We start from the raw sequence: 57,671 nt of genomic DNA on the forward strand, positions 1-57,671 counted from the left end.
TGCAGAAACTCATCCTTTGCACGATCCATTTCTCTCAAATATCCGCAGCGACGAGGTTTTTGGTTCTTTTTCACGGGGAAAAAGAAGAAACAATTTAATTAAAAAAAATGAAAAAAAGATACGCCATTATTGTTGCCGGTGGTTCGGGAAGCCGAATGAAAAGTGATTTACCAAAGCAGTTTCTGCTCCTTGATGGAAAGCCGATAGCGATGCACACGCTGGAAAGGTTTTTCCATACAAAGAGTAAACCTCAATTGATATTGGTATTGCATCCAGCGATGTTTTCCATTTGGGATGAGTTGTGCGAAAAATATGATTTTCAGATACCCCATACCGTCGTTACCGGAGGAGAAACACGCTTTCAAAGTGTACAAAGTGGTGTACGTTATATTGCGGAACAGCAACAGCAGTCCTTGGATAATATCCTCATTGCCATTCATGATGCGGCCCGTCCGGTTATCGCGCCGGGAGTGATAGACATCTGTTATGAACAAACCGTTCTACATCCTGCTACCGTGCTGGCGGTACCTAGTACAAATTCGATCCGACAAGGAAATGAAGTAGAAAATAAGGCTTTGGATAGAGAGACGGTATGGATCGTACAAACACCCCAAACGTTTCAAGGGCACATCCTGTATCAGGCATTCCAACAAGACGAATTACCTTCTTTTACGGATGATGCTTCCGTCGTAGAAAAATTGGGCTATAGCATACATCTTATACCCAGCAATCATCGAAATATCAAGATTACCTTTCCCGAAGACATTTCTATAGCCCAATTTTTTCTGAAATCGTTAGTTTCATAAGGCCATCAAGAACCTTCATGACGCTTTCATACCTCCTAGAGTTATGTGTTCGGCCATGAAGGTTTTATTTAATATTAGTAACTAGTTAGGCTGCTCCTCGTATAACACGTAAGAGAATAGCAATAATAGCGATCACCAGGAGGATATGGATAATACCTCCTGAAGCATATCCGCCAAAAAAGCTAACGGCCCAAATAATGACTAAAATAACGGCGATTAAATAAAGAATATTTCCCATGACGTATAGAATTTAAATTAACACTATTTTCTTTTCTATAATAGAACAGGGAATGATCAGAAAAGTTTTGGATGTCGTGACGTTTGCTTTATTGAACATCAATAACAAGCCTATCATAAGCCACCCGAATACCCTCGGGAAGTGTCCTTTCTATATCGTCATGTTTCCCAAATCGGTGGCTGATATGTGTTAAATAGGTCGTCTTCGCTTCTATTTCTTCCGCAAACGCAATCGCTTCGTCTTTGGTAAAATGCGATATATGCGGTTCTTCTTGCAAAGCGTTTACAACTAACGTATCGACACCTTTCAACAATGCCTTTGATTCGTCCGACACGGTCTTGGCATCTGTTATATAGGCGAAGTTACCCATACGAAACCCCATTACGGGCATTCTATAATGCATTACTTCAATAGGGATAATACTTTGCGTACCTACGCGAAAGGTTTCTCCCGCCAAAATTGGTCGAAGATCCAATCGGGGCACGCCCGGATATTTCTGTTCGCCAAAAGCATAATAAAACTCACGTTTTAACGATTCATGCGTAATGGTCGTTCCATATATAGGAATAGATTGCTGCTGCTGATAGTTAAAGGCGCGAACATCATCCATTCCTGCAGTGTGGTCTTTATGCGCATGCGTAACCAATATCGCATCTAGACGACGTACGTCCTCTCGTAGCATCTGATAACGAAAATCGGGACCTGTATCAACTACAATATTGGTATCGTCGTCTAATTGTACCATGATGGATGTACGCAAACGCTTGTCTCGCGTATCGGTAGATTGGCATACAGCACATTGACATGCTATGACGGGCACGCCCTGTGACGTTCCTGTACCTAAAAAAGTTACCCTCAACGTGTCGCCTCCCCTTTTTTGGCCACTTTATAAAAAGCAACTTTTTTCTCATCCAATAGCGATATATCTACCTCCATATCACGCAATAATTGTATTAATGACTGAATTCTAACTTCTAAGTTTGAAAATCTATTAACAACGATAACCCGTGTATTTTGAAGTACACACGCACCTGTACGAAAAGAGCCTTTTTCATACCGAATCCGATAACCCAATGCGGCAAAAAGATCTTCCAGTTTTCCTAAATTATGTTGAGTGAACGTTAGCATAATGTCTATAATAGTTACTTATAAAACCTAACCCATAGGCTATTAATTGTGTATAGGCAGCTACAACTCCAAATCCTGCAACGCGGATACTCTTCGTGTTGAACCATGCATGTAGAAATAATAAGAAAGTGTAAAGTAGCAGCACCATATTGCCCATACCGCAAAGTAAGGGTAACATTGGAATTTGCCCGCGGCTCGCCCAATTGATCAGATTTAATAATACCAAACCGGATAAACCGACAACAAAAAGTGCAGGTAAAGTGTGTACCAACTTCAGTTCATCAGGAAAAAGCTGATAAATATCGATACGCCCCTTTCCAAACCCGTAGGTTTGCTTAAAAAATTGTTCAAATGTAGCTCTACGCTTATGATATACAAATGCCTCGGGAATCAATCCTACGTGAAAGCCCTGCCGTACCATACGAATGCTAAATTCAATATCTTCTGAACGACGAGATAGTTTAAATCCATGGGTCTCTTCATAAACCTTCCTGGATATCCCCATGTTAAAACTCCGCGGATGAAACTGTCCTACATGTTGTTTATTTCCTCGGATCCCTCCTGTCGTAAATGGGCTGGTCATCGAATAGGAAATAGCTTTTTGAATATTCGTAAAAGACGGGTGTGCAGCATCTGGCCCGCCAAAAGCATCCCAACCATCACGCTGTATGCCGGCAGCTACTTGCTGTAAATAATCTTCCGGCACGATAACATCCGAATCAAAAACGATAAAATAATCTCCTTTTGCCCGGGCAAAGCCAAAATTACGTGCGAACCCTTGCCCCTCGTTTCTTTTCTCATAATAATGAATGTCCAGTTTATCATGGTAATTTTCCACAATATGTTTGGCAGTCTTAAATGAGCCATCCTCCACCACAATAACTTCAAAGAGTGAATATTGTTGTCGGGTCAATGATCCCAAAAGTTCATCAATTTCCTGTGGTCGGTTGTACAAAGGAATCACAATCGAGAAAAACATATGCTAAATTTCTTTTTCGATATGGTATTGATTTCGTTCGGAAGAATTACGGGAAACAAGTTCGGCTATAAAACCAGTCAAAAATAACTGCGTACCGATAAGAATAGCAACAAGCGAAAGATAAAACAAGGGTTGGTCTGTTATATTTCGATATATTGTACCATCCGCAATGCTTTTCAATTTTTCAAATATCAAGTAACAGGTAATAAAGAACCCGATGATGAAACTCAAAACACCGATCGCTCCAAAAAAATGCATCGGACGTTTACCAAATTTTCCGACAAAAAAGATGGAAAGCAAATCTAGAAATCCTTTAACAAAGCGTCCTGGACCAAATTTCGTCGTACCATATTTACGTGGATAGTGTTTGACGATCTGTTCCTGTATATTTCTAAATCCTGCCCATTTTGCCAAGACCGGTATATAACGATGCATTTCTCCATACACCTCGATACTTTTTACGACTTCTTTGCGATAGGCCTTTAACCCACAATTAAAATCATGTAAATTGTGTATGCCTGACATGCTACGCGTTACGGAATTAAACAACTTTGTAGGAATGGTCTTGGTCAATGGGTCGTAACGTTTTTGCTTCCAACCCGAAACCAAATCGGCACCGTGGTTTTTTATTCGGTCGTACAGCCCTGGTATCTCATCAGGGCTATCCTGCAAATCGGCATCCATCGTGATGACGATATCCCCTTGTGCTGCATTAAATCCCACATTCAAGGCTGCTGATTTACCATAGTTCCGACGAAATTTAATACCGACAATTTGTTCATGCAGCAGTTTAAGCCCCTCGATTACATTCCAGGAAGTGTCATTACTCCCATCATCCACCAAAATAATTTCATAGGAAAAGTCGTGCTCGTTCATCACCCGACGAATCCACTCCGTTAATTCGGGTAAAGATTCTTCCTCGTTATATAAAGGAACAACAACCGATATATCCATATTAGTCTTCCTCTGGCTTATATTGCCCTCCATTATCCGTTTGGTTCAAGTCGTTTTGTACCGATAAAAAACCAGGTCGTTCACGTTTTAGGATAGCAGCAAGAATCAAAGCAAAAACGAAATACATAATTAACGCTATGCCGAGACCTTTCAGATTTTGTCCGATGGAAAACTCCCGTAACTCATCTCTTTGCTTTTCTAGATCAGCCACTTGCTTATCAATAAGATCGTCATCAGCCCCTATACTTTCCATTGTCTCGATGGTCAAGTTAATCGTTTTATCGAAAACAATTTGCTGCGGCTCGGGATTAGCCAAATTGAACAAAGCACCTCCTATGGTGGAGATAATGACCGCAATCGCCAGCATGACAAAAATGCCTTTCAATGCTTGGCTAAAATTCCAAAAACCTCCTGCCATTTTTCTCAGCAATACAGCAAAGTATGCCGACAAGGCAATCATGAGCACAAAAGAAACGCCACCCGTCACGATAGAGCTTATCTTGAAATCCGAGCTGTTTACCAGCACATACATCGATACAATACTGATCACCAAAGAGATGACACCAAGATAAACCCCATATTTAATACCTTCTTTTTTTACTTCTTCCGTTGGAAAAGTTGAATTAAAATCGTGATTCATAATTTATTTATTAAAGTTTACAATAATCTTGTAAATAGCGCCATCCAAGGACTTATTGTTGGAAGCATGGAGATATTCCGTTAGCTGTTCCTCTTCCGGATATGGCTCGTTAAAGAAAGACATTACCGGATAAAACAGCTCCCTCAATTCATCTTGAGGAGATAGTGACGAAGCTACTTTATTTATTTCAGCAAAAGTACTTTCCACCAAAATCTGATTGGCTATTACCTTTTCATAAATGGCGTATTCATCCTGAAATTCATCTTCTTCCACCAACAAAAATTCCTTTAGGTAATCGTCTAAAGAGGGATCAATATCATCATCTTCACACTCCTGTAGATACAAAAAAACATTCAATAACTCGGTACCTCTATCGATTGTTTCTTCTTCAATAGCTTCCCATTCGGGCGAATCCAGATAATCTTCTTCCAATTTCTGCACATCTTCGGCGAAGAAGTTTACCATTAACAAATCGAAGTAAATCTCCCGAAGCTCTTCAAAACGTTGATCGTTATCAAAAGCTTCGTCCAACGCTTGTACTTTATCTATAAAAGGCGCGTCTTTATCAAAAGCCTCCTGCAACGCAACCTCGAACGTTCCCGCATCGATACCTTCTGTCTGCGCATACATGTGAATACCGGCGTCAAACGCCTTTTTTACTTTTGCATCCATATCTTATTTAATTTCAACCAACTGACCGTGGTTAATGACTACTTTTACTTTACCTGTTAATTCTTGTCCAAACACAGGACTATTTTCCGACTTTGATTTATTGCTGTTGCTGTCCAACGTCCATTTTTCTTTCATATCGAACAGCACCAGATTAGCTTCGCTTCCTTCTTCGAGTGTAGGAATATCTTTCCTAACGACTTGTCTGGATTGTACGACCAAATATCGTACAATATCTTCGGCGATAAGTCCGGCCGCTATTAAAAAAGGCAATGTCGTCTGTAATCCTAATATGCCTTCTTTTGCAATATGAAACTCCACATTCTTATACTCCACTTCTTGCGGTGTATGTTGCGAAACGATAGCATCTATCGTCCCATCTCTCAACCCTTTTAAGAGTGCTTTTATATCTTTCTTGGTACGCAACGGCGGATTCACCTTAAAATTACTGTCAAATCCCACTACTTCCTCATCGGTGTACACCAAATTATGTGCTGCGACATCGCAAGTTACTTTTAATCCTTTTGCTTTCGCCTTTTTTATCAAATCTACCGATTCTGCTGTAGAAATACACGTAAAATGAATACGAGCGTCATTATATTCGGCTAAAAATAAGTCGCGTGAAACCATGAGCGATTCTGCTAGATTCGGTTTCCCTTTCATGCCCAGATAGGTACTCATCTGCCCTTCATTCATTTGATGTCCTCCGGCGACAGATTCGTCTTCCGCAAAAGAGATAATCAATCCTTCAAATCCTTTCGCATATAACAACGCCCTCCCCATTAGACCCGCTTGTTGCACAGCATGATTTCCATCGCTAAAAGCGATCGCTCCAACTGTTTGCATATCATATAATTCTGCTAGTTCCTTTCCTTCGCGTTTTTTACTTATGGTGCCCACAGGGTATACATCTACTATATTCCCTTTTGCTGAATTAACGATCAACGCCACTTCCGAACGGCTGTGAATAGGCGGATTCGTGTTCGGATAAACAGCTACGCCGGTGTATCCTCCTGCAGCAGCCGCTTTTGTACCCGTTGTTATATCTTCTTTGGTTTCCAGACCAGGTTCGCCAAAATTAGCATGCAAGTCAAAAAAACCGGCTGAAACCACCCGTCCTTTTCCATCTACATTATGTATCTTTTTATTTGTCGGCTTGATGTCCGGCGCGATACGGCTAATATGTCCTTTTTCAATAAGTATATCAACGATATTTCCGTTATGCGGATGACCGGGCAATATAAGCTGAGCAGAAGAAATCAATATATTATCCATGAATAGTATTTAAACAAATTAATGAGAGAAAGTGGGACTGTTTCATTGAAAAACAAATGTACAAAATATATCGAAACACCGATATTGCAAATATGGGTTTTTATTTCCTATCGCCCCAAGCATAACTATCCACGTGAATGTCACATAGCGAAAGTACTCTATCTACCACCGTAGCAGCTAGTTCTTCGAACGTTTTGGGAAGGCTGTAAAACGATGGGCTTGCCGGACAAATAATCCCCCCAGCTTGTGTCACCAGATTCATATTTTGTATATGGATGGTGCTCAACGGTGTTTCGCGCGTAACAAGCACTAATTTTCTTCGTTCTTTTAAAATCACGTCTGCTGCCCGGGTGGTCAAATCAGAGGATATCCCCTGGGCGATACGTCCTAATGTACCCATGGAGCAAGGACATACGATCATGGTTTCGAAACGAGCGGAACCGGAAGCAAATGGTGCCATAAAATCGTTTTTATTATAAAATGCAAAAGGATACTGTTGGTAATTATCCGTTCCCAACTCAAATTTCCACACATCCTTCGCATTGTCGGACATCACCACTCCCACTTCCCCCACTTGGTCTCCCAGCTTGCTTAATTTATCCAATAATACCTTCGCGTATATTGACCCGCTAGCACCGGTAATAGCAACGATTATCTTCTTTTTCTGCTTCATAACGTTCTAGACAAAGCTATTAAAAAATAAGGGTTTCTTTATATGTTTTTTGTGTCGCTCAAGCCGCGGCATGGCTCATACTTTTTTTTCCGCAAAAAAACTCGCCACTTTAAAATTTTGAATGGAGGAATCGTGCATAAATTGGATTTCTACATATTTCAAAATTTTATATGTGGCATTCAGGTGTTAAAGAGGGGATAGTACAATTGTATGAACCCTCCCTTAACATTAAGATGCCGCATCCGAATGTTTTACAACTGTACAAACTCATCCCTAGTAGTCCCCCAATGTAAAATATTCGAAGCGGCGATTTTTTCGTTCTTTTTTCTAAAAAAAGAACTACATTCGAATCATGTTCAAGAAATCATTCGCCCCTATTATTCCCGAAAAAAGCAAGCTTCTGATTTTAGGTTCCTTGCCCGGAGATAAGTCGTTGCAGGAAAACCAATATTATGCACATCCTCAAAATCGTTTTTGGAAGACATTGGCTTTACTCCTATCCGCTCCTCTCCCGATGGATTACAGGAGTCGAGTAGCCTTATTACACCAATATCATATCGCCGTATGGGATGTCTGCGAAGCGGCCATTCGAAAAGGGAGTATGGATACAGACATCTTAGAAGAAAGTCCTAACAAAATAGACCAATTGCTCCGAGATAATCCCGATATCAGGGTTGTCTGCTTCAACGGACAAAAAGCGCAAAAACTATTTGATAAATATTTTAAACGCACTGCTGACATCCAATATATCACGCTTCCGAGCACTAGTCCTGCCAACGCTAGCTTTAACCAAGAGCGATTGTTGGGGGCTTGGGACATCGTTCGTGAAATGGCAGGTATATTTTCAGGTATATTTTAATGTATTAAGGGGAATGTGTGTACTTTTTATCTTTCCGTTATAGGAATATCATTGGGTTTGTTATTTTTGCACATACGATGTCAGACTTAAAATACAATCAGCGGGGTGTATCCGCAGGCAAAGAGGACGTGCACAACGCCATCAAAAACATAGACAAGGGCTTATTTCCCAAAGCTTTCTGTAAAATCATACCCGACATACTAGGTGGTGATGAGGCTTGGTGTAACATCATGCACGCTGATGGTGCCGGCACAAAATCTTCGTTGGCTTATGTTTATTGGAAAGAGACCGGGGACACCTCTGTTTGGCGCGGTATTGCCCAAGATGCTATTATCATGAACCTAGACGACCTCCTTTGCGTGGGAGCAGTCGACAATATCCTGCTCTCCTCTACCATCGGACGTAATAAAAACCTTATTCCGGGTGACGTAATCGCCGAAATCATCAACGGCACGGAGGATATTCTTGCGGAATTGCGGGAACTGGGTATCGGCATCTACTCTACTGGAGGAGAAACTGCTGATGTAGGCGATTTAGTGCGTACCATTATTGTGGATAGCACCGTGACATGCCGTATGAAACGGGAAGATGTCATTTCCAATCACCGCATCAAAGCTGGAAACGTTATTGTAGGACTGGCATCTTACGGACAAGCAAGTTACGAAAGAGAATATAACGGTGGTATGGGCTCCAATGGTTTGACATCAGCCCGCCATGATGTTTTTCATAAATACGTAGCTGAAAAATATCCAGAAAGCTATGACCCTGCTGTACCTTACGAGTTGGTATTTTCTGGTAGTTGTAAATTGACAGACACCATTACCATCAATGAAAAAGAAGGCGTAACCGCAGGCAAGCTAGTGCTTTCTCCTACACGCACGTATGCTCCCGTTATCAAGACAATTCTCGACAAATATCGTCCGCAAATTGACGGAATGGTTCACTGCTCGGGAGGAGCCCAAACCAAAGTATTACATTTTGTTGAAGATGTGCATGTCATCAAGGATAATTTATTTCCTATTCCACCCCTGTTTGACCTGATTCAAAAACAATCGAACACAGCTTGGGAAGAGATGTATAAAGTCTTTAACATGGGGCATCGTATGGAGCTGTATATTCCACAAGAAATTGCCGAAGATATCATTCAGATATCGGCGTCATTTGGCATTTCTGCACAAATCATCGGTCGTTTAGAAGAGGCTGTTTCCAAAAAAGTAACTATTCGCTCGCCACATGGAGAGTTTATCTATGAATAAAGAGTAAGGATAAAAATAAATGACAAGTAATGCAAGTGAAGCGTATCATTGGCCGCATAGAAACCGTAGATTTACCCGAGCTGGGACTCTATAACATTTGTGCAAAAGTGGATACGGGTGCGGAAACGTCTGTATTACATTGCAACCAATATCAAATTTTCGAAAAAAACGGACATCGTTATATTCGGTGTACTATCCAAGGACATCCGGACTTTACTTTTCTTATCCACCGGGAACGCGTAGTGAAAAGCTCTTTCGGACAGTCCGAAACGCGACATATCTTTATAACGAAGATAAAATTATTCAACAAATTATTCGACATCAAATTATCCGTAAGAGACCGTTCTGCTATGTCCTACCCGATGCTATTGGGCAGAAACTTCATTAGCGGTAAATTCTTAGTCGATGTGTCACACGACCATTTGGCGAAGAATATATAACGACACACCAAAACTTATCCTAGACTCATCTGTTTTAACTATATAAAAATACTTTCCGTGAATATTGCTGTATTATCAACAAATAAAAATCTCTATTCGACCAAACGTTTAGTCGAAGCCGTTCAATCCCGTGGGCACCATTGTGTTGTCATCGATCACAGCAAATGCTACGTGGGTATTCAACAGGGAAAACCTACCATCCATTATAAAGGGCAAGATTTATCCCATATCGACGCCATTATCCCACGGATTGGTTCATCGCTGACGTTCTACGGCTCCGCCATTGTGCGTCAGTTTGAAGTCATGAACGTCGTATCAGCTAATCCAAGTCAGGCTATTACGCGCTCTCGGGATAAACTACGTTGCATGCAGATTCTTTCTGGTGCTGGCCTCGGCCTTCCGATTACCGGTTTTGCGCGCTCCGTTTCCGATGTAGACGATCTGATCAATATGGTCGGCGGCGCTCCTTTGGTTATTAAACTATTGGAAGGAACACAAGGCATAGGTGTGGTATTGGCGGAAACAAAAAAAGCAGCTTCTTCGGTTATCGAAGCATTCTATGGCCTAGGCAACAATATCTTGATACAGGAATATATTAAGGAAGCGAAAGGAACCGATATTCGGGCATTTGTGGTAGATGGCAAGGTGGTAGGCGCGATGAAACGTACGGCTAAAGAGGGAGAGTTCCGTTCGAACCTTCACCGTGGTGGAAGCGCCGAAATTGTCAAGCTGACACGCACAGAAAAGCAGACAGCGGTATCCGCAGCTAAAGCCATGGGGCTTACTGTAGCCGGTGTAGACATGCTCCCTTCTGCACGCGGACCACTTATCCTGGAAGTTAATTCATCGCCGGGACTAGAAGGTATTGAGACCGCTACGGGAAAAGATATCGCCAGCGAGATTGTAAAGTACCTGGAGGGGCAATATGCTATCACACAGGCTGCAAGAGCCGTAAACACCAAACGTAAAGTAAAAAAAGAGAGCAAACTATAAATCCGCTATTTTTAATCTTTCCAAATATGTATTATGCCAGCATAGTATTAAACCGTATCGTTATATTTGTGTAGAAACCAACTAAAATAGTTATGATGGGGCAAATCATCTTCTTTTGTTTGTTTGTGCTCGCTGTAGTGATTTTCGCTAGAAACGCTCGCCGTATCTACAAAAATATAAAGCTTGGCAAAGCTGTAGATCGAAATGACAGACCGGTTGAACGCCTGAAATTGATGCTGCTGGTTGCTTTCGGACAAAAAAAGATGTTTAAGAAACCCCTTCCTGCCCTATTACATTTAGGTGTATATGTAGGTTTCTGTATTATCAATATCGAAATGCTGGAGATTGTCATCGATGGATTATTCGGCACACATCGCGTTTTTTCTTCTTTAGGATCGATTTATAATGGTCTCATATACGCTTTTGAGTGGCTGGCTTTTGCGGTATTATTCAGTTGTATTATCTTTCTCATTCGAAGAAACGCGCTCCATATTTATCGTTTTGGCGGTCGCGAACTCAAAAACTGGCCAAAAACAGACGCTAATCTTATTTTAATTGCGGAGATATTGCTTATGACGGCGTTTCTTTTCATGAACGCCGCCGACTTTAAGCTTCAGCAACTTAACCATCCATCCTATCATCACGCAGGTGCATTTCCCGTTAGTCAGTTCTTACTACCTTTATTGCCGGAAACTGCTTCTACACTGATAGGAATAGAACGGTTCGCTTGGTGGTTTCATATTATCGGCGTGTTAGCCTTCTTAAACTATCTCCCGATATCGAAACATCTACATATTATCCTGGCTTTCCCGAATACCTATTTCTCGAAATTGGAACCCAAAGGCAAATTCAACAATATGTCTGCCGTCACCGAAGAAGTGAAAGTGATGCTGGATCCATCCCTTCCGCCGCCTACCGGAGAAGTTAGTCGGTTTGGTGTCAAGGACGTACAGGATCTTACCTGGAAAAACCTATTAGACGCATACACGTGTACCGAATGCGGCCGTTGTACTGCTGCCTGTCCGGCAAACATTACAGGCAAGCTGTTGTCACCCCGTAAAATTATGATGGATACGCGAGATCGTCTCACAGAAGTAGGACAAAATAGGGCAAAAAACGGAGATTTCCAGGAGGACAACAAATCATTAATAGATACCTATATCACAAGAGAAGAAATATGGGCGTGCACAACATGTAACGCCTGTGTAGAAGCATGCCCGGTGAATATTGACCCCTTAGAGATTATTATTGGATTACGCCAATATGCGGTAATGGAGGAATCACAGGCACCTGCAAGTATCAACGCAATGTTCAGCAATCTAGAAAACAACGGCGCACCCTGGAAATATGCACAGGCGGATCGTGCAAACTGGACAAATCAATAACAAAGAGCTTATGGAAACAACCTTTCATATCCCTACAGTAGCTGAAATGACAGCAAAAGGCGAACGTCCGGATCTTTTATTTTGGGTCGGATGTGCAGGTAGTTTCGACGAACGCGCCCAGCGTATCACCAAATCTATCTGCAAGATTTTACAGCATGTCGGCATTAAATACGCCATCTTGGGCACGGAAGAAAATTGTACAGGCGATCCGGCAAAAAGAGCGGGAAACGAGTTTCTTTTTCAAATGCAGGCCATGATGAATATCGAGGTATTACGTGGCTATGAAATAACGAAAATCGTGACGGCCTGTCCCCATTGTTTCAATACACTTAAAAATGAATACCCCAATTTAGGTGGAAGTTTCGAAGTCATCCATCATACCCAACTCATTCAATCGTTGATAGCAGAGGGTAAACTCAAACCTGCCGATGGGAATGCATTCAAAGGAAAACGCATCACCTATCACGATCCCTGTTATTTAGGTCGTGCCAATGAGGTCTATGAAGCGCCCCGACAGGTATTGGAGGTGCTTGATGCAGATCTGGTCGAATTAAAACGCTGTAAGAGCAACGGCTTGTGTTGTGGCGCAGGTGGCGCACAAATGTTCAAGGAACCCGAACCGGGAAAAAAAGATGTCAATGTCGAACGTGTGGAAGATGTCATCGAATCAAAGGCAACCATAGTTGCTGCCGCTTGTCCGTTCTGTATGACGATGCTACGGGACGGTGTTAAGGCGAAAGAAATAGAACAAGAGATTCAGGTATTGGATGTTGCCGAAATTACCGCTAAAGCGAATAATCTATAACTTTTGCTCGTCCTTCTTATTCCAATTTAGTTTTAGCCGAAACAAATAAACCGCTTCAGCTGTTTAGTTAGTGGGCAAGCTAAAACTATGATGAAAGACAAAAAAACTCCCCAGGCAAATAAGATTGATCAGCACCTCGTAAACAATGATCAAAAAGTAATGACCACCAATGATGGTGTGCCTATTTACGATAACAACAACACCTTGAAAGCAGGCGAGCGTGGTCCTTCCCTTCAACAAGATCATATCTATTTTGATAAGCTCATGCATTTTGACCGGGAGCGAATTCCTGAACGTGTGGTACACGCCAGAGGTTCTGGTGCGCACGGTACTTTCGAAGCTACCGCTGACATGTCAGCTTATACGACAGCCGCGTTTCTGAAAAAAGGAACCGTTACTCCCCTATTCACCCGGTTCTCAACGGTTGCCGGATTTAAAGGATCTACAGATTTAGCTAGAGATGTAAGGGGATTTTCTGTTAAATTTTATACGGAAGAGGGTAACTATGATTTAGTAGGGAACAATATCCCGGTTTTTTTCATTCAAGATGCCATGAATTTTCCAGATGTGATACATGCGGTAAAACCGGAACCCAATAATGAAATGCCACAGGCGGCTTCTGCGCATGATACTTTTTGGGATTTTATTTCCTTAATGCCCGAAGCGGCTCACATGACCATGTGGGTCATGTCCGACAGGGCCATCCCCAGAAGCTTAAGAATGATAGAAGGATTTGGTGTACATACCTTTAAATTCATCAATGCCGAAGGAAAAGCAACTTTTGTAAAATTCCATTGGAAACCAAAACTGGGTGTACATGCTGTTGCGTGGAACGAAGCGCAAAAAATATCTGGGTTTGATTCCGATTTCCATCGCCGCGATTTATGGGAAGCCATTGAAAATGGAGATTTCCCGCAATGGGATTTAGGGGTGCAGCTTATTCCCGAAGAAGACGAAATGAAATTTTCTTTTGATCTTCTCGATCCCACTAAAATAGTTCCGGAAGAATTAGTTCCTGTTCAAATTATTGGCACCATGACCCTAAATCGCAATCCCGAAAACTTCTTTGCAGAAACAGAACAGGTTGCTTTTGATCCCGGGCGGGTAGTTCCGGGTATAGATTTCTCCGATGATCCGTTGTTACAGGGAAGAGTATTCTCTTATATGGACACACAGAATTACCGTTTGGGCGGCCCCAACTTTCATGAGCTACCGATCAACCGACCTATCAACGGCAAACATAATAATCAAAAGGATGGATTTGCCAGAATGGATGTTTTAAAAGGTGAAGTAAGTTACTTCCCCAACAGCAAAGCAGAAGGATGCCCCTATCATGCCATGTTAAAAGGAGAAACAGGTTATCAATCGCACAAACAACCGATAGATGCTGCTAAAGTCAGAGCTCGATCAGATTCCTTTGCGGACCACTTCACACAAGCAAGATTATTCTTCCATTCGCAAAGCGAAGAAGAGCAAGAACATATTATCAGTGCATTGAGTTTCGAGTTGTCCAAAGTAAATGACGAGAACATTCGCAGACGGGAACTGGCGATTTTAAACCAGATTGATAGCACGTTGGCCAAAAAGGTCGGAGACAATTTAGGGTTAGTTCCGCCGAAGGAGCTCGATTCGCTAACCTTGAAATTTGCCCGGCAAAACCATCCCAATTATCCCATTACACCGAAAAAGCCAGAAGTGGAAAAATCGGAAGCGTTGCGGATGAAAGTAGAAGAAGGAAAAGGCAACATAAAAACCCGCAAGGTGGCTTTTTTACTCGATGACGGCGTAAGTAGGGCCTCGGTGGATAGCATGCGTATGGCCTTGGAGGCCGAAGGAGCTCAAGCCGTTCTCATTGCGTCACATGTCGGAAAAATAAAGTTCAAAGAAGGGGGTGAAGAGCAAATCCAACACTCGTACCTCACAGATGCTTCTGTATGTTATGACGCTTTTTATACGCCGGAAGGCGAATCTGTAAGTAAACTAGCTGAAAACCCAGATTATCTGCAATTCATAAACGAAGCTTACCGTCATTGTAAAGCAATAGCCTTTGCAAAAGGTGCCGAAGAGCTCGCTGCTAAATCCTTTATAAAAAAAGATAAGGGTATTATTTTTGAAAGTGAAGATAATTTAACGAGCGACTTTATCCAGGTGATGAAGAGACATCGTATTTGGGAAAGGGAGAAACTCCGCAAAGTGCCTGCATAGATCATCCAAAAGCTAGCATTAAAAAATGAAGAATGTCAAGTAGTAATAAGAAGCTCACTTTTGGCAAGCGGATAGAAAGTTTTAAATATGCTATTGAAGGAATGCTTCATCTTATTCGTCAAGAACCTAACGTCCGAATACATATTATTGCAGCGATAGCTGCAGTAATATGTGGATGGTATTTGGACATTAATAAAAATGAATGGCTCGTTATAATCGTATGTATTGGGATTGTCTTTACAACAGAAATAATCAATACAGCAATTGAAAATATCTGTGATTATATATCACCAACACAACACCATAAAATCAAAATTATCAAAGATCTAGCTGCAGCAGCTGTATTGGTAAGCGCTATCATGTCGGTCGTTGTTGCGAGTTGCATTTTCCTACCCAAATTGCTGGCCATATTATAAAGACAATTTTGGGTATTTTATCTCTTTAAGCTTTTGCTATTCTGTAGCTTTTTTCAGCGTTTCGATATCGATTTTCTTCATTTTGTAAAAAGCAGCACTCACTTTGGGTGCGAGCTCAGGATCGGTCATCCAGACAACTAATTGCTTCGGAATCACCTGCCACCAAGCCCCGAACTTATCCCGGACCCATCCACACTGGCTTTCTTCCCCACCCGCTGCAAAAGCGTTCCAGAAGTGGTCAATTTCTTCCTGTGTTTCACATTCAATGTACATGGAATTTCCCCACGAAAAATGAAAATCATGTCCGTTTCCACCGTCCATCGCCGCGATGACATAATCATCCAGTACACACTGTCCATGCATCACCAAACCCTTCATATCTCCTTCCTGATGTTTCATCACACCGTCCAATTTGCTATTTTTAAACAGCTTTACATAGAAATTCAACGCTTCTTCCGCCTTACCATTGTATTCTTGCGTAAACATGTAAGTCGGAATAAATTTTTGTCCATGCACATCGTCATTTACTTCCCCAAAATACAGTTGCCAAGAAACACCAAATTTGTCCTGAACCCAGCCGTATTTCTCGCTCCATTCATATTTATCTAACGGCATCAATACCTTTCCGCCATCAGATAGTTTATTCCAGATGCTTTCCAGTTCGTCTTTATCTTCCAAAACAGCCATAAACGAAACAGCTGGATTGGGTTTGATTTCCGGTCCGCCATTGAGCGCCAGAAATTTTTGCCCGCTTAGTTCAAACGTCACCACCATTTGGGTATCTGTCGTGATATTTCCATCACCGAATGTATCGATATAAAATTGTGCAGCATCTTTTCCGTCCTTGTCGAACCAGATGCAGGGATAAATATTGTTTTTCATCTTAATCAATCATTTTCAACTCTTTATAAAATCAAATGCGCCTTTTTTTAGTTTACCATCATTTCAGGACTCACAATACCCTCGAAAACTTCCTCTATGGGTTTCTGTATTCCGATGGATGCTTTTACTGTTACTTTCATGTTACCATAGTTTTAAGTTGTCAAAAACTGAAGGATAGCACATATCCGAAGGGGCAAGTTCTAAAGATTTTTAATAAAAAGACTTTCCATAAGACAAGAAAAATGGAAAGTTTATCCTTCCGGTATTCGAGGCTTTCTTTTTCCAAAAAACTGAACGATCAGTTCCCCTTCGTTGTCAAAGACTTCGATACTGCTCACGATTCCACCGCTCCAATATACAGACAAAGGTGCAAATATCCCTTCCTTTTGCAGAACGAATGCTTAGCATAAAACAGGCAGATAGGGCAATTTTGTGACAAAATTAGGGGTTTTTCAAAAAGCTTTTGGCACAATTTCACCCTATTAAAAGTGTTTTCTATACGCTGTTATGACAAAAAAATGGTGTTTAAGATATATTCAGAACTGTTTTTTTGGATATATATATAGAAATATGACAAAACTAAAAACGCATTCTTTTTTTGAAAAAGAGCACGCTTTTTTTCAAAAAGAATGCAACAATGAAAAAAAAGATCGCTCTTTTTTTACAATAAAGCGATACCATTTATTTTTATAGTGATACATCGGGATTTTTTATCCCTTCTTTTTCTTTTGGAAAGGGTAAAATTTGGCAATGTATCAATCGCATTTTGCAGATCATCAATCATGCGCAATTTTATAATGGTATTGTACAGCATTATATCGGTACCACACAGCATAGTATCGATCGTGAACAAAAAAAGAGCGATACTACGGGAGATACTATAGATATTACGTAAAAATTTATAGCTCCTTTTTTGCGCAGTATATTTCTATTTTTGCAAAGTAGGCGTATGATAAGAAAAGATATCGCTCCTTTTTTCGAATGTAGTGCTCATAAATAGGAAAAAAGAAAAGTCCCTGCCAAAAGCAGGGACTCACCGTTGTGCCCAGGAGCAGATTCGAACTGCCACGCCCTTGCGAGCGCCACCCCCTCAAGATGGTGCGTCTACCAATTTCGCCACCTGGGCATTGCGTTAGCAAAAGTAATGCTTTTTAGGACATTTGAGAAAGATTTTCGGCAATTTTACGATTATTTCTGTAAGTTATTGTCTATCAAAGTCTGAATAATTCCGTCCACTAAACCAACCCTAGGAGCAACAATATTCTTTAAACGTCCTACTTTCATAATGGTTAAGAAAATATCTGCCGCTGGAATAATAACATCGGCCCTATCCTGTTTTAATCCCAGTACATGAATGCGATCTTTAAGAGAATAAGCATTCAGATGCTGATAAATGGCCCTGAGTTTAGCATAAGACATTGGCTTGTCAGCTTTATCGTTGGCAATCCGCGAAAGTTTATTGATATTTCCTCCTGTTCCAATACCATATATATGTTTGTACTTTTTGGTATATTCCTTTATCCATTGCTTCATATCATCCCAGGTTTCCGAACGGTCTTGATTGTCTAATATTCGGATAGTCCCTAGATTGAAAGATTTAGAAGCCACCAGCTTCCCATCCGCGAATAGAGATATCTCCGTACTCCCCCCTCCTACATCAATATAGAGATAAACCTTGTTGGCATCCATCTTATCTTGAAGATGACTACTATAAATAATTTTGGCTTCCTTACCCCCATCGATGATCTGGATGTCGACACCTACTTTTTTACATGCCTTTACAATTTCTGCTCCGTTGTCCGCATCCCGCATAGCAGAGGTAGCACAAGCCATATAATTAGAAACACGGTAAACGTCCATGAGGTTGCGAAAAGCTTGCATGGTTTTTACCATATTATCAAATTTAGGCTTTGAGATATGATGATTTATAAACGCATCGTCTCCTAGGCGCAAGGGTACCCGAATAAGCGCTTCTTTTTTAAATTCAACAGGTTTAGTCTCAGGATTAACCTCTGCAATCAATAATCTAACGGCGTTAGATCCGATGTCTATAGCTCCGTATCTCACAGATAATATTTTTGATGGTGTTGATTATAACTTTAATAATGTACAATATTAACAAATCCAATATTAATATTGTATTAAGTTAATGTATCTATTTTATTTTTATCTTTCTATTATCTTTACAGACAAAATCAAATCATAATCATGTCTACAAAAGAACAGAAAATAGCAAATTTTGACCCATCGCAACCGGGACTGGCGGAGGCTAGCATCTATGGCTTACCCTTTACCGCTGAGGAAAGTGAGATTATCGTCGTACCAGTACCTTGGGAGGTAACAGTGAGCTACGGGGCGGGAGCATCGTTAGGTCCAGAAGCTATTATGGAAGCTTCTTTTCAAGTAGATTTACTCCATCAGGAGTTTCCCGACTTATGGAAGCTTGGTATCTACATGGATGAAGCACCCGAACATTGGATAACGAACAGCGAACGATATAAACAGCTCGCTCAACCCATTATTGAGGCGCTGGAAGCAGGGAAAGATATTCAACAAAGTCCGGAACTCCAAGCAGATTTGGCCATTATCAATGAAGCTTGTGAAACATTAAACAATGCCTTACATCAACGTGTATCAAATTGGCTAGCAAACGGGAAAAAGGTTATCTTACTCGGCGGTGACCATTCTACCCCGTTAGGATATTACCGTGCTTTGGCGGATAAATATGAGGATTTCGGGATCCTTCATTTTGATGCCCATATGGATCTTCGCATCGCATACGAAGGTTTTACCTATTCACATGCTTCTATTATGTACAACGCTATTCAACTACCTCAAATCAGCAAATTAATTCAAGTCGGAATACGTGACTTCTGCGAACAAGAGGTTGCTGTTGTAAAATCATCTCACAAAGTGCATGTTTTTACGGATTCAGACCTCAAAGCAAAACAATTTGAAGGTAAAACATGGAGACAACAAGTGGATGAGATTATCAATTTACTTCCCAACAAAGTAGCTGTAAGTTTCGATATCGACGCATTATATCGTTGGTATTGCCCCAACACCGGCACACCTGTACCGGGCGGATTATCCTACGAGCAAGTGACTTATATGCTAAGTGCTTTGGCTAATTCAGACAAACATATCATCGGGATTGACTTAGTTGAAGTAGCACCTGGCGAGATCGATGAATGGGATGGAAATGTGGGTGCGCGTCTGCTATTTCATCTATGCGGTGTATTGGCAAAAAGTAACGGACTAAATACCGGCGTGCCCATTACATTTTAAAAGCATACATCATCGCAAGGCGGGCAATACTTTTCTTGTCTTATGGCAAGGCCTCCCTTTTTCGAAGCGCCTATCTTTGATTTAAACAAAATATTTAAAATCATGACAAGACTACACGCTTACCTGAATTTCAACGGAAACTGTGAAGAAGCTTTCCAGTTTTACCAGACTGTTTTCGGAGGTTCACTATTGGGCATTCATCGATTTGGAGATATGCCCGCTGATCCCAATTTTAGCATTCCCGAAGCGGATAAGAACAAAATTATGCATACGGCTTTACGAATTAATGAGCATGCGATGATCATGGGTTCAGACTGCATCGAGAGTTTTGGACAAAAAGCCGTATTTGGTACAGCCAACTATATTATGCTGGACACTGACTCGCCCGAACAGGCTCGAGAATGGCATAACAAACTCAGCGTAAATGTGCAAACAATGGAAATGGATTTGGGCGAAACGTTCTTCGCCGAGTTGTTCTCCTCCTTCATAGATCAGTTTGGCATCGCCTGGATGATTCATTATGAAGGCAATAAAACAATGTAGCAATCGATTTTTTTCACAAGAAGTGGTCATGAATACACTATTGTAGAGATTATTGAACACCAATGGATAATACAGCAGAAGGTATGAAAAAGCCAAAAGGGCAAACTGAAGGATGGGAAAAATTTTTAGCTTAGCTAAAATCCATCTGGAATACGAAATAAATTTCCGGAAGGGAGCATTTGATTTTATACGACCAACAACGTAATTCCGGCTTCAAAGGCTTATTTTTAAGAAAAAAGAAAAAAAATTATTATTCTTTAGGATTTTTTTTGGTTTAAACGATATTATATTTATATTCGAACCGAAAGCAGCGATAAGCCTAATACGCAACTATAGAAGGGTCGGATATAGATAAAAAATGAGTATTGTTATCTAAAATTTATATTTGTGGCATAGAATTAGTACATACACTATAAATCTTAAACTTGAATAATAATGAACAAAACAGACTTGATTAAGCATATTGCCAGCGAGGCTGGAATTACGCAGTCACAAGCAGAGAAAGCCGTTAACAGTTTTACAGGCGCTGTGTCCTCATCTTTAGCAAAAGGAGAAAACGTCACCTTAATCGGTTTCGGAACTTTTGGTATATCTGATCGTGCTGCTCGCAACGGTAGAAACCCACAAACTGGTGCGACTATCAAAATAGCTGCGAAAAAACTTCCAAAATTTACCGCAGGTAAAGCTCTTAAAGAGGCAGTAGATGCTCCTAAAAAAGGAAAGAAAAAATAACGAAAAGTTATACAAAAAAAGGGAGCTTTCGCTCCCTTTTTTTGTATATAAAACAACTTACGACAGCCCCGTCTGACGTGTATACTTAGCGGATTTGTAACGAAGCTGCGTAAGTTGGGGTCCTTATCGGTTTTAACAGTGGTAGGGAAGCCTATGTGTTTTCCCCGTTCATACCGGGCTGTGTGTCGTAACGTTTGTATTGTAGACACACTACAAACGGACACATAGACTACTACCACCTATGACCAAATGATTATCTCTCCCGTGTTAGTTTTTTCAATCCTAATATTAAAGAACAATGCGATCATATGAAGTAGAAAAAATTATTTACGCTTCACATTGGTTATACAATCCAAATATACAACATCTTTTGTTAACAGCAAATATTTACCAAATTTTATTTATATACAATTTGCGCAAACAATGACTCTATTTGCGATGTGCTACATATCAACCGGGATATACTCATGAGCATCGGTGCCGAACTTCGTGCCCGACGCGAAGCATTGTCTTTCTCACAGAACGACATCGCTAACATGACAGGCCTTACTGTCAATACCGTCTCTGCCTTAGAAAAAGGTAAAGGCTCTACATTGAATAATTTCTTGCTTATTTGTCGTGCCTTAAAAATACAACCCAAAGATGTTTTTATAAATGATATAGATCTAACACCACTTTACACATTACCTCCATCAACAAAACGTCGGATTGATATCACAAAAAAACTAGACGAACTCGTCAATAATAGTGACTTCTTCGATACACCCAAACGTGTTGCAGAAGTTATCGAAGAATTGGAATCAGACAGAAGCGAAAGCAATAAATTCTCTGTTTATCTTACCAGTTATTGCAAAGAAGGAGAATTGGATTATATCAAGGAAGGTAACATCAAACGCTACGTAAAAAAGAAATAAGTCTCTTTGCTTCAAAACAAAGAGACTTATAAACAGCTATCTTTTCTACTTATTTAAAGATCTTTAATTGTAGCCCGGATTTTGCGGAATTTCCGCTTCATTGATATCAATTGCTGCTTGCGGGATTGGTCTGTAGATCTTATCTTGTCCGTCCTGTCCTCGAAAAGCCTGGTCCACCCCTACCCGACGTATATCATAGTTGTAACGGCCGCAAAGTTCTTTTAATTTCCCGGTACGGCGCAACTCCGCCCATCGCAAGTACTCTCCAGCAAATTCTTTCGCACTTTCAATCAATAGTCCATCTAAGGCTTCACTTTGACTGGAAGCATTAGCAATACTTTCCGAGAGTGTAAGCGTACCTCCATCTTTGGCATTTCCAGGTCGGTCCAAAACCTTTTGTACAAATTGTTCTGCTGTAGGAAAATCATTTAAGCCAATACTCGCTTCCGCATAGAGAAAGAATGTTTCCGCTTTCCGAGCCAACACAATATCCCGCACACTCGCATGTGTGTTGAAAATCTGTCTTGTGCTTGGGCTGTCGAATTTTTTGATGACTGGAGTACTCATATCAATCTGATAAGCAGCTCGATATGCTTGCTCGTCATATTTGAAAGGATAATAACGGAAATTGGAAGCGATCTGGTCTTCTTTTCCTTGTACCCAAGCTAATGAATCCGCACGTGTGTATTCACGCTCCCACACTCTCGGATAATAGGCGCGGATAGGAATTTCAGTTTTATCCTTATTGCCGTCATAATAATCAAAATATTGATCATAAATTGTCAACATAAACGTCGCGTCATATCGTGCATCGTTTTCTTCGTAAAAGTTGTGCAAATTCCAAGCAGGAATCAACGCCGACGTCATATATTTATGGTTTAATTCCGCTCCTCCTAGATATGGTCCGAATAACCCTTGCTGATTGTTCCCTTCACTTACGTCCCCGATGGACCCTCCGTCATACTGCACGGCAAATAGCACCTCATCATTCATTTCGTTTGTTGGCGACCATAATTGCTCATACGGAATACTAATCGTATATCCATCAATTGCCGCTTCTGCATATTCTTGTGCCTTTGTAAAATCAACACGTTGATTTAAGTCCCAAGCTCTGGTCAAATAGGCCTTAGCGAGATAATGATTTGCCGTAGCTTTATTTACCCTGGCACGATTATCTCCCAAATTGGGCAATGCCGCTTCCATTTCACGGATCACAAAATCAAAAGATTCCGCTAGTGATGTTCGAGGAAGACTTAAACGCGGACCTTCCAATGTCGGTTCATCATTGATCACAATGGCACCGAACTGTTCTATTAATGTAAAATGATAAAAAGCGCGTAAGAATCGTAACTCTGCCAGCCATGTCTGCCGTTGTTCTTCGCTAACTTCCGCTATATCATTATAGAATATCGCCACATTTATGTTTTGTATAGCTTGATAACAATTGGTATAAAATGTCAACACATCGCCATTATCGGCAAACAGCTGCGTATACTCCATCAATGCACGGTTGGCTTGCTCTCTGTTCATCTGGTAAATATCAGTTCCCCCCAATAAAACCCAGGGAGCTTCTACCCCAAATGTGGTACGCAGGGTAGCATATGAAGTGTTCATAATAGACGTGTATCCTGCCTCGGTTCTATAAAACTCTTCATTGGTAATCCCGCCTCGGTTATCCTCCTCAAGGAACTTTGCACATCCCGATAACGCCAGTGCACCAACACACCATGCATATATTGTTTTTTTCATCTCTTTTTCGTTTAATTAAAATCTAACATTTACACCAAGTTGATACGTCACATTACTTGGTCCATTTCCATCGCTTAGTGCTGTTGTGGCGTATTCTGGATCCCATCCTTCATATTTTGTAAACACAAAAGGATTCAAAATATTGGCATAAATACGCATCGACGACATTTTCCATTTCGAAACAATTTCATTAGGCAATGTATATCCCATGACAATGTTGCGAATCTTGACAAAAGATGCGTCGGTATAACGTCCATTGTTACCGTAATAAGGCCCGACATTCTGTGGGTGTGGGTATTTAGCATTCTCATTTCCCGCTCCACTATCGCCCCATACGGCTTGTGGGCTTCCATCAGCGTGCGTTCCCCAATCATTCCAATCGTAACGTGGAAGACCTGGCGGGATATAATAATCATAGTTGATTTTCGGCCGTCCACGTTGTGTATTCTGTGGACCAAATTCTTCCAAAAAGCTATCTGCAACAAATACACCTTGCCGTGTGTACAGGTTAACGGACAAATCCAGGTTCTTGTAACGCAGATTAGATGTCACACTTCCGATCCAGTCTGGATAAGGTGAACCTAAGATTACCCGATCTGCGGGCGTAATCTGGCCGTTGCCGTCGGTGTCTGCTGCCATGGCTTGACCAGGTTGCTGTCCCAAAAGAGCAGCTTCTTCCAGTTGGTCCATTCGCCATAATCCTGTGACCCGATAGTCATAGATGACCTCTATTGGTTGCCCGATAAAACGAGCTTCTCCAACCACATCTTCTTTCTTCCCATATAAACTACGGATTGCATTCTTATTATGAGAGAACATAAAGGAGGTTGACCATTCCCAGTCATGATGGCTGATATTCGTCGTATGCAGTCCTACTTCCACGCCACGATTGCTGACCGAACCAATGTTATCCATCATCCAGGGCACCCCAGATTCGACAGTCAATATACGTTGCATCAACAAACCATCCGAAAGCTTATCATAAAATTCGACGTTACCGCGTACACGATGATTAAATAGACTAAAATCTACTCCAACGTTTAACTCCCTGGTTTTTTCCCAAGTGATGACCGGATTGATAGGCGGACCCGACATAAAACCTCTAACAGGATCACCATTAAAGTCATACCAAATAACCGTATTTGTTTGTGGAGTCAATTGTGAACCAAATGCATCAATACCATTGTTGTTTCCTGAGAAGCCAAAACTTGTCCGTAGTTTCAAATCGTTGACAAACGAGGCATCTCGCATAAAACCTTCTTCGGAAATCCGCCAAGCGGCAGCCATCGACGGAAATGCTGCCCATTTGTTCCGTAATTTGGAACTACCATCGTAACGAACCGTACCCGTTAACAAGTATCGCCCCTTAAAATCATAGTTTGCACGGGCTGCAAAGGAAAGTAAACTGGTTTCTGCGTATGATGTCCCGGATTGGTTTGGTGAGAACGCACCGCTAAACAAATTGTACCACCACGATGGATAGGGTAAGTTATTCGCTCCTGCCTGAATACCTTCAACTCTCGTTTTATAAGCACTTTGAATCAAAGAGACATCCAATTTATGGTCATTGCCGAAAAACGTATTGTAATTTACCACGTTATCCCATGTCCATTCAAGACCTTCCACGTTATTTTGAAAAGCCACATCTTGGTTTCGCTGTCCAGGCACAACACCATAATACGTACCGGTACGGGTCCGGTTGAATCGCGGCATAAAGGTACTGCGGATCGATAAATTTTCCATCGGACGCAATTCCGCAAAAATATTCGATAATATATCATATTGACGGATTTCCTCGGTACCACTATTGATTTCGTTCAGCGGGTTCGGCGAACTAGTAAAATTTCCGTCACCTTGGATAGCTTCTGCGATGCCCGGTTGTGCAATCAGATTTCCATTATCATCATGGGCATACAATATAGAAGGCATTCTCAAAATATCCCGGTAGCCATGCTCACTTCCCGAGTTATTAATGCCATGTACAAAATTGATGCTCGCGCCCGTACTAAAATAATCAGACGTTTTGTGTTCCACCGAAAGTTTCAATGTGTATCGATTCAGATCCTCTTTCAGAAAGTTACCAACTTCCTGCTGATAACCCACGCCCAAATTATAGGTCAATTTGTCGGACGCACCTGCAATACCCAAATAATGATTTTGTTGCTGTCCGGTTCTTGTTCCCAAGCCTAACCAATCTTCATACTGCTCGTTGTATAGACGGGATTCTAATAACGGACTGTTTTGCAAGATAGCATTAGGTGTTTCCAGTGCGTATCGATTATTCGCATAGGTATAGAATGCTGAGGTACGAAAATCGACCCACTCCCGACCATTCATAAAGTTTGGGATTCTCGCCAGTTGCCGCACACCATAATAACCATCGTATGTCACCGTCGTACGTGTCTCTCCCGGTCTTCCGGCATTCTTGGTTTTCACGATAACAACACCATTAGAACCTCTTGAACCATAAATGGCTGTGGAAGATGCATCTTTTAACACATCGATCTGCTCAATATCTGCCGGATTTAAAAAATCGATATTGCCAGTAGCAATACCGTCGACTATATACAATGGACTACCGCCCTGCATCGAATTTTGTCCTCTAATCTGGATATTAAATGTTCTTCCCGGGCGGGTGGATGTATTACTGATGTCGACGCCCGGAACGGTACCTTGCAATGCTTCCATTGCAGAGGTTGTGCCGCGCTCTTGCAGCTCCTTTCCTCCAACAGATCCTACGGCTCCGGTAAGATCTGCTTTACGAACCGTTCCATAACCCACCGCTACGACTTCATCCAATTCCAGGGCTTCGTCGACGATCAAGACTACATCCAATGCTGAAGCCGTTCCGATAGGTACGGTCTTCGATTTGTAGCCCATAAGGTCGACCACTAGAGCATGCTCCCCTTCTTGTGGAATAGGTAGTGTAAAAGCGCCATCGGCATCCGTACTCGCGCCTATCGTTGATTCTACTAGCCGAACGCTTGCACCAGCCAACGGAATCCCGTCTTCATCCTTTACTATCCCAGTAATCTCCCGGGTTTGCCCGAAAGTATACACGCCGGAAAGAAGGGCAAAAAATAAAATTATGAACTTCCTCATAGATGATTTGTGTAAAAGTTTATTATTATATGTTTATTTAACTTGGCTCGCTATTTGCCCCTCTCGGAAAAAAGAAAGATAAACAACCAGATTTATATTATTAGCTTGATGAAGATAGCTATCTCGATAATAATTCTCGAATCAATCACATGTTAAAAAAACGCAAACGTTGCCGGCAACGTTGCCATTCCATTTTCAAATAAAGATTTCGTAACAACAGGTTTATCACTACGATGTGGCCTAAAAAATATTTGCATAGGAAACTTCAAATAAAATCTACTAAGTCTATATATATTATTATATTTGCACCTTTAATTCTAAATGCCGCACTTATGTCTAAAATTACTACATGCTTTTATGCTTACCTGACACTTGTCTTCCTATGGGGTCCCTCCTTATATGTCAGCGCGCAAACACGCACTATACAAGGGACAGTTAAAGACGCCTTTACTGGAGGACCTCTAGTAGGCGTAAGCGTTCAGGTATCTGGTCAACTGAACAGTACCTCCACCCAAGGAGATGGACGTTATAGCCTAGAAGTCGACGAGTCCGCCGTTGAACTGATATTTTCATATCTAGGCTATGACACACAACGTATCCAGCTCACTTCTTCCACGATTGACGTATCCATGGAAGTATCAAGCAAGGATCTCGATGAAGTCGTGGTCGTAGCTTATGGCACATCGCGAAGAGGAAATATCACAGGATCCGTTAGCACGATTAACAACAAGCAGCTTGAAAACCGACAGGTTTCTGACATCTCAAAAGCTTTTGAAGGACAGGTTCCAGGACTACAATCCGTAGCTTCTTCCGGACAGCCCGGTACGGGAGCTACTATTCGGATCCGTGGAATCGGCTCCATTAATGCTTCGGCCGATCCGCTCTATGTAGTTGATGGCAGTCCGTATATGGGTGATATCAATGCCATCAATCCGAATGATATCCAATCAATCAGCGTATTAAAAGACGCAGCCTCTAGTGCACTCTATGGCTCAAGAGGTGCAAATGGTGTCATTATTATTACGACGAAAAATGGGCAAGCAGGTGAAAAAGCTGCTATTAACGTCAACTTTACCCAAGGCGCGACAAGTCGAGCAGTAAAAGATTACGAACAGGTCACAACGGACGAATATTTCACGCTGTATTGGGAAGCACTTCGTAATAAAAACCTCTCCAGCAACCTCACTCCGGAACAGGCTGCCAGAAATGCCAGTAGTAACCTACTCACCGATTTAAATATTAACCCGTATGGACCAGATTATCCCCAGCCCATCGGGCCCGACGGCCAGTTAGTAGCTGGAGCGAAACCTTTATGGAACGACAACTGGGCCGATGTATTGCAACGTATAGGCAGCCGCACACAAGCTGATCTCAATTTGAGCGGGGGTGGTGAAAACCACAACTACTTTATCTCCGGTGGTTATCTAAATGAAAACGGAATCGCTATTGAATCTGGTTACCGACGCTATAACGTGCGTTCAAACATCGACGCGAAACTACGTCCTTGGCTGAATGCTGGGATTAACTTTGCCGGAAGTAGCTCACTCCAGAAATATCCGCAATCGGAAGATAGCAACACGGCAAACATTATTAATTTCTCCCGACTTGTGCCTTCTTTTTACCCTTATTATAAAAGAAATCCGGACGGTACTTACGATACAGATGCGTATGATAACAAAATTTGGGATTTTGGTGACTACCGTCCCAGTGGAGCTACACCAAACAACAATTTAGCGGCATCCCTCCCATTGGATAAAAACAATATTCTCCGAGAAAACGTTTCTACCCGGGCATACCTAGAAGCCATATTGCACCCAACGTTAAAATTTAGATCAACCTATAGTGTGGATTACATCAATTCCAATACCCACGATTATACGAATCCGATCTATGGCAATTCAGGCGAGCGCGGAGGAACCGTCTATAAATCTAATGTACGTACTGTAGCACAAACCTGGAACAACATCTTGACTTTCGACAAGCAATTTGAAGATCACCACCTTAATGTATTGGCGGGGCACGAATATTATGATTTCCACTCGGCCAACATTAGCGGAGATCGTGAACGTTTCGTTTTACCCGGGTTTTATGAACCTATTGCGGCATCACAACTGAATTCATTTACGGGATCGTCTTCCGATTATAGGTTATTGAGTTTTTTGGGTCGGGCGGAATATAATTATCTAAACCGCTATCATTTTTCAGCCTCTTTACGAACCGATGGTTCATCTCGATTTGCACCAGAAAGCCGATGGGGTACATTTTGGTCTGTGGGCGGATCGTGGAAAATCGCAGAAGAAAGCTTCTTCCAAGACCAAACACTTATCAACCAACTAACGTTACGTGCCAGCTATGGTGGCCAAGGAAATGATAATCTCGGCACTTACTATGCATATCAAGGTTTATATACGATAGCCAATAACTTAGGCCGGGGAGGTACGGTAACAGATCGCCTTCCTACACCGGATTTAAAATGGGAAACAAACCTCAATTTTAATCTCGGTTTGGATATCGCTATACTCCAAAATCGGATTTCGTTATCTGCAGAGTATTTTAACAGACAAAGTAAGGATCTGTTGTTTACAATGCCACTACCTCCATCATCAGGCTACATTGGATATGATGCAAACATCGGCTCCATGAAAAATACGGGTTTCGATATAGATTTGCGCACAATACCCGTTAGAACGGCGGATTTCCGGTGGAATTTAGACGTGAACTTCTCCCATTATCGCAACCAGATAACGGAGCTGCCCACGGAAAATAACGAGCCGCTAGATGCTGGAAATAAATTGTTGCGCATAGGCGGTTCCATTTATGATTTTTATATCCCCGAGTGGGCTGGCATAGATCCAGAAAACGGGAATCCATTATGGTACTTAGCCGATGATGACGGCAACAGAACCAACGAGACAACTTCGATCCATGGAGATGCGGGGCGTTTCATACAAGGCAGTTCGCTACCCAAACTCGTGGGTGGTATAAACAATAGTTTTTCCTATAAAAACATAGACTTTTCCGCATTACTAAGCTTTAGTATCGGCGGACAGGTTTTAGACAATGATTATCTAATGATTATGCATAATGGAAACACTCCTGGACGAGCTTGGAGCAAGGAAATCTTAAACCGTTGGACACCGGAAAATACGGAAACGGATGTACCGCGTTTGACCACAGATAATCTGAGTTGGACGTCTACTTCCACCCGCTTTCTTTACAGTGGAACATATGCCCGTGTCAAGAACGTAAGTATTGGTTACACGATCCCTCAATCCGTACTATCTCGCATAGGGATAGGTAGCTTGCGCGTCTTCGCTCTTGCAGAAAACCTATTTACTTTTTACGGGCACAAAGGGATGGATCCTGAGCAGACTGTAAATGGAGCAACCTATTATAGATATCCCGCTATACGTACTATTTCCGGCGGATTACAATTGGGACTATAAACGATATAAGAATAGTAAAACACAGAAAAATGAAATTAACACACCTATATATTGCAATCTTGACGGTATTGTCCTCCACTTCCTGCAGCGACATACTCGATACCGCTCCCACTGACGCGGTCGTAGATACCGAAATCTACAAATCAACCGAGAACATAGAAACGGTTATAGAAGGCACATGGCGATACCTGAATGACACCTATTTCACATTTGCCAATCCTGGTTATACAGCATTCATGCGAACCAGTGACGCGATGGGAAACGACGTCGCCGTTACCACTAAATATGGTTACCGGGATCCCTACACTTTTAGTGAGATGATTAATTCGACCGCTTATCGGGTGACTTCGCTCTGGAGGTTATTATATAAGGTCATTGACAACACAAACAATGTTATCCACAAAGTCGATGATGCCGAAGGCAGTGACGTGGACAAGGAGCTTTTAAAGGGACAAGCAAAAGCGCTGAGAGCATTCTGTTATCTCAATTTAGCTTCCTTCTACCAGTTCAGTTACCAAAAAGATAAAGATGCATTAACAGTACCTATTTATACTGAACCAACGACCCGGGAAACTAAAGGACAACCAAAAGCGAGTTTGGAAGATATCTACAGTCTAATCTTGAATGATCTTCATGATGCGTCCACGTTATTGGAAGATTACGAACGTCATAATAAGTACCGAATTGATAAGCATGTTGTGCACGGATTATTGGCTAGGGCTTATTTGAATATGGGACTATGGGAAGAAGCGGCCGAAGCAGCAGAGAACGCAAAAGAAGGCTATGACCTGATGACAGCTGACGCCTACGAGCAAGGATTTAATGATGTGGGAAATGCAGAATGGATTTGGGGGCACGTGCAAACAAGTGAACAGAATACCGCAAGCTATACATTTCATTACCTCGACGTTTCTTCATCTGGTTCTTATTATTTTAGTTTCATGGCCGACCCTTATTTTAAAGATTTATTTGATCCGCAAGATATCCGTTATCAGCTATTTGAGTGGGACGGCGAACCGGGAAGAGAGGGCTTTCTGAGGTATAAAAAATTCAAATTCAAATCTAATCTAATTGGCGATATCGTATACATGAGGTCTGCTGAAATGTGGTTAATTGCCGCCGAAGGTTATGCTCGTGCCGGACAAACAGCAAAAGCAATAGAAGCGCTCAATACCTTGAGAGCCGCAAGACAAGCTCCTCTTTATTCAACTGCTTCGGGCGTCTTGCTCGACGAAATACTTATCGAGCGCCGGAAAGAATTATGGGGAGAAGGTTTTTCCCTTTCGGACATTATCCGTACGCAGGGATCGGTTACACGAAAAGCATTTTTAAATACGGATGGCACCCCTATCCAAATCGAAGTCACTACACCTGACGGTGAAGTAAAAAAAGTGAACGGACAGGGACATCGCGTTGTTAATTTTCCAGATGGTAAGGCGTTCACGGCCAATAGCCGTTATTACATTTTTGCCATTCCGGACGAAGAAATCCGACGGAACCCCAATCTAAACAACAACGATTAATTCATAAAAAGAGACTGTCTCAAAAGTGAGGCAGTCTTTTTGTTTTTAGGCTCTATTTTGTTAACTTAAAGGCATGGGAGGCAAGGTAGTCTTTAAGGAATATGATCCTGACCAGTTGACGTTTTTACCGTATAAACTGGAGGAATTGGTACCGTCAGGTCATCCGGTACGTGTCGTTAAGCAGGTAGTTGATGCGGTAGATGTCAAACCGATCAACCGTAAGTACAAAGGCGGAGGCGCATCAAGTTTTCATCCCAAACTGATGCTTAAACTGCTGGTATATGGTTACCTGACCAATACCTATTCCTCACGTAAACTGGAAGAACAGGCGGCACAGAACGTTCACTTCATGTGGCTTTTGGGCATGAAAAAGCCGGACCATAATACCATCAACCGCTTTCGCAGTGAGAAACTGTCGGGTGTCTTAAAACAGATCTTCTCCCAGATCGTATTGTTATTACAACAAGAAGGCATCGTATCGTTGAAGGAAGCGGTTTTTACTGATGGGACAAAAATTGAATCGGCAGCAAACAAGTACACCTTTGTATGGGGCAAAAGCATTAAAAACAGCAGGGAAAAGATCAAAAGCCAATTGGACGAACTGTGGCATTATGCCCAGGGTATTGCCAAAGAGGAATTGAAAGATACTACCCCGCTGGAATACAGCGAGATCAACCCCGAAAAAGTAAAAGAAACGATCTCGAAGATCAATGCGGCACTGGATGATAAGGAAGAGGTAGATAAAAAAGTAAAGCAAAAGCTGAACTATGCAAAGAAGCACTGGCCGGAGAACCTGGCCCGTTACGATGAGCAGGAGAAGCTACTGGCAGGCCGTAACAGCTTTTCCAAGACCGATCCGGATGCTACGTTCATGCGGATGAAGGAAGATCATATGCTGAACGGACAGCTTAAACCGGCGTATAACCTGCAAATAACTACTCAGGAACAGTTCATTCTCAACTACACCCTACATCAAACCTCAACAGATTATCAGACCCTGCCCTCACACATCGACCAGTACGGATCTCTTTATAACCAATTACCAAAAGCGGTAGTCGCCGATGCCGGTTATGGCTCGGACCAGAACTATGCCGTATTGGAACAAAAAGGTATCGAAGCTTATATCAAATACAATACGTTTGATAAAGAACAAAAGGCAGGCATCAAAGCATTCAGTAATGACAGCCTGCATTACAATGAAGATGAAAACTACCTGGTTTGCCCAATGGGGCAGCGGATGCAGCACACGAGCACAGGGCAAAGGATAACCACATCAGCTTATCTTCAACTCATCAGCCGTTATCAGGCACAGAATTGCGAAGGTTGCCCGATGCGTGGCGTATGCCATAGCGCAGCAGGCAACCGGATCGTGGAAATCAACCACAGTCTTAGGAAGCATAAGCAATCAGCCAAAGACCGGCTAAATACCGAGCAGGGCATCAAATACCGAAAGCGAAGGCCAGCCGATGTGGAACCGGTATTCGCCCAACTGAAGCACAATCATGGTTTCAGACGGTTCCTGCTGAAAGGAATATCCAAAACCGAGGTCGAGATCGGTTTATTATCCATCGCACATAACCTCAGAAAGTGGAAAGCCTAAGGAAAAAGGCTTTGTTATCCGGCAAAAGACATTTGAATCAACACAAAAACCGAAAAGCCAAGCCGACACAGTCCGGCTTCACTAATAACTATCTAAATCGCTTTAAATAAAAAACCGCCTCACAATTGACTTATGAGACGGCCTCTTCATCACACAGCTATCGCTATTTTAAATTATCCCGATAAACTTTAGCTTTTTTTACTTCCGTTTGGATATCCTTGCGAGAAGCATCATAGCTAAGTACTTTCTCATAATCAACTACCGCTTTATTATAGGCGTCTGTCGCTTTTGTTTTATCATAGTTAGCTGCCCCTGTCGTACCTGTCAAAATACCGAGATCACGATATGCTATCGCCCTATTTTGGTATAGTTTCGCATCATTTGGTGTAATAGCTACAGCTTTGCTATAATCCTCGATAGCTGTTTTTAATAACTGTTCTTTTGCAGCATTATCTAGTTTACTTCCACTCGCAACCGCCAAATTACTGCTAGCCTTACCTTTATAATAATACGCAGACGTATGTTTAGGATCTAAAGAGATGACTTTCCTAAATGTTTCAATTGCCTTATTGTAATCTCCATTATGGAATTGAGAATATCCCAATAAATACTGTACATCTGGATCGTTTGCTTCTGAAGGAAGCGCTTTTTGCAGATGAGAAGCTGCCGACTTAAAATCGCCTTCCAATAACGCTTTCTGACCTAAGCGAACATTTGGATTACTATGCTGCGTTTGTTCCTGCGCCTGAACGGCTAATGTTAACAAAGCAAATGTAGCCGAAGCCACGCCTAACTTCAATGCTCTCCATGGGTTACTCAAAAATCTCCGTTTCATATAATTTATTTTATTCTGCTATTTTTATCAAACACTATTTCATTGGAATAAATCTCCGCTAAATAGTTTAACAACACAATGCGAAGTTATAAACATTTCCACATTTATTTATAAACAAGATGTCTTTGTCACCTCCCCTGTTCTGCCGATTTAACAGGTTTCCTTATTTATTAACATAAATGATACCAAATTTTAAAGTTGGCATTTCTCTTGCACATAGTGATTCCGTAATTACTATTTTAGAAATCAGCTAAAATTCTGACATATTGTCGGAAGAATACACATATATATGAATAAAAACGACACATTTGATATTAAACACGTATTTTCTGTCATAAATGAAGACACGGAGTTTTTTCCGTTGCTAAGTTCGCAGGATGAAGAAGAGATGACGAAAGCAGATATACCTGAAATATTACCTATACTCCCCTTACGCAACACCGTACTTTTTCCGGGTGTCGTCATCCCCATTACGGTGGGGCGCGATAAGTCTATTAAATTAGTAAAGGAAGCCTACAAAGGGGATCGTACCATTGGCGTAGTGTCTCAAAAAGACATGGATATTGAGGAGCCTACGTTAGATCAACTCCATAAAATCGGTACCGCAGCGAGCATTATTAAAATTTTGCAAATGCCCGATGGCAATACCACGGTTATCATCCAGGGTAAACAGCGGTTTAAGATAACAGATATGGTTGCCGCAGATCCCTATCTAAAAGCAAAAGTGGAACGTGTAGCGGAAGATAAGCCAAAGGTATCTAGCAGAGAATTTAAGGCATTAATCTCTTCTATCAAGGAGATGGCACTGCAAATCATCCAGCTTTCTCCAAACCTTCCCAGTGAGGCCGGTCTAGCCATAAAAAACATTGAGAGCCCCACGTTTCTCGTGAATTTCATTTCGTCGAACATGTCCCTGGAAATAGATCAAAAACAGGAACTTCTAGAGACAAAAGATTTTGTGAAACGAGCAAAAATCTTATTGGAACATCTCACGACCGAAATTCAAATGGTTGAACTAAAAAACCAGATTCAAAACAAAGTCCGGGTAGATCTAGACAAGCAACAACGAGATTATTTCTTGAACCAGCAACTTAAGACTATCCAAGAGGAACTTGGTGGTAACACACCGGATTTGGAAATGCAAGAACTGGAAAACCGTGCTAAAGCGAAGAAATGGCCGGCAGAAGTACATAAGCACTTCAATAAGGAGCTGGAAAAGCTCGGGCGTATCAATCCGGCTGCCGCGGATTATTCGGTTCAAATCAACTATTTAGAGTTATTGCTTGATTTACCCTGGGGGGAATACACGAAAGATAACTTCGATTTAAACAGAGCGATAAAAGTCCTTGATAAAGACCATTATGGATTGGAGAAAGTCAAACAACGCATAATTGAATATCTAGCGGTGTTGAAACTTAAAAATGATATGAAGGCCCCTATTCTTTGTTTGGTTGGCCCTCCGGGTGTCGGAAAAACATCACTGGGAAAATCAATAGCGAAGGCATTGGGACGAAAATATACACGTATGGCGCTAGGTGGTATCCGTGATGAGGCAGAAATCCGCGGACACCGAAAAACCTATATCGGCGCTATGCCTGGACGCATCATCCAATCGCTTAATAAGGCCGGCACATCGAATCCTGTTTTTGTTTTGGACGAAATAGACAAGTTAGGTGCAGATTTTAAAGGAGATCCATCATCTGCCTTATTGGAAGTATTAGACCCTGAGCAAAACACAAATTTTTATGATCACTATGTAGAAATGGAATACGACCTTTCTAAAGTCATGTTTATTGCTACAGCCAATTCATTGAATGGTATCCAGCCTGCTCTGTTGGATCGTATGGAAATTATTGAGGTAAACGGGTATACAATCGAGGAGAAAATAGAAATTGCTAAAAAACATCTTCTTCCGAAACAACTTCAACAACACGGACTGGCGAAAAAGGACGTTTCGCTAAACAATAAAGTGATTGAGAAAATCATCGAGGAATATACGCGCGAATCGGGCGTACGCGGTCTAGAAAAGAAAATTGGCTCTATCGTGCGCGGTGTGGCAACACGCATCGTCATGGAAAAGGAATATAATCCGAAAATAAATCCCGAAACGACAGAGGAAATCCTTGGCGCTCCACTATTTGACAAGGATCTGTATGAGGATAACGAGATAGCAGGAGTCGTTACAGGACTTGCCTGGACGGCCGTGGGGGGCGATATTCTATTTATAGAATCGAGTTTAAGCCCGGGAAAAGGAAAGCTGAGTCTAACCGGTAATCTTGGCGATGTGATGAAAGAATCCGCCGCAATTGCGATGGCATACCTAAGGTCCCATGCGGAAGAGTTTGGTATAGACTATAATGTATTTGACAAATGGGACGTCAACATTCACGTTCCTGCGGGTGCTACGCCAAAAGATGGTCCTTCTGCGGGTGTCACGATGCTAACTGCCTTAACTTCCCTTTTCACGCAGCGAAAAGTGAAAGAAAAACTCGCTATGACCGGCGAAATAACGTTACGCGGACGCGTACTTCCAGTTGGTGGTATACAGGAAAAAATTCTGGCTGCCAAGCGTGCTAATATTAAGGAAATCATATTGTGTAAAGCAAATGAAAAAGATGTTTTGGAAATTAAGGAAGACTATGTAAAAGATTTGAGCTTCCATTATATAACCAAAATGTCCGAAGTCATTGATATCGCTCTTTTAAAGCAGAAAGTTAAGAATCCAAAGGATTTGAATCGTACAAATTAATCTCATAAGCCCGCAAATTGCAAAGCGGGCTTTTTTATGTAAGAAGATATTCCTTATTTTTGAAATCAATGATTGAACTTTATACAGACGGGGCATCGAGCGGCAATCCAGGCCCCGGTGGTTATGGCACAATTTTAAGAACGGTTTATCAAGGTAGCAACCCCGTATTTCAAGGCAAGCTTATCGAAAAAGAATTTTCTGGTGGTTTCAGAAAAACGACCAACAATCGTATGGAGCTTTTAGCGGTAATAATAGGTTTAGAGGCTCTCAAAAACACCAATCAAAGAGTCACTATATATTCAGATTCCAAATATGTTATTGATGCTATCGAGAAAAAGTGGGTGTATGGCTGGATACAAAAAGGGTTTCAGGGTAAAAAGAATAAGGATCTTTGGATGCGACTGGTGAATCTATACAAACAACATCAAATTAAATTAGTTTGGGTGAAAGGTCATGCCGGACATCCATTGAATGAACGTTGTGATCAACTAGCCGTAAAAGCCTCAAAAGACAAAGCCAATTGGCAAGTCGACACAGTGTTTGAAGCTCTAGCCGATTAGTATTAGTGAATGCGCAAGCATTACCCCTATAGAAGAGAATGCTTGCGCCTATACTTATTTGGCTGTGTAACTCGCTTTTACCGTAATATTTGCTGTCTTATTTCGAGCGGTTGTATTAAATGCTCCTCCATACGAATATTCCTCGTTGTCATTCTGTCCCGTTATCTGGAAAATCCCCAAATCTGCTTTGATTAAATCGCCTAACGAGGAACCCGCTTCGGTAGCAATATTGGAAGCACGTTGTTTCGCATTTTCAGACGCTTGGGAAATCAATTCCAATTTTAGGTCTTCCAATTTCGAATAGTAATAGCTTGGAGAGTTTGAACTCAACTCGATGCCTTGTGAAATTAACGTCGAGATTTCCCGCGAAGCATTATCTACTTTATCTAAATCTTTTGATTCGATGCTCACGTTCTGTGATAGGTTATATCCAGTAAATGTATTATAACTATTTCCTTGTCCGTCTGAATGATAGGAAAATTCCCGGTTGATATTTACCGCGTTAAATACAATTTCTTTTGGATTAATCCCCTGTTGTTCCAGAAATTGACGTACCAAATCCCTGTCTTTTTTTAACTGTTCTGAGGCGGCGCTCAAATCCATTGATTTCCGATTGAAATATGCTGACCATTTTACAATATCCGATTCAAAATCCTTTTTGGCATTTCCGGTAACGTTTATCGTATTACTGATTCTGTACTTGTATTTATAAGCATTCGCCAACACCGCAGCAAAAATCACGATGGCCAAACCGCCTATGAGTGCTGCAATTATACTATTTGATTTCATATTTGTCTTTTTAATAAATGATATGGATGTTGTCCACCAATTTCCATGCCTAAATAAGTTGACTTTTTACTTTTTAATCCTTACTTTCAGCACGAATTAGTTAGTTTATCCCATGAAAGTCAATATAGCCCCTACATTAAGCATCTTATTACTCCTATCTACCGGATTATTTGCACAGAAACGCCCGTTAGATCATAGCGTTTATGATCATTGGAAAAGCATCAACAATACTGAAATTAGCAAAACAGGGCAATTCATACAATACGAAATTACGCCACAGGAAGGTGATGCCGTATTTGAACTCAAAAGTAAGGATAATGAGCTCCTTTTTACCTTACCCCGTGTTGCAGATGCAAAACTCACAAGGGATGAATCTTTTCTCATTGCTAGGATAAAGCCTACTTTCGAAGAAACAAGACAAGCAAAAATCAAAAAGAAAAAAATTTCGGATATGCCGAAAGATTCCTTAATTATTGTTAACATCCAACATAAAGATCAATGGAAGATTCCAGCGGTAAGCAGATATAAACTAGCACAGAACAAAAATGAGTATATTGCTTTTCTTGGTTCCGATTCCGTTTCGATCCTCCACGTAAGAAATCTTGTCACCGGAGATACGTTGAATTTCCAGAAGGTAGATCAATTTGTTTGGAGTCCAAATGAAGACTTCCTATTATTTTCGAAGAAAAATGAAGCTAAAGATTCTCTTTCAACGGATGCCGGCCTCTATATTTTTGATGTAGTTAACAAAAAAATAAAAAAAATCAGCAACGGTCAAGGCGACTATAAGGAACTACTTTTTGATGATAATGGAACACAACTTGCTTTTCTCGCGGATAAAACGCCTGAGAAATCTCTTCTCAAAGACTTTAAACTTTACTACTATACCCCACAACTCGACACCGCCCACGTCATTGCTAGCCAGCAAAGTGTTGGTGTGCCTTCACAATGGTACGTGAGTGGCGACGGCAAGCTGAAATTCAGCGCCGATGGGGAAAAGCTCTTTTTTGGATTGGCTCCGATTCCAAAAGTAAAAGACACCACATTAGTCGATTTTGAACACGCACAGGTAGACATCTGGCATTGGAAAGATGATTATATACAACCACAACAGCTTGTCAACATAAAACGGGATAAAAGTAGAAATTTCCTTTCGGTAATTTATCCGAAAAATGGTAATCGTATCGTGCCTCTTGTTGATGACACCTTCAATCGTACCAGTATTACGGACGAAGCGAATAACGAGTGGATATTGGCGTCATCCGATTTTGATAAGCGCATAGCCATACAATGGGAAGGTTTTGCCCCATCTGACATATATATTGCATCCACCCTATCCGGCCAAAAAAGAATGGTGAAGGAAAATCTAAATGGTTATACCTATTTATCGCCGAAAGGAGATTTTGTCCTCTATTTTAATCGTGAAACGGGGAATTGGCATAGCTATCAGATTTCTTCGGGGAGAACGATTTTGCTAAATGATGGTTTACCGGTTAATTTTGTTGATGAAGAAAATGATTCCCCCATCCTGCCCAGTCCTTATGGTATGGCCGGCTGGTCTACAGATGGCAAAGATGTTTACATCTATGATCGGTATGATATATGGAAATTTGATTTATCAGGGAAAGGAAAAGAACTGCTCACCAACGGTGAAGGCCGTGCCACCCAGACCATTTTCCGTTATATCGATTTAAACCAAAACGATAATCCACGATACCATACGACGATTATTCCGGACAAACAAGATATTTTTATTACAGGATTTAACGAAAACACTAAATATAATGGTATATATACCGTAAACACTTCGAAAAGCAGAAAACCGAATGAAATCTTTTCTGATGGATATACATTTCGGAGCTTTAAGCGTGCATCGGATGGAGAAACCATCATATATACGAAAGAGAATTATAATCATTCGCCCGATTTATATGTGAGCAAACAGTTCAAAAACGAAACCCGTCTGACTGATATTAATCCGCAACAGGAAACCTATAATTGGGGAACCGCGGAGCTAGTACACTGGACAACACCAGCCGGTTTTGCTGCCGAGGGTATTTTATATAAACCCGAAAACTTTGATCCGAACAAGAAATACCCCATTATCGCTTATTTCTATGAAAAGCTAAGCAATGGACTGTATACTTATCAAGCTCCTGCACCTACTCCCTCTCGATTGAATATACCTTATTATGTAAGTAACGAATATTTGGTGTTTGCACCGGATATACGTTATGAAATCGGATATCCAGGAAAACCGCAGAGGAATACGTAAATTCCGGTATGCGTTATTTGGCACAGAACCCTTGGGTAGACTCCACCAAAATGGCTATTCAAGGACAAAGCTGGGGTGGTTACCAAGTAGCGCATTTAATTACAAGAACGAATATGTATGCGGCAGCATGGAGTGGTGCGCCTGTGGTCAATATGACATCGGCATATGGAGGTATTCGTTGGCAGAGCGGCATGTCCAGACAATTCCAGTACGAACGAACACAATCACGTATTGGAAAAACATTGTGGGAGGATCGTGATCTCTATATAGAAAATTCGCCATTATTCTTTTTGGATCGTGTAACAACACCTGTTGCTATTATGCACAATGATCATGATGGGGCCGTACCTTGGTATCAAGGTATTGAGATGTTCACAGCCCTCCGGCGCTTGCAGAAACCGGTATGGCTGTTAAACTATAATGGAGACGAACACAACCTGATGAAAAGACAAAACCGAAAAGATATTCAAATTCGGCAAGCTCAATTCTTTGATCACTTCTTAAAGGGCAAACCTGCCGTCAGATGGATAGAACATGGCGTTCCAGCAAAAGACAAGGGAATAGACTGGGGATTTGATTAAAAACACATAAAAAACAAAAACAAAATGCAACTTCATTAAAAAAAGCCTCATTTTTCTAATTTCAAATCTAAAAAAACAATAAAATCATTATATTTTTTTCATTTTTTTATTGCATTTACAAAAATAAATGTACTTTTACACCGAAAAAACAACCGAAAGTATAAAAATATCATAAAAAAATGTCAAGCCCCAGATTTAAAGCAACAGAGTTAGCCATATCTCGTCCGGTGGAAGATATGGAAAAAGTAGAATCGTTAAAGGCAACTAGTATCTATGGAAAAAACGTATTTACTATTGCGAAGATGAAAGATTATCTCTCGAAAAGTACGTACAAAGAACTCCTTCAGGTTATTGAAGAAGGCACAAAATTTTCGAGAGAGCTCGCCGACCAGATTGCTCAAGCGATGAAAACATGGGCTATTAGTAATGAAACGACGCATTACACCCATTGGTTTCAACCGTTGACAGGAACTACGGCAGAGAAGCACGATGCTTTTTTTGAACCTGACGATAATGGCGAAGCCATCGAAAAATTCACAGGTGATGCACTCGCACAGCAAGAACCAGATGCCTCTTCGTTTCCAAGTGGCGGCATCCGAAATACATTTGAAGCTCGTGGTTACACCGCTTGGGATCCTTCTTCTCCAGCTTTTATCTTTGAAACAGCAGCGGGCAAAACATTATGTATTCCAACCGTATTTGTTTCCTATACAGGTGAATCCTTAGATTATAAAGCGCCTTTGCTAAAAGCAGTGGCAGCAGTAGATAAAGCCGCTACGGATGTGGCGCAATATTTTGACAAATCCGTAACGAAAGTCAATGCGTCCTTGGGTATCGAGCAGGAATATTTTCTAGTAGACCTTTCCTTGTTCCATGCACGTCCAGACCTTCAACATACTGGCCGTACCCTTTTCGGACACATGTCCGCCAAAGGACAGCAATTGGAAGACCATTACTTTGGTGCCATTCCAGAGCGTGTATTGGCCTATATGGTAGACTTGGAGAATGAAGCATTGAAACTTGGTATTCCATTGAAAACCCGTCATAACGAAGTTGCACCTTCACAATTCGAATGTGCTCCTATGTACGAGGAGATCAACTTAGCTATCGATCACAATCAACTGTTGATGAACCTGATGGAGCAAATAGCTGTTCGTCATCACTTTAAAGTACTATTACACGAAAAACCATACAGCGGAATCAATGGATCGGGCAAGCACAACAACTGGTCATTGATTACCAATACAGGTATCAACTTACTTTCGCCGGGCAAAACGCCGAAAAATAATTTGATGTTCTTAACTTTCTTCGTAAATACGATCAAAGCTGTATATGAACATGCTGATTTACTTCGTGCATCTATCGCCAGCCATAGTAATGACCATCGTCTAGGAGCAAACGAAGCTCCTCCGGCCATTATCTCTATTTTCTTAGGCTCTCAATTGGATGAAATCCTGGAAGAAGTAGAATCTGCCCGTGTTGCAAAAAAAGTGAAAAACGATGCGAACTTATGGCATGGTATTCCAAAGATCCCAGATTTGAAATTGGACAACACGGATCGTAACCGCACTTCGCCTTTTGCCTTCACCGGAAATAAATTCGAATTCCGCGCCGTGGGATCTTCTGCAAACTCCGCGTTGCCTATGATTGTACTCAATGCTATCGTTGCCAACCAACTTATCGAGTTTAAAACAGAAGTAGACAAACAGATCAAAAAAGGCACGAAAAAAGATCTTGCATTGCTTAATGTTATCCGGAAATACATCAAAGAATCGAAAGCGATTCGTTTTGAAGGTAACGGATATAGTGAAGAATGGGCTATTGAGGCTGAAGCTCGTGGGCTTTCGAATATTAAATCGACGCCTAAAGCACTAGATGTATATGTTAAAGAAGAAAACCTAATCTTGTTTGAAAAGTTAGGCATATATACCAAACGTGAATCAGAAGCACGTCACGAGATTTTGTTGGAGAATTTCTTTAAAAAACTTCAAATCGAAGCCCGTGTAATCGGCGAAGTGGTAACCAGCCAAATCGCACCGGTATGTTTCATTTATCAAAATGAGCTTATTGAAAACGTGAAAGGTCTGAAAGATTTGGGTTTACCAAAAGAAGCATATAGCTCCCAAATCAATTTGGTAGAGCGGATTTCTAAACATACCAATCTGATTTTGGAAAAAGCCGAAGAAATGCGTCAAGCACGTAAACGCGCCAATGCCAATGAAGATACCCGTGAACTTGCCATTGCATATGACGAAATCGTTAAACCTTATTTCGACGAAATTCGTTATCACGTGAATAAATTGGAAAAAATTGTTGATGATAACAAATGGCCTCTTCCAAAATTAAGAGAGTTGTTATTCCTGAGATAATAAAACAAGCTCTACTAACCCTCCATTAATAAAGACGGCACTCAACTTTTTGTTGAGTGCTTTTTTTTTCTTATCTTTTTTCACTCGCAAAATCTTGCCATTTATTTTCAATCTGTGCTGCATGCTGCTGTCCATCAAACACCACCAGCCGGTAATTAAGCGTATAGGTATGACCGGGTTCCAGAAGCCAATCTCGATCTTTTGTCGGAGAAAAGTTGATGAATACGTTTTCTTTCCCCGCATTGGCATGGCCATCCCAGATACGCAGCGGTTCGGGATGATTAAAATTCCCAGGATGAGATAAAATAGCCATACCACCATAGCCATTTTGTGGCAGTTCCCCCTGTGCCATGCACCAACGTGCCCGGGTACCATCGGTATCCTCCCGCGTTTTGCCTTCAGAGGTCAGCACATTACTGTTATCACGGCCCCAGGACGCTACTGCCCGCCATCCCAAGCCACCATATCGGTAGGTAAGCAACCGCAACGGACTAGAAGTAGCACAACGCATTTTAATGGTTATATCAATCCAATAATAGTCAGGCTGCCCCTCCGGTAAGTGTACCTTAACCGTTTGCCATTCATGAAGTGCAACCTCTTCGCTTCCATTTTCTTTAAAGACCACATGGTCATGTAGAGCGGTATACACGGCTTCCCTTGCTTTAACTTTATGATCCAACAACCGAACAAAACGAACCGTTCCTTCCTTTTTATATAAATTCCAAAAATCAACCGTATCCCTTTCGAACAACGTGTGCGTCCAAGGATTCCAAATACCGTAATGATGATAATGATCTTTTGGTTGTATTCGTGTGAGCGGCTGTCCTTTTAAGGTATAGACCGGATGGATAAAACCGCTGCGTTGATAGCTACTATCTTGTCCTCGGGGTGGGTATACCGTATTAAAATGGTAAGTAAGTAAAGGTTGGTCGTCCTTAAAAATGGTAAGCACGCTGTCGACAACCAAATGAAGACTATCCGTCCCCTTATCATCTTGGGCATAACCACTACGCATTGACCCGCCAAATAGGAGCATCATCAATATGCTCGTTAGATATATCCATATACGCATGCTATTCGTTGTTAGTCTCTGTCTCATAAGCAAAATTTGAAGGCATCTTTTACAAACATAGCTTTTTAAATTGAAAAGAACCTTTACGTACGATTCGGTGGATTTCCGAAAAGTTATAAAAAATAATCCTTAAATTTATGCAACAAAACACCCTACTTCGATGAACATTTTAGCATTCGCTGCAAGCAATAGCGCTCCATCTATTAACAAGAAATTAGTAACTAGCGTTAGTAAATACTATAAAGAATCTGATGACGTTATAGAAATATTGGATTTGAACGATTTTGACATGGTACTTTTCTCAAAGGAACGAGAAAAAGAATTGGGTATTCCGCCGTTGGCTTATGCGTTTGCTGAAAAGATTGATCAAGCAGATTTTATCCTCATATCTTTTGCCGAAAACAATGGCAACTATAATGTGGCGTATAAAAACATAACAGATTGGGTCTCCAGAATACCAAAAAGAAAAATTTTCAATGGCAAGCCAGTTTTTGTAATGGCTACGTCAAATGGAAAAAGAGGAGGACAATCTGTATTAACAATTGCCGTCAATAGACTGCCTTTTGATGGCGCAGAAGTATTGGAAGATTTTAGTCTCCCGGAATTTTCTCAAAATTTTGAAGAAGGCAAAGGCGTTACTAACATCCTATTCAGAAGTCAGCTAGAAGCCAAAGTCCGAAAAACAAAACGGGTACTGAAGCAAAAATTTGAACAAAATGGATAATTTTAAAATGATATAGTTATGGCAAAGAAAGTATTATTATTAGTAGGCGATTATGTGGAAGATTACGAAGCTATGGTTCCTTTCCAAGCAATGGAATCCGTGGGAATAAAAGTTGATACTGTCGCTCCCGATCGTAAAAGTGGCGATACCGTTCCGACAGCCATTCATGATTTCACTGGCGATCAGACCTACAAGGAGTTGCGTGGGCACAATTTTGCGATCAACAAAGATTTTGATAGTGTCCGTGTGGAAGACTACGACGGCCTATATATTGCTGGCGGGCGCTCAGCAGAATATATCCGGTTAAACGATCGTGTAATTGAAATCACCAAACATTTCTTCGAACAAAATAAACCCGTAGCGGCAATTTGCCATGGTATCCAAGTATTGACAACAGCTCGCGTATTGGAAGGTAGAACCCTTACGGCTTATGTAGCGGTCGGCCCTGACATTGAATTGGCTGGTGGAACGTGGAAAAATATTCCCGCAGACCAAGCCGTCGTGGATGGTAACCTAGTTACCTCCCCAGCTTGGCCCGGACATCAAGCTATTTTGAAAGAGTTCTATACATTATTAGGTATAACGATAAGTATATAACGAACCCGACAAGACAGATGAAAGGAAAGAAAAAATTTTGGATAATTGCCGTCGGTTTAATTCTCCTATTGGGATACGGAATCTGGGAAGCTTATAACCAACCGTCTATTAAAGATTTACCCGGTGATTTTGAAGAAGTAGCGTTTGTTCGAAACGAACAGAACAAAGGTGGTATTATGCGTGTTTACGCGGTGAGCGTTGGCGATATGGCAAATGCACAATATGACGCGTGTGCGGATATGTTTCCTACGAATGATTACGGAAGTATAACAAAAATTTATTTTTTCGATAAGTCAAACCCCTATCCCACCAGTTTGACGATCGATCCACCCCATTACGATACAAATCTATATGAGGCAGTCATGATTCTTAAACGGACAGGATCAGCGGAAACGCCTTAACAAATACCAAAAAATGCATGTTTATTTTCGTAAAAATGAACATGCATTTTTTGATGAAATAGTATTACTGTTTCGTTCCTTCAAAGGCGAAAGCAACTTCCGAAGCCGATTGCTCCTCTGTAATAAGATTCAAGCTTTTATTTTGTTGATTATAAAGGAAAAGACCTTCAGGACTTCCTGCTACCGCCGTAACGGTTTGAAGATCAGTTCCTGCTGAGCTATACTCAACTTGGAATGTTTTGGCCGTCGCAATAGAATAAGGTTGACCTGATTTAGGCGTCACTTTTAACTGCTTATCGCTAACTTTCGCTACGGTTACTTCGGCATCAAAATACTCGATAGACTGACTTTGAGGCGGATAAACAGTAATTTTTCCTTTAAATGTCCCTGTGGCTATATCCATGCCGCCCGAAGGTTGTGCATCATCATCGCTTGAACATGCTACAAAAGCAGTTGCCACCAAAGTCATCAGCACGAATAACATACTTGCCAACGTCGTTTTTCTAAAATTAACCTTACTTTTCTTCATACCGTAAAAATTATTTATTTAAAAGCAAAAGTGGAAAACAATGATAATCAAAACAATACACGTAAACCATGATTTTTGTTCTACCGGTTTACCGTGATATTTCATTTGGTCAGATTATCTTTCATAAATATTCACATATTTGTATGTTCAAACAATTAGGTAATGCGTAAATCCAGTTATGTAGCCCTTATTTTCTTCTTCGTACTGTTGTTTTTTCGAACAGCTAGTGCCCAACAGCTGCTTCCTTTGGATGAAGATGGTTATTACAAAAAATTACAAAGTGAATTAAACAGCAACGATGATAGCACGAGGATCGAGCGCTATTTGTTGTTATCCGAATATTGGTTACAAAAAGATAGCATAAAATCAAAAGACGCACTTCTCCATGCAAAACGACTTGCAAAAAAAGATTCCGTTTTTTGGGGCAGAACACTCTTTTACGAAGCACAATATTATAATCAGCAAAATCAAAAAGACAGGGCTAAACAAACTTATGAAGCAGCTATATCCGCATTGGAGAAAAGCGAGCTTCCAGCAGATAAAAAGAGCCTAGCTGCTACTTGGTACAATTTGGCGTTGAATCAATTTGGCAAAAAGGGCTATGATTATGTCGTTGACGTCCTAACTAACAAAGCAATACCCCTAGTATCTGAACTAAAAGACACATTAATTACAGCGCACTACTATTCACAGTTGGGGCTTGTATTTATGTCTGTAGGTCAATTCGATAAAGCCGAAGAGCAGCATTTCAAAGCTTTGGAACTTTTAAAGAATAGCAAAGATGAAGGCGCTATACACCTCCATACTTATTTTAATCTAGTTAGCAATTATTGTTATAAACCCGATAGTAAAAGTGCTAAAATCTATCTGGACAAAGCAGCCCACATCCTAAAACCTTATCCCAATTCTATACATTATCCAAATTATTATTACCAGGAGGGTATGTACTATACGACACAGACCAATGCTACAAAAGCATTGGAAAGCTTAAGTAAGGGAAAGGAATTGGCTAAAAAATACGGACAGATGCAGATTTTGCAAATGCTCGAATTTCGCATCTATAATAATTACCTGATGCAACGGGACTATACAAAGGCTAAAGATGTATTGGAAAACATCGTGGAAGATGGTCTGTTAATACGGGAAGCCAACAACAAAAAAATTGTCTTTCAGCAATTGGCTATTGTAAATGAAGCATTAGGCGATTACAAAACTGCTTTCCACTGGCAAAAAGAGGCTTCTGTACTCAGTGACAGCTTACAACAAGCGAATTTGCTGGAGAAGATGAACGAGTTGGAAATCGTATATACCACAACGGAAAAGCAAAGGACGATTGATAAACTAAATCTGGAGAAAATCGACGCTGGCATAGAAAACAGAGATAAAAATTTCAAAATAACTATTCTGGCTGTTACCTTGGCGTTGCTCCTTATCATTTCCCTTTTGATCTACCGGAATTATAACAAACAGCGAAAGTTAAATCAACAGATACAAATTAACCACGAACAACAACTCTTACAGATTGAAAACGAACGCCGGTTTGAAGCGAGTCAATCTATTCTGCAAGGAGAAGAGCAGGAACGACATCGCATCGCGCAGGATTTGCACGATAGCATGGGCGGTATGTTGGCGAGTATCCGGATGCAATTATCAAAAGATCTGCTACCCTCCACGGAAAAACGACATACCATTGTTCAGCAGTTGGATCAGGCAATCGTTGAAATGCGTAGAATATCACGTAATTTAATGCCAGAAACACTCAAAAATTTAGGTTTGGAAATTGCCTTACGAGAACTATGCGAAAGCATGGCGAATAAAAATTTAAAAATCCAGTTCGAAGCTTATAACCTGAGCCGCGACATTCCGTTCGAAACAGAATTGGCTTTCTACCGTATCACCCAGGAATGTATCAGCAATACACTCAAGCATGCGCATGCCACCATGGTTATTGTACAGATCAGTCAAGACGACGACAGACTTAATCTAACTATAGAGGACGATGGAAGAGGTTTCGAAAAAAACAAAGCAACATACGGTCTCGGTATGAAAAATATCAAGAATCGAGTAAATCTCATCAATGGTATACTGGAAATGGCCACCTCTCATGGAGAAGGTACAACTATAAATATAGAATGTTATGTTTAGCGATAAGATAAAGCTAGCCATTGTGGACGATGGACGATCATCCAATGATATTGGAGGGGTTGAAATCCTTATTACAGAGTGACACGACGTTGGAGATTTTTACCTTCACGAAGGGCGAAGCTTTTCTGGATTTTATACGCGGAAATACCGTCGACTTGGTGTTATTGGATATTGTACTGAACGATGGAAGCGGTCTAAATTTTTGCAAAACGATTAAAAAAAATTGGCCCAAAACGGTCGTCATCGGTATAAGCAACCAAGCGGAAAGGAGTATTATCTTTCAATTTCTGCAAAACGGAGCGAATGGCTATATTCTGAAGAATGCCGACGCACAAGAAATCATCAATTGTATTCAGGATGCTTTAAACGGAAAAGTAGCATTCAGCAACGAAGTTCAGCAAATTATTCTAAGCCAACCCCACGATGCATTGGCGATACCTAAATTAACCAAAAGAGAAAAGCAAATATTAACAGCCATTTCATCCGGATACACCACGCCCCAAATAGCAGAAATGCTTTTTGTAAGTCCGATGACGATTGAAACACATCGACGAAACCTTCTTCAAAAATTCAAGGCGAAAAATATGATTGAGTTGGTCCGTATCGCAACAGAATACAAACTTCTATAGGTTTTTTAAATCGTCAAGCTAACCTCTTCGCGTGTGTGCTGCGATAAACTCTTTAGGAGAGACTTTCATCACATGCAGAAATACTCTATTGAAATGAACCGCGGTATTAAACCCACATTGATATGCCGTTTCCGCAATACTCTCCACTTTGTTATTAACGAGTAGCTGACAGGCACTTTCAATACGTATTTCGTTGAGAAAAGAAACAAATGTTTTTTGGGTATGCTTTTTAAAAAACTTACAAAAAGCAGTTGGTGTTAGGTGGATGAGTGCCGAAATCTCTTCGATAGAAATAGTTTTCTTGTAGTTTTCAAGCGCATATTTGATGACCGTGTTAATACGGAGACCGTCCGCGTCTTGAAAATTCACTTTGTTCAAACCAGAATATATCGATATGAAATGGTCTTGATGAGCCACCAAAGCTTTAAATATCTGAATAACCTTAATCAATTTTGATGGGCCACCGTCCGTGCTCAGCGGCAGAAACAATTCCTTTAAAGGTACGGCAAACTGCTCTGGTAGGAGTTTACTAGCATCCAAGTTATAAAAAAGTGATTTGATTGCCTGCATTTCCGTCATATCAAAAAACGGATGTAGTTTTTCCAAGGAGAAAAAAAGATGAATAACATGTATTTGGGAAGGTGCCATAATACGTTCATCTTTAAAAAACATATGGGGATCATTAGGTTTAATAAGGAATACCTGGTTTTCCAGACAGGGACGTATCAAGTTTCCCAACATAAAAGCACCTCCACCAGCTGCAATATAGGTGATTTGAAATTCCCGATGCCGGTGGTAATACGCATAGAAATTGGTATCGGTGTTGTCCATGACGTAAAAAGCTTCGTCACCCCGTACAGGCACCGTAAATTCAATTGGTTTTCTATGCTCGGAAGTCTTCATAATGAAACAGCCCACGATTTAAATCGTGGGCTATAATAATAATTAACCTAAAAATGGATAACGGTAATCCGTTTCCGGGCTAAATGTTTCCTTGATAGTACGTGGAGAAACCCAACGCAATAAATTAATCATGGAACCTGCTTTATCGTTTGTACCCGAACCTCTTGCACCACCAAACGGCTGTTGGCCAACTACTGCTCCAGTACATTTATCGTTGATATAGAAATTACCTGCCGCATTCCGCAACGCATAAGTCGCTTCGTCAATAGCATAACGGCATTGAGAAATAATGGAGCCTGTCAACGCATAAATAGATGTTTTATCAACCAATTCCAACGTTTCGTTCCATTTATCATCTTCATAAACGTAGACAGTCAATACCGGTCCGAACAACTCTTCACTCATCGTCTCATAGTCTGCTTTTTTAGCTAAAATCACGGTAGGATGAATAAAATAACCTTTCGATTTATCATAATCACCACCAATAATGACTTCGGCATCGGCTGAACTTTTCGCCCGGTCTATATAAGATGTAATCTTATCAAATGCCTTTTCATCAATAACAGCATTAATAAAATTACTAAAATCTTCCGTTCCACCAATTTTGAACGATTGTATATCCTTTTCCATACGCGGACGAAGATCATCCCACAACGATTGCGGAATGTAAGCGCGTGAAGCTGCAGAACATTTTTGTCCTTGAAATTCAAACGCACCGCGAACCAATGCCGTATTTAATACTTCAACGTCAGCCGATGGATGTGCCAAGATAAAATCTTTACCACCTGTTTCACCGACGATACGCGGATAGGTCTTATAACGGTGAATGTTCTCCCCTATCGCTTTCCAGATATTTTGGAAGACAGCCGTAGAACCAGTAAAATGGATGCCCGCAAAATCGGGATGTTTAAAGATAATGTCACCCGCGTCCGGACCAGAAACATATACTAAGTTGATTACACCTGAAGGAAGACCCGCTTCGATAAACACCTCCATAATTACATTTGCAGAATAAATCTGTGTATTGGAAGGTTTCCATACAACCACATTTCCCATCATCGCCACACAAGAAGGTAGGTTACCGGCAATTGCCGTAAAGTTGAATGGTGTCAGTGCAAACACAAATCCTTCTAGCGGACGTTGCTCTACCCTATTCCAAACACCTTTTGCATTCGCAGGAGGTTGTTCACTATAGATCTCGGTCATATAAGCTACATTGAAGCGCAAAAAATCTGCAAGTTCACAGGCGGAATCAATTTCAGCTTGATAAGGGTTTTTGGACTGCCCTAACATCGTTGCCGCATTAATCTTATAGCGATATTTCGTTGAAATGAGTTCTGCAGCTTTTAAGAAAATAGCAGCACGTTGTTCCCAAGGCAGGTTTTCCCATTTTTCTTTTGCAGCCAGCGCCGCATGGATAGCATCTTCCACATGGTTTTTTGTACCTTCATGGTAATAACCCAATATATGTTGATGGTCATGTGGAGGGGTCAATTTCGCTTTATTTCCCGTGCGTACTTCCTTTCCTCCGATATACATTGGAACATCCACTTCCGCTGCTCTCGCTTCTTTTATCGCTGCTTCCAATAAGGCTCGTTCCTTGGTACCAGGAGCATACGAATTAACGGGCTCATTAACTGGTGTAGGAACATTAAAAAATCCTTTTAACATAACTGTGCTCTTTTAAATTTGAGATAAAGTTACCTATTCTATATGACCCCAAATTTACGGATTATGTTTTAACATAAACATATATTGCCACTAAAACAACAAAACAGGGAAATACAGGAAAAGATAGGTTGTCAATATTTTATTTTAAGCAAAGCGAATATTTTAGACCAAAGCCAAATAGGACCTATGGTTAGCAAGCGCCACACATCCGCTGGAGCAATTTCTACCGGTTCCTTCTTCGCTTGGAATGCAGTTCCTACGATACCGATAACAGTCAGTATTGTACACACCAGCCAGACCGCCGGCCCGCCGTCGCGTTCTACATATTCCAACTGAACAATACAAAAACTCATCACACCGATGGTAAAAAGCATGGCGTATGACAGCGTGGGAGCCAGTCGTAAATACAAATAGATGATAATAGCTATATAAAAAGAGCCCCAGTTTAAAAACGTATCCATATTCGTACGCACTAAGAAACCAAGTTTAGGAAACGGAATCATCCACACCAACCCCATCACACCGAAGAATGTCAAAGCAATGAATACGGCATACACGATTTTATTGCCCGTTGCAAAGTTTTGATCCATTTCATAGAAAATACGCTCTATTGGTCTCTCGAATGTCGGTTTGCTAGGAGCTTTCTTCTGTTTTTTGTTCATATTCCAAAGGTACAGAATATTTGGTTTAACCTTTATGTTGCTGCTGCTTTCTATTCATCCAATAAAAAAATACCGGCAACACCGTAAAACTCAAGAGCAGACAGATCAACAGTCCTCCGACAATCATGATAGCAAGTGGTTTTTGAATCTCCGAGCCCATGCCCGTAGACATCGCCGCCGGCAACAATCCCATGGATCCCATTAGCGCGATCATCACGACCGGACGTATCCGACTTTTGACGCCTGCATAAATAGCAGGTAAAAGCTGCATTCGCTGACGAAGGTTATCTCGTATCACACCAAGTAACACAATACCGTCAATCGTAGCTACCCCAAATAAGATAATAAAACCGATACCTGCCGAGATACCAAACACCGTGCCTGTCACCCATAACGAAACAAAACCTCCGATAAATGCAAATGCCAAAGTTAACGAAGCCACCAATGTGTCTTTTACATTGCCAAAGTTGAAATAGAGCAACAATAATATCAATGCCAAGCTCACAGGAACAACCAGTGATAGCTGTTTGGCCGCTCGCTCTTTACTTTCAAACTCCCCTGCCCATTCCATGTAATTTTCCTTAGGCAAAGACACTTCTCGTTCCACCACTTCTTTCGCTTCGGCAATCGTACTGCCCAAATCTCGTCCGTCGATACTAAACCCAATACCAATATAGCGACTATTTCCTTCTCGGTAAATAAATGCAGCGCCTGTTTCATAACCAATGGTAGCTATCTCCTGCAAAGGGATACCCCGGCCACTACTGCTCGGAATTAAAATATTTTTAATCTTTTCGGGTGTATCGCGATAATGCTCATCAAAGCGCAACACAATATCAAACTGCCGATCTCGTTCATAAAATTTCGTTGCAGCTTGTCCACCAATTGTCATCGCTACCACCGCTTGCACATCGGCGGTAAACAATCCATATTTTGCCATTTCCGAATCGTGCAGCTGAATACGTAGTTCCGGCAATCCAATATTTTTATAAACATTAATATCGGTAATGCCATGTACTTTCTTTATGGCAGAAGCTACCTGTTCTGCATAATTTTCTAAATCATACAGATCGTCACCAAATATTTTGATAACCAACGAACTTTTCACGCCCGCGACAAACTCCTCCACGTTATCTTGTATTGGTTGACTAAAACCAAAGTTAATACCGGGATAATGTGCGAGCTTATCCCGCAATTCCTGTATAATATCATCTTTTTTTACCTTCCGCTTCCATTGCTTCTCCTCTTTCAATTGTACATTAAACTCAATGTTAAAGAACCCCGTGGGATCCGTTCCATCGTTTGGACGTCCGGTCTGGGTCAATATAAAATCAATTTCCTCACAGCTGTCTTCCATAATTGCTTTCATTTCTGTCGTCAATCGGGTAGACTCGCGAAGGTTGACGCTATTGGGTAAAGTCGCGCGTATATAGATCGCACCCTCGTTTAGTTTAGGTAGAAACTCTGACCCGTAGTGCAAAAATTTAAATAAACAGCCTATCAAAATCGCTAGGAAAATACCAACGGTCGTCTTTTTATATCGAAAACTCACTTTAAACAAACCGAAGATAGTTCGCTGAAAAAATCGGGTCACTGCGTTTTCCCGTTCTTCAATATGTTTGGTAAACAACAGTTTACACATCGCGGGTACATAGGTCAAGCTCAAAATCAACGACCCTAATAAAGCATACGCGAGTGTAAAAGCCAACGGTGTAAACATTTTCCCCTCTACCTTTTGAAAAGAAAAAATCGGAAGCAAGGCCACAATCAGAATGACAAGGGCAAAAAAGATATAGGATGCCACACTTCCAGCACTTTTTTTGATAACGCCCAATTTACTCATCTTTGCAAAACGCTCCGGACCAACACGATGGGATAAACCGGCTAGCGCAACAAATACCGTTTCCACAATAACCAATGTCCCTTCTAACAGCAAGCCAAAATCCAATGAACCCATCGAAATCAAGTTTGCCGGTATACCTTGTATTTTTAGCATGACGATTGCAAACAAGAAAGACAGCGGGATAACGGATGCTACGATAAAAGTTGATTTCCAGTTGTACAGAAAAATAAAAACGATTAAAGAAACCAGTAAAATACCTTCAATTAAGTTATGCGAGACGGTACGGACGGTATTGTCTACCAAATGTGTACGGTCGATTACCGGTTCGATATGCACACCTGCTGGTAAGGTCCGTTGATTCAGCTCTTCGATTTTCGTTTTTAAATGGGTAATAACTTCGGAGGGGTTCTCGCCACGCAGCATGACGACAATGCCCTGCACCAGATCATCCTCGTCCCCAAGCCCTACCTGTCCTAAACGCGGTTTATGGGAAATGTCAACATCGGCAACATGTTTTATTAAAATCGGGGTAGAACCGTTAAGTTTAATCGTGATATTACCAATATCTTCCAGCTTATCCAATAACCCTACTCCGCGTACGACATAAGCTTGATCACCTTGTTCAATGACATCCCCTCCCACATTGATATTCGATTTTGATACCGCTTCATACACATCCAACGGCGATAAATCATAATTTTTCAGTTCTGCAGGGTGAATTTTAATCTCATAAATTTTCTCCTCTCCTCCAAAACTGACAATATCTGCAATCCCGGGAACACTGAGTAACTCCCGTTCGATAACCCAATCCTGTAAAGCCGTTATTTCTTTAATGGGCAGATCCCCTTTTATCACATATCGAAAGATTTCACCTGTTGCTCCGGAGGGTGGTTCTATTTCCGTACTAGCACCATCTGGCAAATCTACACCCGACAATTTACTTGACACATATTGCTGTGCATAGAAATCATCTACCCCATCTTCAAACTGAACAGTTACGACAGACAAGCCAAAGAGTGAAATAGAACGAACATTGGATTTATGCGGAATACTGTTCAATTCCTTGGTAATGGGTAGCGTAATCAGTTTTTCCATTTCCTCCGCACTACGTCCAGCCCATTGCGTAATAACACGCGCCCGCGTATTTGTTACATCGGGAAATGCCTCCACCGCTGTATGGCGCAAAGCATAAATACCGCCAAACAATAATATCATTACAGCAAATAGTACTAATGTTGTATGCTGCAACGAGAATGTCACGATGCTTTGTACTAACTTCTTCATTCTTTATTTATTCAGCTGCTCAAAAATCAACAAGGCATTTGAACCAATGATTTGCTCATTTGGTTTTAATTTTTCCTTTATAAACGTATACTCCTCATTACGTCCTACGGTTGATATGGGTTTGATTTCCATATCACAGCTATCCCGATACACGACCACGTACTCTTTGTTATTGCTGAACACTTTCGCCCGATTTGGAATAGCAAATGCATTTCCTGCATCATTTTGCAGATCAATGATAATATCCGCGCTCAATCCCGGCATTAAATCCAATTGGGGATTTGCCAATACAACTCGTGCTTTGAGCACATGTTCGTTGTCATCAAAGGCATTGTATATCTTATCTATCTTTCCCGTATAAAATTTATCCGGATAGGCGATCGTGCGAACTTTCACACTATTTCCCAGTGATACATACCGTAAATTACTAGCATAGATATTCACCATCACCCACACCTCTTTCAAATTGGAAATAGAAAAAAGAGGTGCGCTTTCCGCTGTCACGTTTTGACCCGGACTGATCAATTTTTGAATAATGTAACCATTCTTCGGGGCAAGAATATGAAAAGCGTCCTTTCCTGCTGCTTTATAAAGCGATAAAGCTTCGGTTACTCTGTCGAGTTCTATGATAGCACTCTCCAATTCATGTTCGGCCGCAAGAACCTCCGGCGTTGCCAACAGCCCGTCCGCAGCAAGTTCCTTTTTACTTTCAACTTGCTTTTCCAACAAACTAATTTGATTTTGTTGGTAGCGCTGTTGCTGATAGAGTTCCTGGATCTGCGTAGATTTTATTGTTGCCAATACCTGTCCTTTATATACCGGATCGCCTAATTCAAAATCCACTTTTTCTACTATACCCGATAAAAGACTACGAAACGCCATTCTATCATTTTCGTTGTACTCTATTTTTCCCGATAAGGTCAACTGCTCGGTAACCGGACGTTCTTCTACGACAATAATTTCAGTCGATTTACGTAACGCTTCATTCAGACAAAACGTTTCCGACCTTGCAGCCACCGATTGCTTCTCTTCTACTTTGGGGGCGCAGGACACGAATACACAGCATATCCCCATTAAATACCAATACATTACACTTCTCATAACCTTGTTAAAAATCTTTACCTATTAGATATTGTAGCTCCTCAAACGTGTTATTGTAGTTTTCCCACAACTCCAGGAATGATTGCCTTGTTTCTCGATGAGACTGCACATAGTCCATAAATTCCATTAACGTGACCTGACGATTCTCGAGATGTTTCCGGTAGTTTTCGACCAGACTGTTCTGCTCGCCTTCCGTTTCACTTGACCACTGATTTAATGCATTCTCATATTTTAAAAGTTGATTTTTATAACGTTGTACAGCCTGTTCCAACTCCCATTGCAACGCCGTATACGTTAGATGCTCTTGATCTACCTGCTGTTTAGCTTTTTGTATATTCCCCTTGTTTCTATTAAAAACAGGCAGATCCATCTGTATCCCCAACCCAATGAAATCCTGCATGATATTTCCACCACGGTCATATCCCAATTGCACTGTTAAATCCGGAGTTCGT

General features: G+C 41.1%; 51 protein-coding genes and 1 tRNA gene (1 of these 52 only partly in view). 27 read left to right on the top strand and 25 right to left on the bottom strand.

Annotated features, from left to right (window positions below):
* The first annotated feature begins 107 nt into the window (after positions 1-107).
* On the top strand, positions 108-806 hold the full coding sequence (locus FXV77_RS13185) for a 2-C-methyl-D-erythritol 4-phosphate cytidylyltransferase (RefSeq protein WP_148919705.1): 699 nt from the start codon (positions 108-110) through the stop codon (positions 804-806).
* 85 nt (positions 807-891) lie between these two features.
* Here the strand turns inward: FXV77_RS13185 and FXV77_RS13190 are convergent, their stop codons facing one another.
* The 9 genes from FXV77_RS13190 to FXV77_RS13230 all read right to left on the bottom strand — a co-directional run bounded on the left by FXV77_RS13190 (position 892) and on the right by FXV77_RS13230 (position 7,362).
* The gene (locus tag FXV77_RS13190; RefSeq protein ID WP_130140517.1) at positions 892-1,044 is read right to left on the bottom strand and encodes a lmo0937 family membrane protein; all 153 of its coding nucleotides are present in this window, start codon (positions 1,042-1,044) and stop codon (positions 892-894) included.
* An 88-nt stretch (positions 1,045-1,132) separates the two neighbouring features.
* Entirely contained in the window at positions 1,133-1,903 is a 771-nt protein-coding gene (locus tag FXV77_RS13195; RefSeq protein WP_148919706.1) for an MBL fold metallo-hydrolase, read from the bottom strand.
* Positions 1,900-2,172 (bottom strand): hypothetical protein, encoded by a 273-nt coding sequence (locus FXV77_RS13200; RefSeq protein ID WP_148919707.1) that lies wholly within the window; start codon positions 2,170-2,172, stop codon positions 1,900-1,902. Before FXV77_RS13200 ends, FXV77_RS13195 begins: the two co-directional genes overlap by 4 nt.
* Positions 2,150-3,151, bottom strand: a complete 1,002-nt coding sequence (locus tag FXV77_RS13205; protein WP_148919708.1) for a glycosyltransferase — start codon at positions 3,149-3,151, stop codon at positions 2,150-2,152. The genes FXV77_RS13200 and FXV77_RS13205 overlap by 23 nt, the downstream gene beginning before the upstream one ends.
* Positions 3,152-3,154: 3 nt before the next feature.
* Positions 3,155-4,105 carry a glycosyltransferase family 2 protein gene (locus FXV77_RS13210; RefSeq protein ID WP_148919709.1) on the bottom strand — a complete coding sequence of 317 codons (951 nt, stop codon included), beginning with the start codon at positions 4,103-4,105 and terminating at the stop codon, positions 3,155-3,157.
* A gap of 1 nt (position 4,106) precedes the next feature.
* Complete coding sequence (locus tag FXV77_RS13215) at positions 4,107-4,745, bottom strand: DUF4199 domain-containing protein (protein ID WP_148919710.1); 639 nt, start codon at positions 4,743-4,745, stop codon at positions 4,107-4,109.
* A 3-nt stretch (positions 4,746-4,748) separates the two neighbouring features.
* The gene (locus FXV77_RS13220) at positions 4,749-5,417 is read right to left on the bottom strand and encodes a hypothetical protein (protein WP_148919711.1); all 669 of its coding nucleotides are present in this window, start codon (positions 5,415-5,417) and stop codon (positions 4,749-4,751) included.
* A gap of 3 nt (positions 5,418-5,420) precedes the next feature.
* Entirely contained in the window at positions 5,421-6,689 is a 1,269-nt protein-coding gene (locus FXV77_RS13225; protein WP_148919712.1) for a dihydroorotase, read from the bottom strand.
* Between the two features lie 100 nt (positions 6,690-6,789).
* Positions 6,790-7,362, bottom strand: coding sequence for a UbiX family flavin prenyltransferase (locus tag FXV77_RS13230; RefSeq protein ID WP_148919713.1), 573 nt, complete (start codon positions 7,360-7,362; stop codon positions 6,790-6,792).
* Between the two features lie 352 nt (positions 7,363-7,714).
* On the opposite strand from FXV77_RS13230, the gene FXV77_RS13235 reads away from it, so the two are divergent.
* The 8 genes from FXV77_RS13235 to FXV77_RS13270 all read left to right on the top strand — a co-directional run bounded on the left by FXV77_RS13235 (position 7,715) and on the right by FXV77_RS13270 (position 15,721).
* Positions 7,715-8,221: a DNA-deoxyinosine glycosylase gene (locus tag FXV77_RS13235; protein WP_148919714.1), complete on the top strand. Its 507-nt coding sequence runs from the start codon at positions 7,715-7,717 to the stop codon at positions 8,219-8,221.
* A 77-nt stretch (positions 8,222-8,298) separates the two neighbouring features.
* Complete coding sequence (locus tag FXV77_RS13240) at positions 8,299-9,477, top strand: AIR synthase related protein (protein WP_148919715.1); 1,179 nt, start codon at positions 8,299-8,301, stop codon at positions 9,475-9,477.
* 29 nt (positions 9,478-9,506) lie between these two features.
* On the top strand, positions 9,507-9,917 hold the full coding sequence (locus tag FXV77_RS13245; protein WP_148919716.1) for an ATP-dependent zinc protease family protein: 411 nt from the start codon (positions 9,507-9,509) through the stop codon (positions 9,915-9,917).
* A gap of 57 nt (positions 9,918-9,974) precedes the next feature.
* Positions 9,975-10,910 carry a 30S ribosomal protein S6--L-glutamate ligase gene (gene rimK, locus FXV77_RS13250; protein WP_148919717.1) on the top strand — a complete coding sequence of 312 codons (936 nt, stop codon included), beginning with the start codon at positions 9,975-9,977 and terminating at the stop codon, positions 10,908-10,910.
* A 92-nt stretch (positions 10,911-11,002) separates the two neighbouring features.
* The gene (locus FXV77_RS13255; RefSeq protein WP_148919718.1) at positions 11,003-12,295 is read left to right on the top strand and encodes a (Fe-S)-binding protein; all 1,293 of its coding nucleotides are present in this window, start codon (positions 11,003-11,005) and stop codon (positions 12,293-12,295) included.
* Between the two features lie 10 nt (positions 12,296-12,305).
* Positions 12,306-13,100 carry a (Fe-S)-binding protein gene (locus FXV77_RS13260; RefSeq protein ID WP_148919719.1) on the top strand — a complete coding sequence of 265 codons (795 nt, stop codon included), beginning with the start codon at positions 12,306-12,308 and terminating at the stop codon, positions 13,098-13,100.
* Between the two features lie 87 nt (positions 13,101-13,187).
* Positions 13,188-15,305 carry a catalase gene (locus tag FXV77_RS13265; protein WP_222867794.1) on the top strand — a complete coding sequence of 706 codons (2,118 nt, stop codon included), beginning with the start codon at positions 13,188-13,190 and terminating at the stop codon, positions 15,303-15,305.
* Positions 15,306-15,337: 32 nt separating this feature from the next.
* The gene (locus FXV77_RS13270; RefSeq protein ID WP_148919720.1) at positions 15,338-15,721 is read left to right on the top strand and encodes a diacylglycerol kinase; all 384 of its coding nucleotides are present in this window, start codon (positions 15,338-15,340) and stop codon (positions 15,719-15,721) included.
* A gap of 36 nt (positions 15,722-15,757) precedes the next feature.
* Here the strand turns inward: FXV77_RS13270 and FXV77_RS13275 are convergent, their stop codons facing one another.
* Together FXV77_RS13275 and FXV77_RS22545 are read right to left on the bottom strand one after the other, a co-directional pair.
* Positions 15,758-16,603, bottom strand: coding sequence for a VOC family protein (locus tag FXV77_RS13275; protein ID WP_148919721.1), 846 nt, complete (start codon positions 16,601-16,603; stop codon positions 15,758-15,760).
* Positions 16,604-16,854: 251 nt separating this feature from the next.
* Positions 16,855-16,941 (bottom strand): hypothetical protein, encoded by an 87-nt coding sequence (locus FXV77_RS22545; protein ID WP_262713628.1) that lies wholly within the window; start codon positions 16,939-16,941, stop codon positions 16,855-16,857.
* 428 nt (positions 16,942-17,369) lie between these two features.
* Here FXV77_RS22545 and FXV77_RS22550 point away from each other — a divergent pair, with 428 nt between their 5' ends.
* Positions 17,370-17,498 carry a hypothetical protein gene (locus FXV77_RS22550; RefSeq protein ID WP_262713625.1) on the top strand — a complete coding sequence of 43 codons (129 nt, stop codon included), beginning with the start codon at positions 17,370-17,372 and terminating at the stop codon, positions 17,496-17,498.
* A 147-nt stretch (positions 17,499-17,645) separates the two neighbouring features.
* Here FXV77_RS22550 and FXV77_RS13285 read toward each other — a convergent pair.
* Both FXV77_RS13285 and FXV77_RS13290 read right to left on the bottom strand, forming a co-directional pair.
* A tRNA-Leu gene (locus FXV77_RS13285) sits at positions 17,646-17,729 on the bottom strand.
* Between the two features lie 62 nt (positions 17,730-17,791).
* Positions 17,792-18,670 carry a Ppx/GppA phosphatase family protein gene (locus FXV77_RS13290; RefSeq protein ID WP_148919722.1) on the bottom strand — a complete coding sequence of 293 codons (879 nt, stop codon included), beginning with the start codon at positions 18,668-18,670 and terminating at the stop codon, positions 17,792-17,794.
* Positions 18,671-18,811: 141 nt separating this feature from the next.
* On the opposite strand from FXV77_RS13290, the gene FXV77_RS13295 reads away from it, so the two are divergent.
* The 4 genes from FXV77_RS13295 to FXV77_RS13310 all read left to right on the top strand — a co-directional run bounded on the left by FXV77_RS13295 (position 18,812) and on the right by FXV77_RS13310 (position 22,080).
* Positions 18,812-19,891 carry an agmatinase family protein gene (locus FXV77_RS13295; RefSeq protein ID WP_148919723.1) on the top strand — a complete coding sequence of 360 codons (1,080 nt, stop codon included), beginning with the start codon at positions 18,812-18,814 and terminating at the stop codon, positions 19,889-19,891.
* A 102-nt stretch (positions 19,892-19,993) separates the two neighbouring features.
* Positions 19,994-20,434, top strand: coding sequence for a VOC family protein (locus tag FXV77_RS13300; RefSeq protein WP_148919724.1), 441 nt, complete (start codon positions 19,994-19,996; stop codon positions 20,432-20,434).
* A 435-nt stretch (positions 20,435-20,869) separates the two neighbouring features.
* The gene (locus FXV77_RS13305; protein WP_130140537.1) at positions 20,870-21,166 is read left to right on the top strand and encodes an HU family DNA-binding protein; all 297 of its coding nucleotides are present in this window, start codon (positions 20,870-20,872) and stop codon (positions 21,164-21,166) included.
* 440 nt (positions 21,167-21,606) lie between these two features.
* Entirely contained in the window at positions 21,607-22,080 is a 474-nt protein-coding gene (locus FXV77_RS13310; RefSeq protein WP_148919725.1) for a helix-turn-helix domain-containing protein, read from the top strand.
* A gap of 63 nt (positions 22,081-22,143) precedes the next feature.
* On the opposite strand, the gene FXV77_RS13315 is transcribed toward FXV77_RS13310, so the two are convergent.
* Positions 22,144-23,829 carry a RagB/SusD family nutrient uptake outer membrane protein gene (locus FXV77_RS13315; protein WP_148919726.1) on the bottom strand — a complete coding sequence of 562 codons (1,686 nt, stop codon included), beginning with the start codon at positions 23,827-23,829 and terminating at the stop codon, positions 22,144-22,146.
* Between the two features lie 15 nt (positions 23,830-23,844).
* Entirely contained in the window at positions 23,845-26,931 is a 3,087-nt protein-coding gene (locus tag FXV77_RS13320; protein ID WP_148919727.1) for a SusC/RagA family TonB-linked outer membrane protein, read from the bottom strand.
* 332 nt (positions 26,932-27,263) lie between these two features.
* On the opposite strand from FXV77_RS13320, the gene FXV77_RS13325 reads away from it, so the two are divergent.
* The 3 genes from FXV77_RS13325 to FXV77_RS13335 all read left to right on the top strand — a co-directional run bounded on the left by FXV77_RS13325 (position 27,264) and on the right by FXV77_RS13335 (position 33,500).
* Positions 27,264-30,377 (top strand): SusC/RagA family TonB-linked outer membrane protein, encoded by a 3,114-nt coding sequence (locus tag FXV77_RS13325; RefSeq protein ID WP_148919728.1) that lies wholly within the window; start codon positions 27,264-27,266, stop codon positions 30,375-30,377.
* 29 nt (positions 30,378-30,406) lie between these two features.
* Positions 30,407-31,900, top strand: a complete 1,494-nt coding sequence (locus FXV77_RS13330; RefSeq protein ID WP_148919729.1) for a RagB/SusD family nutrient uptake outer membrane protein — start codon at positions 30,407-30,409, stop codon at positions 31,898-31,900.
* Positions 31,901-31,973: 73 nt separating this feature from the next.
* A complete protein-coding gene (locus tag FXV77_RS13335) occupies positions 31,974-33,500 on the top strand; it encodes an IS1182 family transposase (protein ID WP_148919730.1) in 1,527 nt (508 codons plus the stop codon).
* Positions 33,501-33,663: 163 nt separating this feature from the next.
* On the opposite strand, the gene FXV77_RS13340 is transcribed toward FXV77_RS13335, so the two are convergent.
* On the bottom strand, positions 33,664-34,335 hold the full coding sequence (locus FXV77_RS13340) for a tetratricopeptide repeat protein (RefSeq protein ID WP_148919731.1): 672 nt from the start codon (positions 34,333-34,335) through the stop codon (positions 33,664-33,666).
* 289 nt (positions 34,336-34,624) lie between these two features.
* Here FXV77_RS13340 and lon point away from each other — a divergent pair, with 289 nt between their 5' ends.
* A complete protein-coding gene (lon, locus tag FXV77_RS13345; protein WP_148919732.1) occupies positions 34,625-37,084 on the top strand; it encodes an endopeptidase La in 2,460 nt (819 codons plus the stop codon).
* Positions 37,085-37,152: 68 nt separating this feature from the next.
* Positions 37,153-37,644: a ribonuclease HI gene (gene rnhA, locus FXV77_RS13350; protein WP_148919733.1), complete on the top strand. Its 492-nt coding sequence runs from the start codon at positions 37,153-37,155 to the stop codon at positions 37,642-37,644.
* 54 nt (positions 37,645-37,698) lie between these two features.
* On the opposite strand, the gene FXV77_RS13355 is transcribed toward rnhA, so the two are convergent.
* Positions 37,699-38,433 (bottom strand): SIMPL domain-containing protein, encoded by a 735-nt coding sequence (locus FXV77_RS13355; RefSeq protein WP_148919734.1) that lies wholly within the window; start codon positions 38,431-38,433, stop codon positions 37,699-37,701.
* Between the two features lie 112 nt (positions 38,434-38,545).
* Between FXV77_RS13355 and FXV77_RS13360 the strand changes: the two genes are divergently transcribed.
* From FXV77_RS13360 to FXV77_RS13365, 3 genes are all read left to right on the top strand, one after another.
* The gene (locus FXV77_RS13360; RefSeq protein WP_246162463.1) at positions 38,546-40,708 is read left to right on the top strand and encodes an alpha/beta hydrolase; all 2,163 of its coding nucleotides are present in this window, start codon (positions 38,546-38,548) and stop codon (positions 40,706-40,708) included.
* An 8-nt stretch (positions 40,709-40,716) separates the two neighbouring features.
* On the top strand, positions 40,717-41,289 hold the full coding sequence (locus FXV77_RS22460; RefSeq protein ID WP_246162464.1) for an alpha/beta hydrolase family protein: 573 nt from the start codon (positions 40,717-40,719) through the stop codon (positions 41,287-41,289).
* Positions 41,290-41,468: 179 nt separating this feature from the next.
* A complete protein-coding gene (locus FXV77_RS13365) occupies positions 41,469-43,658 on the top strand; it encodes a glutamine synthetase III family protein (RefSeq protein WP_148919735.1) in 2,190 nt (729 codons plus the stop codon).
* Between the two features lie 70 nt (positions 43,659-43,728).
* On the opposite strand, the gene FXV77_RS13370 is transcribed toward FXV77_RS13365, so the two are convergent.
* The gene (locus FXV77_RS13370) at positions 43,729-44,757 is read right to left on the bottom strand and encodes a DUF6807 domain-containing protein (protein WP_148919736.1); all 1,029 of its coding nucleotides are present in this window, start codon (positions 44,755-44,757) and stop codon (positions 43,729-43,731) included.
* Between the two features lie 133 nt (positions 44,758-44,890).
* Between FXV77_RS13370 and FXV77_RS13375 the strand changes: the two genes are divergently transcribed.
* Genes FXV77_RS13375 through FXV77_RS13385 form a run of 3 tightly spaced genes read left to right on the top strand, consistent with a single transcriptional unit; the run spans position 44,891 to position 46,452 of the window.
* Complete coding sequence (locus tag FXV77_RS13375; protein WP_148919737.1) at positions 44,891-45,454, top strand: NADPH-dependent FMN reductase; 564 nt, start codon at positions 44,891-44,893, stop codon at positions 45,452-45,454.
* An 18-nt stretch (positions 45,455-45,472) separates the two neighbouring features.
* Complete coding sequence (locus FXV77_RS13380) at positions 45,473-46,051, top strand: DJ-1/PfpI family protein (protein ID WP_148919738.1); 579 nt, start codon at positions 45,473-45,475, stop codon at positions 46,049-46,051.
* A gap of 17 nt (positions 46,052-46,068) precedes the next feature.
* Positions 46,069-46,452, top strand: a complete 384-nt coding sequence (locus FXV77_RS13385) for a hypothetical protein (protein WP_148919739.1) — start codon at positions 46,069-46,071, stop codon at positions 46,450-46,452.
* Positions 46,453-46,516: 64 nt separating this feature from the next.
* On the opposite strand, the gene FXV77_RS13390 is transcribed toward FXV77_RS13385, so the two are convergent.
* Positions 46,517-46,981 carry a hypothetical protein gene (locus tag FXV77_RS13390; protein ID WP_148919740.1) on the bottom strand — a complete coding sequence of 155 codons (465 nt, stop codon included), beginning with the start codon at positions 46,979-46,981 and terminating at the stop codon, positions 46,517-46,519.
* Between the two features lie 162 nt (positions 46,982-47,143).
* Here FXV77_RS13390 and FXV77_RS13395 point away from each other — a divergent pair, with 162 nt between their 5' ends.
* Together FXV77_RS13395 and FXV77_RS13400 are read left to right on the top strand one after the other, a co-directional pair.
* Positions 47,144-49,126, top strand: coding sequence for a tetratricopeptide repeat-containing sensor histidine kinase (locus FXV77_RS13395; protein WP_148919741.1), 1,983 nt, complete (start codon positions 47,144-47,146; stop codon positions 49,124-49,126).
* Positions 49,127-49,155: 29 nt separating this feature from the next.
* Positions 49,156-49,755, top strand: a complete 600-nt coding sequence (locus FXV77_RS13400; RefSeq protein WP_148919742.1) for a response regulator — start codon at positions 49,156-49,158, stop codon at positions 49,753-49,755.
* An 18-nt stretch (positions 49,756-49,773) separates the two neighbouring features.
* Here FXV77_RS13400 and FXV77_RS13405 read toward each other — a convergent pair whose 3' ends face one another.
* The 6 genes from FXV77_RS13405 to FXV77_RS13430 form a co-directional block, all read right to left on the bottom strand.
* On the bottom strand, positions 49,774-50,658 hold the full coding sequence (locus tag FXV77_RS13405; RefSeq protein ID WP_148919743.1) for an AraC family transcriptional regulator: 885 nt from the start codon (positions 50,656-50,658) through the stop codon (positions 49,774-49,776).
* A gap of 42 nt (positions 50,659-50,700) precedes the next feature.
* On the bottom strand, positions 50,701-52,329 hold the full coding sequence (gene pruA, locus FXV77_RS13410) for an L-glutamate gamma-semialdehyde dehydrogenase (protein ID WP_148919744.1): 1,629 nt from the start codon (positions 52,327-52,329) through the stop codon (positions 50,701-50,703).
* Positions 52,330-52,460: 131 nt separating this feature from the next.
* Positions 52,461-52,991 (bottom strand): DUF962 domain-containing protein, encoded by a 531-nt coding sequence (locus tag FXV77_RS13415; RefSeq protein ID WP_148919745.1) that lies wholly within the window; start codon positions 52,989-52,991, stop codon positions 52,461-52,463.
* A 25-nt stretch (positions 52,992-53,016) separates the two neighbouring features.
* Positions 53,017-56,118 (bottom strand): efflux RND transporter permease subunit, encoded by a 3,102-nt coding sequence (locus FXV77_RS13420; protein WP_148919746.1) that lies wholly within the window; start codon positions 56,116-56,118, stop codon positions 53,017-53,019.
* A gap of 3 nt (positions 56,119-56,121) precedes the next feature.
* The gene (locus FXV77_RS13425; protein WP_148919747.1) at positions 56,122-57,219 is read right to left on the bottom strand and encodes an efflux RND transporter periplasmic adaptor subunit; all 1,098 of its coding nucleotides are present in this window, start codon (positions 57,217-57,219) and stop codon (positions 56,122-56,124) included.
* Positions 57,220-57,226: 7 nt separating this feature from the next.
* A protein-coding gene (locus tag FXV77_RS13430) for a TolC family protein (protein WP_148919748.1) crosses the window boundary here: on the bottom strand, positions 57,227-57,671 show its 3' portion. 806 nt of this gene lie beyond the right edge of the window; only the last 445 of its 1,251 coding nucleotides appear in the window; its start codon lies beyond the right edge, outside the window — the gene reads right to left on this strand; it ends in the stop codon at positions 57,227-57,229.

Source organism: Sphingobacterium phlebotomi (genome assembly GCF_008180195.1).
GTDB classification, from domain to species: domain Bacteria; phylum Bacteroidota; class Bacteroidia; order Sphingobacteriales; family Sphingobacteriaceae; genus Sphingobacterium; species Sphingobacterium phlebotomi.

Excerpts from the sequence above, each read along its gene's own strand:
- FXV77_RS13185 (WP_148919705.1), top strand. The coding sequence starts at position 108 with ATGAAAAAAAGATACGCCATTATTGTTGCCGGTGGTTCGGGAAGCCGA.
- FXV77_RS13190 (WP_130140517.1), bottom strand. The coding sequence starts at position 1,044 with ATGGGAAATATTCTTTATTTAATCGCCGTTATTTTAGTCATTATTTGG.
- FXV77_RS13200 (WP_148919707.1), bottom strand. The coding sequence starts at position 2,172 with ATGCTAACGTTCACTCAACATAATTTAGGAAAACTGGAAGATCTTTTT.
- FXV77_RS13205 (WP_148919708.1), bottom strand. The coding sequence starts at position 3,151 with ATGTTTTTCTCGATTGTGATTCCTTTGTACAACCGACCACAGGAAATT.
- FXV77_RS13210 (WP_148919709.1), bottom strand. The coding sequence starts at position 4,105 with ATGGATATATCGGTTGTTGTTCCTTTATATAACGAGGAAGAATCTTTA.
- FXV77_RS13215 (WP_148919710.1), bottom strand. The coding sequence starts at position 4,745 with ATGAATCACGATTTTAATTCAACTTTTCCAACGGAAGAAGTAAAAAAA.
- FXV77_RS13220 (WP_148919711.1), bottom strand. The coding sequence starts at position 5,417 with ATGGATGCAAAAGTAAAAAAGGCGTTTGACGCCGGTATTCACATGTAT.
- FXV77_RS13225 (WP_148919712.1), bottom strand. The coding sequence starts at position 6,689 with ATGGATAATATATTGATTTCTTCTGCTCAGCTTATATTGCCCGGTCAT.
- FXV77_RS13230 (WP_148919713.1), bottom strand. The coding sequence starts at position 7,362 with ATGAAGCAGAAAAAGAAGATAATCGTTGCTATTACCGGTGCTAGCGGG.
- FXV77_RS13235 (WP_148919714.1), top strand. The coding sequence starts at position 7,715 with ATGTTCAAGAAATCATTCGCCCCTATTATTCCCGAAAAAAGCAAGCTT.
- FXV77_RS13240 (WP_148919715.1), top strand. The coding sequence starts at position 8,299 with ATGTCAGACTTAAAATACAATCAGCGGGGTGTATCCGCAGGCAAAGAG.
- FXV77_RS13245 (WP_148919716.1), top strand. The coding sequence starts at position 9,507 with ATGCAAGTGAAGCGTATCATTGGCCGCATAGAAACCGTAGATTTACCC.
- FXV77_RS13255 (WP_148919718.1), top strand. The coding sequence starts at position 11,003 with ATGATGGGGCAAATCATCTTCTTTTGTTTGTTTGTGCTCGCTGTAGTG.
- FXV77_RS13260 (WP_148919719.1), top strand. The coding sequence starts at position 12,306 with ATGGAAACAACCTTTCATATCCCTACAGTAGCTGAAATGACAGCAAAA.
- FXV77_RS13265 (WP_222867794.1), top strand. The coding sequence starts at position 13,188 with ATGATGAAAGACAAAAAAACTCCCCAGGCAAATAAGATTGATCAGCAC.
- FXV77_RS13270 (WP_148919720.1), top strand. The coding sequence starts at position 15,338 with ATGTCAAGTAGTAATAAGAAGCTCACTTTTGGCAAGCGGATAGAAAGT.
- FXV77_RS13275 (WP_148919721.1), bottom strand. The coding sequence starts at position 16,603 with ATGAAAAACAATATTTATCCCTGCATCTGGTTCGACAAGGACGGAAAA.
- FXV77_RS13295 (WP_148919723.1), top strand. The coding sequence starts at position 18,812 with ATGTCTACAAAAGAACAGAAAATAGCAAATTTTGACCCATCGCAACCG.
- FXV77_RS13300 (WP_148919724.1), top strand. The coding sequence starts at position 19,994 with ATGACAAGACTACACGCTTACCTGAATTTCAACGGAAACTGTGAAGAA.
- FXV77_RS13305 (WP_130140537.1), top strand. The coding sequence starts at position 20,870 with ATGAACAAAACAGACTTGATTAAGCATATTGCCAGCGAGGCTGGAATT.
- FXV77_RS13315 (WP_148919726.1), bottom strand. The coding sequence starts at position 23,829 with ATGAAAAAAACAATATATGCATGGTGTGTTGGTGCACTGGCGTTATCG.
- FXV77_RS13320 (WP_148919727.1), bottom strand. The coding sequence starts at position 26,931 with ATGAGGAAGTTCATAATTTTATTTTTTGCCCTTCTTTCCGGCGTGTAT.
- FXV77_RS13325 (WP_148919728.1), top strand. The coding sequence starts at position 27,264 with ATGTCTAAAATTACTACATGCTTTTATGCTTACCTGACACTTGTCTTC.
- FXV77_RS13330 (WP_148919729.1), top strand. The coding sequence starts at position 30,407 with ATGAAATTAACACACCTATATATTGCAATCTTGACGGTATTGTCCTCC.
- FXV77_RS13335 (WP_148919730.1), top strand. The coding sequence starts at position 31,974 with ATGGGAGGCAAGGTAGTCTTTAAGGAATATGATCCTGACCAGTTGACG.
- FXV77_RS13340 (WP_148919731.1), bottom strand. The coding sequence starts at position 34,335 with ATGAAACGGAGATTTTTGAGTAACCCATGGAGAGCATTGAAGTTAGGC.
- lon (WP_148919732.1), top strand. The coding sequence starts at position 34,625 with ATGAATAAAAACGACACATTTGATATTAAACACGTATTTTCTGTCATA.
- rnhA (WP_148919733.1), top strand. The coding sequence starts at position 37,153 with ATGATTGAACTTTATACAGACGGGGCATCGAGCGGCAATCCAGGCCCC.
- FXV77_RS13355 (WP_148919734.1), bottom strand. The coding sequence starts at position 38,433 with ATGAAATCAAATAGTATAATTGCAGCACTCATAGGCGGTTTGGCCATC.
- FXV77_RS13360 (WP_246162463.1), top strand. The coding sequence starts at position 38,546 with ATGAAAGTCAATATAGCCCCTACATTAAGCATCTTATTACTCCTATCT.
- FXV77_RS22460 (WP_246162464.1), top strand. The coding sequence starts at position 40,717 with ATGCGTTATTTGGCACAGAACCCTTGGGTAGACTCCACCAAAATGGCT.
- FXV77_RS13365 (WP_148919735.1), top strand. The coding sequence starts at position 41,469 with ATGTCAAGCCCCAGATTTAAAGCAACAGAGTTAGCCATATCTCGTCCG.
- FXV77_RS13370 (WP_148919736.1), bottom strand. The coding sequence starts at position 44,757 with ATGAGACAGAGACTAACAACGAATAGCATGCGTATATGGATATATCTA.
- FXV77_RS13375 (WP_148919737.1), top strand. The coding sequence starts at position 44,891 with ATGAACATTTTAGCATTCGCTGCAAGCAATAGCGCTCCATCTATTAAC.
- FXV77_RS13380 (WP_148919738.1), top strand. The coding sequence starts at position 45,473 with ATGGCAAAGAAAGTATTATTATTAGTAGGCGATTATGTGGAAGATTAC.
- FXV77_RS13385 (WP_148919739.1), top strand. The coding sequence starts at position 46,069 with ATGAAAGGAAAGAAAAAATTTTGGATAATTGCCGTCGGTTTAATTCTC.
- FXV77_RS13390 (WP_148919740.1), bottom strand. The coding sequence starts at position 46,981 with ATGAAGAAAAGTAAGGTTAATTTTAGAAAAACGACGTTGGCAAGTATG.
- FXV77_RS13395 (WP_148919741.1), top strand. The coding sequence starts at position 47,144 with ATGCGTAAATCCAGTTATGTAGCCCTTATTTTCTTCTTCGTACTGTTG.
- FXV77_RS13400 (WP_148919742.1), top strand. The coding sequence starts at position 49,156 with ATGGACGATCATCCAATGATATTGGAGGGGTTGAAATCCTTATTACAG.
- FXV77_RS13405 (WP_148919743.1), bottom strand. The coding sequence starts at position 50,658 with ATGAAGACTTCCGAGCATAGAAAACCAATTGAATTTACGGTGCCTGTA.
- pruA (WP_148919744.1), bottom strand. The coding sequence starts at position 52,329 with ATGTTAAAAGGATTTTTTAATGTTCCTACACCAGTTAATGAGCCCGTT.
- FXV77_RS13415 (WP_148919745.1), bottom strand. The coding sequence starts at position 52,991 with ATGAACAAAAAACAGAAGAAAGCTCCTAGCAAACCGACATTCGAGAGA.
- FXV77_RS13420 (WP_148919746.1), bottom strand. The coding sequence starts at position 56,118 with ATGAAGAAGTTAGTACAAAGCATCGTGACATTCTCGTTGCAGCATACA.
- FXV77_RS13425 (WP_148919747.1), bottom strand. The coding sequence starts at position 57,219 with ATGAGAAGTGTAATGTATTGGTATTTAATGGGGATATGCTGTGTATTC.